The sequence below is a fragment of the Leisingera sp. CC-HEC096 genome, from assembly GCF_059429235.1.
Genome location: NZ_JCAIJS010000001.1, coordinates 2,429,017 through 2,475,000, shown reverse-complemented (window position 1 = coordinate 2,475,000; position 45,984 = coordinate 2,429,017). Strand labels below are relative to the sequence as shown.

Here is a 45,984-nt window from a genome sequence, read left to right as displayed (position 1 = left end):
CAACAAGTTCCTGGTCACCGACATGACCGGGAGCGGGATAGTTTGCTTTTTGGTCCGGAATAAGGATGCGGTTTCTTACCAGCTTCCGCATCGTGGCAGATACACTGTCTTTTTCTGGATCAAATCAAGCGCGAGAAGGGCGTTTGGTGGATGCCTTGGCAGTAAGAGGCGATGAAAGACGTGATACCCTGCGATAAGCTTGGGGGAGCCGGGAATAGGCTTTGATCCCAAGATCTCTGAATGGGGGAACCCACCTGACAGATCGTTATTGTTACCTTCGGTAATCAATAATGGTTTGAACCAGGTACTTAAGGACTGAATACATAGGTCTTTAAGAGCAAACCCGGGGAACTGAAACATCTAAGTACCCGGAGGAAAGGACATCAATAGAGACTCCGTTAGTAGCGGCGAGCGAACGCGGACCAGCCGAGCCTGATAAGTGACCAGAATGCGTTGGGAAACGCAGCCAGAGCGGGTGACAGCCCCGTATGGGAAGCTTTGAGGGACGTATTAAGTAGGGCGGGACACGTGAAATCCTGTTCGAAGACCGGAGGACCACCTCCGAAGGCTAAGTACTCCTTACTGACCGATAGCGAACCAGTACCGTGAGGGAAAGGTGAAAAGCACCCCGGCGAGGGGAGTGAAACAGTACCTGAAACCGAACGCCTACAATCAGTTGGAGGCCCCTTGAGGGCTGACAGCGTACCTTTTGTATAATGGGTCATCGACTTGGTCTCACGAGCAAGCTTAAGCCGCTAGGCGGAGGCGCAGCGAAAGCGAGTCTTAATAGGGCGCATGAGTTCGTGGGATCAGACCCGAAACCGAGTGATCTAGGCATGGCCAGGTTGAAGGTGCGGTAACACGCACTGGAGGACCGAACCCACATCCGTTGAAAAGGATCGGGATGAGCTGTGCCTAGGGGTGAAAGGCCAATCAAACTCGGAGATAGCTGGTTCTCTGCGAAATCTATTTAGGTAGAGCGTCATCCGAATACCCCGGGGGGTAGAGCACTGGATGGGTAATGGGGCCCCACAGGCTTACTGATCCTAACCAAACTCCGAATACCCGGGAGTACTGGATGGCAGACACACGGCGGATGCTAACGTCCGTCGTGGAGAGGGAAACAACCCTGACCTCCGGCTAAGGCCCCCAATTCATGGCTAAGTGGGAAAGCAGGTGAGACGTCCAAAACAACCAGGAGGTTGGCTTAGAAGCAGCCATCCTTTAAAGATAGCGTAACAGCTCACTGGTCTAATCAAGATGTCTTGCGGCGAAGATGTAACGGGGCTCAAGCCATGAGCCGAAGCCGAGGATGCACATAGTGCATGGTAGCAGAGCGTAGTGTGACATAGTCTCATTCCTCCTTAGTATCTTCGGATACATTGGAGGAGAGAGGCTTTCGATGAAGCCGGGGCGTGAGCCATCCGGTGGAGAGATCACTAGCGAGAATGATGACATGAGTAGCGACAAAGAGTGTGAGAGACACTCTCGCCGAAAGTCCAAGGGTTCCTGCTTAAAGCTAATCTGAGCAGGGTAAGCCGGCCCCTAAGCCGAGGCCGAAAGGCGTAGGCGATGGGAATCAGGTTAATATTCCTGAGCCAGGAGGATGTGACGGATCATGAAGGTTGTTCGCCCTTATCGGATTGGGCGGGCCGCTGATTGGTCCCTGGAAATAGCCCTCCATCAGACCGTACCCTAAACCGACACAGGTGGACTGGTAGAGCATACCAAGGCGCTTGAGAGAACGATGTTGAAGGAACTCGGCAAAATACCTCCGTAAGTTCGCGAGAAGGAGGCCCGGGTTCAAGGCAACTTGGATCCGGGGGCACAAACCAGGGGGTGGCGACTGTTTATTAAAAACACAGGGCTCTGCGAAGCCGCAAGGCGACGTATAGGGTCTGACGCCTGCCCGGTGCCTGAAGGTTAAAAGGAGGGGTGAGAGCTCCGAATTGAAGCCCAGGTAAACGGCGGCCGTAACTATAACGGTCCTAAGGTAGCGAAATTCCTTGTCGGGTAAGTTCCGACCTGCACGAATGGCGTAACGACTTCCCCGCTGTCTCCAACATCGACTCAGCGAAATTGAATTGCCTGTCAAGATGCAGGCTTCCCGCGGTTAGACGGAAAGACCCCGTGCACCTTTACTACAGCTTCGCACTGGCATCAGGATTGTGATGTGCAGGATAGGTGGTAGGCATCGAAGCCGGGACGCAAGTCCCGGTGGAGCCTCCCTTGAGATACCACCCTTCGCACTCTTGATGTCTAACCGCGGTCCGTTATCCGGATCCGGGACCCTGCGTGGCGGGTAGTTTGACTGGGGCGGTCGCCTCCTAAAGAGTAACGGAGGCGCGCGAAGGTTGGCTCAGAGCGGTCGGAAATCGCTCGTTGAGTGCAATGGCAGAAGCCAGCCTGACTGCAAGACTGACAAGTCGAGCAGAGACGAAAGTCGGCCATAGTGATCCGGTGGTCCCGCGTGGAAGGGCCATCGCTCAACGGATAAAAGGTACGCCGGGGATAACAGGCTGATACTGCCCAAGAGTCCATATCGACGGCAGTGTTTGGCACCTCGATGTCGGCTCATCTCATCCTGGGGCTGGAGCAGGTCCCAAGGGTACGGCTGTTCGCCGTTTAAAGAGGTACGTGAGCTGGGTTTAGAACGTCGTGAGACAGTTCGGTCCCTATCTGCCGTGGGTGCAGGATACTTGAGAGGAGTTGCCCCTAGTACGAGAGGACCGGGGTGAACGATCCACTGGTGGACCAGTTGTAATGCCAATTGCAGTGCTGGGTAGCTATGATCGGACAGGATAACCGCTGAAGGCATCTAAGCGGGAAGCCCCCCTCAAAACAAGGTATCCCTGAGGGCCGTGGAAGACCACCACGCCGATAGGCCGGAGGTGTAAGCGCAGCAATGCGTTCAGCTGACCGGTACTAATCGCCCGATAGGCTTGATTTGATCCAGTAACAGACAGTGTTACAAAACCAAACAAGCAAACCATCCCAAGAACTTGGACTGTTGATTGTATTGCCTTCCGCTCGTGGAAACGTCTCGTGACGTAACTGGGGTGCGGCCTCTCGCGTATTTGCTCCGCAAACACGCTGACGGCCGCCAACCAAAAAAATCCACTCGCCGAAGGCAAGTGGATTTTTCTTGGTTTGGTGGCCACAGCACAAGTGAAACACCCGGTCCCATCCCGAACCCGGAAGTTAAGCACTGTCGCGCCGATGGTACTTGGGCTCAAGCCCTGGGAGAGTAGGTCACCGCCAAACCTAGTAAAATCCAATAAACTCTCTAAACGATCAATAACACCTGTCGCGGGATGGAGCAGCCAGGTAGCTCGTCAGGCTCATAACCTGAAGGTCGCAGGTTCAAATCCTGCTCCCGCAACCACCGTTTCCGACCAAGCCCTCGCCACCAGCGGGGGCTTTTTCGATTCAGGGCCCCCCAAGGCCATCAGTCCCGCCAATTCCCCAACAAGTTCAAGCTGATGCCCGCCCGCTGAATCCGCGTCCGGAACCATCCGCACCTCTGAAATCAGCGCCCGCAGAGCTGCCGTGGCTTCCCGCTTCACCTCCGGCGCGTTCAGCGACCGGGCGAGATCCTCGACCATCTCGCGGTAGCGCTGCGAAAGGCTGGGGTGCAGCCGCAGGGCAGGGGGCTCCGGATTGTCCTCGATGATCCTCTTCAGTTTAAGATCTCCCTCTCCTCCTTAAGAATGCGGTTCTCGCGCCGAAGCCGCTCATTCTTCCGGGCAGGTGACAGGCAACTGGCGAAGAGCGCAGGCTTAGCGGCTCGCGGCCTTCAAGAAGCGCCAATAAAAGGGGCTAATGTGCGCCCTTGCACCGCAAAGCATGCTGCAAGGGCGCGGCGGGTCAGAAAATTGCCGAAGGCAGCCAGGTCGCCAGCCCGGGGATCAGCCAGACCAGTAAAACCCCAAGTGCCTGCAAGCCGATGAACGGCACCACGCCCTGATAGATGTGGCGGGTGGTCACCTCCTCCGGCGCTGCGCCGCGCAGGTAGAACAGAGAGAAACCGAAGGGCGGGGTCAGAAAGCTGGTCTGCAGGTTAATCGCGATCAGGATGCCGAGCCAGACCGGGTCATGCCCCATCAGGATCAGCGTCGGCGTGACCAGCGGCAGCACGATCACCGAGATCTCGACGAAATCGAGGAAGAACCCCAGCACAAAGATAAACAGCATGCAGAACAGCAGCGCCCCGGATGGGCCGCCCGGCATGTTGCCCAGGATATGGGCCACCCGCTCCTCGCCGCCCAGCCCGATGAATACCAGCGAGAACATGCCCGCCGCCAAAATGGTGGCAAAGATCATCGCGGTCATCGTCGCGGTTGAGGTCACGGCCTCATGCAGGATGCGCTTCTTCAGCCCGCTGCGCAATGCGGCGAGCACGGCGATGGCGCCCACAGCCGTCAGCAGCGCGTAAAACAGCCCCGCCGCCAAGTCGCCGCTGCTGAGGTCGCTGCGCTGCAGGCGGATGGGATGCACGCCAGACAGGATGCCCAGCAGGATCAGTGCGGCAGCCCCCAGCAGGATCAGCCGGACCGGACCGCCCGCCCGCAGGCCCGCCATCAGCAGCGCGCCGATGGCTCCGACCGATGCCGCCTCCGTCGGGGTGGCGACGCCGCCAAGGATGGCGCCCAGCACGGCAAAGATCAGCAGGATCGGCGGCACCACAGCACGCACGACCTCGCCGCGGCTGGGGCGGGCCAGATCAGCCGGGGCAGAGGGCATGTCCTGCGGGCGCAAGAAGCCCCGGACCAGGACATAAAGAAGGTACAGCACAACCAGCACCAGCCCCGGCACCAGCGCCGCCGCAAAGAACTGGCCCACCGACAAGGCCTCGACCGAAAACTTGCCCTGCTCGTACTGCGCCTGCTGGTAGGCGTTCGACATCACGTCGGCGAGGATGATCAGCAGGGTCGAGGGCGGGATGATCTGCCCCAGCGTGCCGGCCGTGCAGACGATGCCGGAGGCGACCCGCGGATCATAACCCGCGCGTAGCATGGCAGGCAGGGCGATCATGCCCATCGCCACCACCGTGGCGCCGACAATGCCGGTTGAGGCCGCCAAGAGCGCCCCCACGAGCACCACCGAGATGCCCAAGCCGCCTTTCAGCTGCCCGAACAGCCGCCCCATGGTGTCCAGCAGCTCTTCGGCGATGCGGCTCTTTTCCAGGATCGCGCCCATCAGCACAAACAGCGGGATGGCGATTAGCACCTGGTTGCTCAGCAGCCCGAACGCGCGCTGGCCAAGCGCCCCCAGCAGCGAGATGTCCATCACCCCCAGCACCCAGCCGAGATAGGCAAACAGGACTGCAACACCCGCGATCGAGAAGGCTACCGGAAAACCCATAAGGATCGCTGCCATCAGGGCCGCGAACATGACCAGGTCGAGATATTCCGTCATTGGGGGGATCTTTCCGAAAACAGCCGGATCAGCAGGGCGATGGATTGCAGCATGACCAGCACGCAGAAGGCGGGGATCAGCGATTTCAGGAGGAACACGGCCTCCAAGCCGCCGACGGCAATCGGGCCTTCGAGGATGGCCCAGGAATTGCGGACCGAGGGCCAGGACCAGTAGAGCAGCGCCGCCATCGACGGTAGCAGCAGTACCAAGTGGCCGAATATGTCGATGCGGCGCTGGGTGCGAGGGCTAAGGCCCGCATAGAACACATCGACACGCACATGCTTATCGACCAGCAGCGTGTAACCGGCCGCCAGCATGAACAGGGTGGCGTGCATGTACAGGACGCTCTCCTGCGCGGCGATAGAGTTCACCCCGAACACATAGCGTCCGACCACGATGGCAAATTGCGCCAGCACCATCAGCAGTGCCAGCCAGCGTATTACCATTGCCAGCCCGCGGTTGATGCCGTCCAGTGCATCCGCAACCCGTAGCATCCTGCGTCTCTCCCCACTAAAAAGCCGGCGCCCGGTCTCCCAGGGCGCCGGCGGCCGTTGTACAGATCAGTAGCCCATCACCGACGCGCGAGCGTTCATCTGGCCGTTGTCGGCATAGGTCATGTAGCCGCCGACACTGTCGCGGTAGGTGAGGAAGCTTTCGGTGATCCGGCGCACCAGTTCGTCCTCGTCTTCCTGCAGCTCGGCAATCACTTCCTTGGCGGCAGCGCCCATGGCGGCAATCACGTCCTCGGGGAACATCTTTACCTGCACGCCATCCTCATCCACCATCTTCTTCAGCGCCTGAGCGTGTTTAGTGGTGTATTCAGTCCAGACCGGATTGTAGAGGCTCTCGCAGGCCAGCGACACAACCTGCTTGAGGTCATCGGGCAGCTCGGCAAAGACATTGGCGTTGACGCCGCATTCCTCGGCTGAGGAGGGCTCGCCCACACCGGGCCAGTAGTAGTTCTTGGCCACCTGGAAATACCCCAGCGCGCTGTCGGTCCAGGGTCCGATGAATTCGCCGGCATCCAGCGCGCCGGTCTGCAGGCCTTGGAACATTGCCGGGCCGCTGGTGGCCTCTGCCGCCATCCCCAGTTTCGAGGCCATCTCGGAAGCCAGGCCGGTGGTGCGGAACTTCAGACCCTTCAGATCCTCGGCCGAGTTGATCTCGGTCTTGAACCAGCCGCCCCACTGCGGGCCGGAGTTGCCGCACAGGAACGGCTTGATGCCGAAACGGCCGTACATCTCGTCATAGAGCGCCTGGCCGCCGCCGTGGTACAGCCAGCCGAACTGTTCATCCGCGCGCAGGCCAAAGGGCTGCGAGCCAAACAACAGGATGCCCTTGGACTTGGAGCCCCAGTAAGCCGGCACTGCATGGTACAGCTCCGCGGTGCCTTCGGACACGGCATCGAACACGCCGCGTCCCGGCACCAGCTCGCCCGCGGCAAACAGCTTCACCTCGATCCGGCCGCCCGACAGCGTGGTGATCCGGTCGGCCAGCATCTGCGCCGCCACGCCGGGTCCGGGCAGGTTCTTCGGCCAGGCGGTGACCATCTTCCACTGCATCTTGCCCTGGGCAATGGCCGGGCTGGCCAGTGCAGTGGCCGCTGCGCCCATAGCGCCGGCCTTCAGAAAACTCCGTCTTTGCATGTCTCCATTCCTCCGTCTGTCGGTGGATCTGCGGTGGCCGCGGGCCGGTGTCGCAGACTCTTTATTGTTTTGTAAGTGCTTTACATTAATATGTAGCTACATATTCTTGTCAATCACGGTTGCGCGGTTCGCGTTCGCCTTTCTGCGCAAGATGAAATATGGAGCAGCAGCGCACATTGTCCCGCGCGGCCTGGGAGATGAATTTTGACGGACAAGCGGCGTCATTCCTGGACGCAGATCCGGGACAGCATCCGGCAGATGATCCTGGATTCGACCTACGGGCCCGGTGACAAGCTGCCGCGAGATGAAGAGTTCGCGGCTCAATTCGGCTGTGCCCGCTCTACCGTGCACCGCGCCATGCGGGACCTGGCCGAAAGCGGAGTGGTGGAACGCCGGCGCAAGGGCGGCACGATGGTGCGGCGCGATCCCGTGACCCGCGCAACGCTGAATATCCCGATCACCCGGTTGGAGGTCGAACAGAAGGGCAGCGTCTACCAGTACCAGTTGATCCGCCAGTCCGTGCAGGCGTCAACCCCGGCCATCATGGCCAATTTCGGTCTGCCCGAGGCCCGGCCGATGCTGCGCGTAGAGGCGCTGCACCTCTCCGACAGCCGTCCCTACATCTTCGAGGACCGCTGGATCTGCCTGGAAACCGTGCCGGAGATTGAAGCCGTCGACCTGACTCGCGAAAGTGCAAATGAATGGCTGGTCCGCAACCGTCCCTACTCGCGGTGCGATTTGCGCCTCTATGCACGGCCCGGAACCGAAAGCGACTGCGAGGTGCTTCAGAGCAAGATCGGCGATGCATTGTTCGTGATGGAGCGCACCACGTGGATCGGGGATGATCCGATCACCAGTTTGCGCGCGGTGGCGCACCCGGGCTACCAGCTGTTCACTCAGGGCTGACTGCACGGGGCGCCAGGGAACCGAACCGGGACTGCAGGCGTTTGTCCCAGAACGGGCGGTCACCTGAAACAGACGGGCTTGGAACCAATGCCGGACTCATCGATAAGGAACAAGAAGGTTGCACAGCCTGTTCAGCGCGTGCCCGCCAGCTTTTTCGCATTATAAGTCCGCAGATGCCCGCACCAGCGTGACCCGGAGCGCCGTGAATTGCGCGTCAGCTTGCGCGAATAAGGCCAAAAGGCCAATGTCATCAGGGAGGTCTTCCATGCCAAATGATCACACCGCAGCCGCGCCGCAGCCGCTCGAGGCTTGGAAACGCAAGCAGTGCCGCGGCACGGGACGCTAGACCATGTGGGAAACAGTGATCGCCAAGCGCTCGGTCCGTGTGATGCTGCTGATCATCACCCTGATACTTCTGGGCGCTGCATTGTATTTCGCCAAGCCGGTTCTGGCGCCAGGCGTCTTTGCCATGGTGGTCGGGGTCGTGGTCGCGCCGCTGGCAGACCGGCTGGAACGGATCGGGGTCAGCCGGGTTGCGGTGGCCAGCAGCCTCTTGATCCTGTCCATCGCGCTGCTGGCATTGCTGATCCTGTCGCTGGACCCGCTGCTGACATCGCTGGCCAGCCAGATCCCCAAGATCAAGTATGAAATCCGCGGCTGGCTCGACATGGTGTCCGGGCTGCTGCGCGGTATCGAAAGCATCAGCACCGAGATCGAGGAGACAATCGGCGCAGCGGACGCGGAGACCGAGGAAGAGGGCGGCGGCCTGCCGACACTGACGGACGCGCTCTGGCTGGCGCCGAACTTTGGTGCGCAGATGTTCATTTTTGCCGGCACGCTGTTCTTCTTCGTGCTGACCCGGAATGAGCTTTATGAAAAGGCCGGCAGCTTTACGGCGCGGTTCTTCCGGGCAGAGCGTGCAGTGGCGCGCTACTTTGCGGCGGTTACGATCGTCAATGGCGGGCTGGGCCTGCTCACGGCGGCGGGGCTTGCGGTAATCGGCCTGCCGGGCGCTTGGATCTGGGGCCTAGCGGCGGCCATCTTGAATTTCATTCTGTACCTTGGTCCGCTGATCATGATGGCCGGGCTCGCAGTGGCAGGCCTGACGCAAATCGGCGGCGCAGGCGCCGTGCTGCCGCCTCTTTTGTATCTCGCGATCAACCTGACTGAGGCGCAGTTCGTCACCCCGGCTTTTGTCGGCCGCCAGCTGGACCTCAATCCGCTGATTGTCTTCTGGGCCATTGTATTCGGGTTGTGGATCTGGGGGCCGGTCGGTGCCATCGTGGCGCTGCCGGTTCTGCTGTGGTGCGGCCGTATGCTGGCGCCTCCGCCAGGCACGGCGGAGGCGGAAGCTCCGAAGCAGCGGTAGCCGGGCCCGGGCAGGCCCCCTTGGCTGGACCCGCCTTTCTGCTTTCTGATGTGCCGGGCGGCGGACTGCCCGGCACATCCGTTTTTCACCCCCGCAACCATTTGCTTCCAGCGCTTGTGCTGCCGCGGTTTCGGCCGGGGCCTGCCGCTTTGAGGCTGTCGTCAGCAATGATTTGCCAGCAGCGTCCCCGCATAAGGCCATTTTCTAAAAAATTTGCCGGACGCGGGAACCAAGCGGTCCTGCCGGGGGTTATGTGGCTGTAACTCAAGCGCGCAGATGAGTGAAAATGCTAAGGAGATCAAAACGATGAAACGTCTTATGCTTTCGACTTCGCTGATCGTCGCAACCGCCGTGCCCGCCTTTGCAGGCACCGAAACCGAAGCTTCCGGCAGCGCCGAGGCCGAAGTCCAGCTGGAAACCCCGGCCGTTGACGCCTCCGGCGAGACCAGCGTCTCGGGTGAAGCTCAGGCTGACACTGCTCCGCTGGAGCAGGAGGCCGAAGAGCTGGCAAATGAGGCTGAAGCTGAGGCATCCGAGCTGGCGAATGAAGCTGAAGCCGGCGCCGCCGAAGTGGTAAACGAAGCTGAAGCCGGTGCTGAAGCAGTGGCGAATGAAGCTGAAGAGCTGGCCACCGAGACCGAAAATACTGCTGAGCAAATGTCGGACGCCGTCAACCCTGACGCGGACGGCCCGGCCATGGAACCGCTGGCTGACGGTGAGATGACCACCGAGGCTCTGACCGGTGCTTGGACCTATGACTCCAATGATGAGCACATCGGCGAAGTCTCGCAGGTGATCGTGAACACCAGCGGCAGCGTTGAAGCGGTTATCATCGACGTTGGCGGTTTCCTGGGTATCGGCGAGAAGCCGGTTGAACTGACCATGGGTGATCTCGACATCGGCAAGGTCGATGGTGACATCCGCGTGAACACCCATCTGACCCGCGAGGAACTGGAAGCTCTGCCGGAGTATAAGTCTGAATAACACTCCCTTTCTCAAAGGGGCCTCCTGGCCCCTTTGACAGCCGCCCCGTTTGCCCCCCGTCCCTCTGCCGGTTTCCTGCCTCGTACCGGCGTTTCGGGCAAACAGCACTGCCAGGCGGCCCTTCAAGGCCGGGTTCCAAAACGGAACCCGGCCTTTTGGGTTTCTATAGGGGGCGGCTATCTGGTATCAGACCAGCCCGGCGGCCAGCGCTGTCGCAGCAGTGCCCAGTCCGGTCAGAGTCAGCAGTGCAATCAGCCCGTCCCTGGTCAGCATCGCTACCGCCAGCAGGCTGACAGCCGCGCCCAGAACCGAAGAGGAGAAGGGCACGATCTCAAGCAACGGCATCAGCGCGCCGCAGATCAGGCAGACCAGCCGGATGACAGTCAGAAACGGCTGACGCAGCAGTGCAGGCAGGCGTTTGCCCGAATGCCGGTCCAGCCACTGTGCGGTGCGGCGCATGGCGGCGGTCATCTTGCGCACGGAGCGGCCCTCGATCCTGCGGCGGCCCAGCCATTGCGGCAGCCACAGATGCGACCGGCCCAGCAGCATCTGTCCCGACACCAGGCAGATCAGGATGCCGCATGCGGACGAAAACAGCGGCACTCCGCTAAGCGGCGAAACCACGGCCAACGCCGGAACCGCCAGAACCGCCGAAAGTGAGCTGTGCCCAAGTTCCTCGGTCAGTTGGGCGACGGTGACCGGTCCGTTGGTCTGGCGGACTATGCGGCTTGTTTCCTTCAGGACCTCGGCAACGGGCTGTTTCGGAGAATTCATTGGTTTCTGCCTCTGGCTGCTCTTGTGCGCAACACAAACGCACGCGCCCGGCGGCGGGTTCCGCGTGCAAATGACCTAGGGCATTAAAAAATCCGTGCGGAACAGGTCCGGGCGAGATTTTCATTTAGAAATCAGGAACCTTTCAGATGGCCTGTGCGTTTCTGTGTTGCATCCCCAAGAGGGACAAATATGGAAAGGAGCACATAAGATGACTCACCTGATCCGCACCACCGCACTTGTTGCCGCCATGGCCACCGCAGCTGCTGCGGGCTCCCAGGTTTCCGAGATCGACGTGACCGCCGACCTGAGCGCGATCGAGAATTATCAGGCCGCCAAGGTCTGGACCAGCCTGGAGACCGACCTGGAAACCGCCCTCGCCAAAAACCTCGTGGGCCAGATTGCGGGTGAAGATGCCGGAGAGGCTGCGGAAATCCATATTGAGATCGACTCCGTTGCCCTCGCCAGCAACTTCCAGCAGGCGCTGGGCGTTGGCGAATGGATGCTGAAAGGCGATGTGGATATCGACATGCCGGACGCCTCCAAGGATATGCGCTATGACCTCACCGTCTCGGCGGATCAGGTCAACACTTACTACCCCGAGGGCACGGACCCTGCCTCGGTGAGCGTTGACAGCGAAGTGTTCTACAATGCCATCATCGACGCCTTTGCCAGCAATGTCGCGTCGAAACTGAAGTAAGGAGGCAGATATGCGTATCATGATCGCGCTTCTGGCACTGGCGGGACTGGCCGCCTGCGAAACCGCCGAAGGTTTCGGACGGGACGTGTCGAACCTCGGCGACGAAATCACCGAAGAATCTCAGGAAGCGCAATAAGCCGCTTAGGCGCTTTCTGGGCAACTGAACCAACCCGGCAGCTTTGCGAGCTGCCGGGATTATTATTTTTGCAAAGCGCGGAACCTTTGCGGGACCGGTGCGTTACTACTGCAATAAAACGGCCCAAAGTCCTCCCCCCTAGTCCGGTTTGATCCGGAAGATTTGGGCCCCCTCCAAGGCACCCGGGAACACGCCGGGTGCCTTTTTTTACCGCCGCAGGCGACCCCTGGGGGTTGGGGGGTCAGACGATGTCCTCTGTGGCGCCCGGCAGCGGCTGCTGAAGTTCCGCCATATTGCCTGGATCATGCGGCACAAGCAGCCCGCGGCGGGCTTCCGGGCGGCGCACCTGATTGCGGCGGACCTCCTTAAGCCACCAGGCGGCAGCATGGGCCGGGTCCAGCGCCTCGGCTGGCAAATCCTCCTGCCACCAATGCTGCGCCAGCTCCCGCCACAGCTTTTCGATCCGCGGGCGCTGGCTGATCCGCAAGGCGGCCTCGGTGTCCCAGCGCATTGACCGCCCGTTCAGATTGGCAGACCCGACCATGGCGAAATCCCGGTCGGTGACCAGCACCTTGCTGTGCAGATAGATAATTGGCGACCCCGACAGCACCGCAGGGGTGTCGCGGGCGGCCATGCGCCGCTGGACCGGGCTGGCGATACAGGCGCGGGTGCCAAAGGCCTCAGTGACTCCTTGAAGGGCTTCCGCCTGCAATGCCATGCCATAACGCGCGTCCAGATCGCGGTTGCCTTCAAAGGCGACGTCGTCGGGCAGCGCAGGCAGGATCAGGATCAGCGACAATTCAGGATTGCGGCGCGCGGCGTTCGCCAGCCCGCGTGCAATCAGGCTGGACCGCAGGAACTGGGACTCCAGGTAAATCAGGTTTTGCGCCCGGTCAAAGGCGGCCAGGTGGTCCTCTTCGATTTCCTTCAGCATCGTGCGCGGCGACAGGGCCCAGAAGCCGGCACGGCGGGGGGCCGACATCGTGCGGCGGACAAGCTTGCCTGCGGGCGGCTGCTTGCGCAGCGCGATTTCATCCCGGAACCGCTCCAGGTGGCGGGCCGCCTCTTCGGCTTCGGGGCCGCGCAGCATCAGCTGCACGTCCGCCCAGGTTTCATGGGCCGGCAGGTCGTGCTCCAGCGTGTCATAGCGGCGCCGGTTCAGATCCAGCCCGCCGATATACAGAACCTCCCGGTCGATTACCGCAATTTTCTGGTGATGCGATACCGGGTACAGTTGCGGCAGTCCCGGGCGGCTGGCCGCCGCAGGCCGCAGCCGCGGGGGCAGCTTGCGCAGTTTGCGCAGCACAAAGGGCGAAAAGGCGAGCCGCGGCAGCAAACCCGCGCGCGTCGGATGCAGTGACGCTGCGACTGACAGCAGCGCTGCCTGCTCCGCGGGCAGGCCGGCCATGATCTCCTGTGCCTGCGTCAGCGTCTTTTGCGCCGCGGCATGCAGCGGTGCGGCCATCACCGGGTCGAAATCACTGACCACCAGCTGCACCCGCACGCCGCGCCGCAATGCATCTGCTATCAGGTCCGCCCAAGTTTCGCCGGTCTCACGTGCCTCCGGGCTGAGCAGCTGGGTGGCAAAATCGAACAGGCGGAAACTGGCAATGAGCTCGCGCTTCGCGCCCAGCACCGCGCGCTCAAACGCAGGCCAGGCCTCCTCGGCAGTAATCAGCACCTCGAAATCACCGTGGTGCTGTTCAGGTTGCGGCTCCTGCGGCATGTTTCTCCTGATCTTGTGACGCTGCTGCCGGCGGCACGGCCCCGGCTACAGCAGGGAAGTTCAGCTTGTAGGTATGGCTGTTGTCAGTTTCGTAAATGGTGGCCTCGCCCTCGAGCTGGGTGGCAAAGGCCATCATCAGCCGGGCACCGACGCCCGTTCCGTCCGCGGCCTCCTCAGGAGGCATCACGGGCCGCCCCTTGGTGTTGGTTATCTCAAGCTCCAGCCAGTCTTTTGCCGTTTCGCGCAGGCTGACCAGGATTTCCGGTTTTCCGCCGTCAGGCACACCGGCATACTTGAGCGCATTGGTCATCGCCTCCGACACCAGCATTGACAGCGTCACCCCCTGGTCCTGACTCAGCGGCACCTGCGCGAGATCTGTCCTGATCGAAAGTTTCTGGCCCGCGCCGGGGAGCATCGCGCCGATTTCCGAGATCAGCGCATCAATCAGGTCACGGCTGTCGACGGTGGTGACATCGGGATTGGTGTTCAGGCTCCGGTGAATGGTTGCCAGGCCGCGCACCCGCCGCTGCAATTGCGCCAGCATCCGCCGGGCCTCCGGCGTCTGCGCATTGCGGCTTTGCATATTCATGATCGAGGCAACAAGCTGCAGGTTGTTCTTCACCCGGTGGTGAATCTCGCGCAGCAGGACGGTCTTCTCTTCCAGGTCCAGCTCGCGCCGCCGCTCCGCTTCGCTGAGGATGGCTACCATCCGGTTGAAGGATTGCTGGGCTTCGGCGAATTCGCGCGGAGGAGAGATAAGCTCCAGACTGGCATCTTCACGCTCCCCCAGCGCATAGCGGCGCATCGCCGTGCGCAGCGCGCTCAGGTGACGGATCACCATCCGCTGCAGTCCGAAGATGGCAACGGCAATCCCCGCAAGCCACATCAGCACCGGGAACGCCAGCGTCATCAGCGACGCAGGGTTTGTCGCCGCCGACGCGGCGTGTTCCACTGGCCAGCTGCCAACCACAAAGACCTGGCCGGGAAGGATCTCGCTCACGGCAAAAAACCGTTCCTGGCCGGAGCGGGCATCCTCAAAAAACGTGTCGCCGATACGAGCCGCCAGTTCCCGTCGGGGGATTGAGACCGGCAAAGCCAGTGACGCCCGCTGTTCGGGAACGCTTGCGGACAGAATTTCGCCCTGTGAATCCACGGTGACATACTGGATGCCTTTAAAAGACAATTCGTCGCCATTCGGCTCAGCGCTGACCTTATGGGGAATTCCAATCGACACGTATCCCATCAGGATGCCATCGCGCAGCACCGGGCTGGTCGCCAGCAGGTAGCTTCTGTCGGCCCCCAAAAGGTCGCGGCTCAAAGCAAAGGACAGCCGCGGGGATTGCCGGGCCTTCAGATACATCCACCTCTTGGAAACGTCCCGCACCTTCCCGTCGGACGCGCACTCCATCTTACCTTCGGGCGACATGAAAGCGGCAAAGGTAAAGGGGTTCGCGCCTTCGTTAAAGGCTTTAAGCATCCGGATGCAGGCGTCGCGGTCAGCGACCACGGGCAGGATCGAAGCGGCCAGCCCCTCGGTGGCGCCGCCGGCCCGTTGCAGCAGCTCCCGCTCCCTGGACGCAGCCCTCTCGGTGCGGTCCAGCAGCGAGGCGCGGGACAGCCGTGTGGCTTCCTCCACCACAGCGTTGGTTTGGTACAGCGCAATCAGTCCGAGCGGCAACAGCGCAAGCGTCATCACCGCCGCCAGCCGGACCAAAAGGCTGCCCGCTTGCAGCCGGGGCATTCTGATCACGCGGCGCCCTGCTGGGCAACGATCCCAGCGGTGACGGTATCTGTCAGCTCCATCTGGCTGTCGTCGCCCAGTTCCATCAGTTCGGCCAGCCGCGCCCGTGCGCGGTTCACCCGGCTTTTGATCGTGCCGGTCTTCACACCGCACATCTCCGCCGCTTCCTCGTAGGAAAAGCCGCCCGCACCGACCAGCGTCAGCGCTTCGCGCTGTTCGTCGTTCAGCTGGGCAAAGGCCACTTGGAAATCGCGCATATGCAGTCGCCCGTCGTGGTCGGGTTTCTGCGCCAGTGTTGCGGACAGCGCCCCGTCGCCGTCCTCCACCTCACGTTTGCGTTTGCGGCGCAGCGAATAAAATGTGTTGCGCAGGATAGTGAACAGCCAGGCCCGCATGTTCGACCCATGCTCGAATTTCTCGATATTCGTCCAGGCCTTGACCAGCGTGTCCTGCACCAGATCGTCGGCGGTGGCGCTGTTGCGGGTCAGGCTGATAGCAAAGGCGCGCAGGGCGCCCAGGTGGTTGACCAGGTCGTCTCTTGGGTCCTGTGCGGCTTCAGTCATCGGAGCGCTCCTCCTCGGACCGATCAGGTGAGGGAGGCGTCGCAGCCCCCTTGTCCTTCAGTTGCTTTAACAGATCGGTGAACCGGTCCGGGACCGGCTCATTCGCGATCTCGTCGAAAGCCCGCTTGAGGTTTTCGTCTATGTCGCGGTCGGCCGTTTCATTGCGCGGCCGGGGGGTGTTTAGCTGTGTCATGCCATCCATCGGTTTTTTGCGCGGTTTTCTGGAACCAAACGCACATTAGCGCGTATAGTTCCATGTATATTGCAAAAAAGGACATCACAAAATGACCGCTCAATCGGGAGAACTGATCGCCAGTCAGATTGGTGCAAACTTGCCCTATCTGCGCCGCTACGCCCGCGCGCTGACCGGCAGCCAGAACAGCGGCGATCAATATGCCCTGGCTTCGCTCGAAGCCATCCTGGCCGGCGACGCCGAATATGACAGCGTTTTGTCTCCCAAAGTTGCGCTGTTTCGTGTCTTCCATGCGATCTGGTCCTCCTCCGGCGCCCCGGCGGGAGAGGAGGAAAACGATGCGGGCCTGGCCGCCAAAGCGCAAAAACACCTGCGGCGCCTGACGCCGAACACCCGCGAAGCCCTGCTGCTGCACACCATCGAGGAGTTCAGCGCGGCCGAAACCGGCACCATCATGGGGGTGAGCGAAAGCGAAGCCTCAGAGCTGATTTCTATCGCTTACGAGGAAATGTCGCGGGCGACCGCCGGTAAAATCATGATCATCGAGGACGAAGCGGTCATCGCGATGGACCTTGAGGCGATCGTCACCGGCATGGGCCATACAGTGACCGGTATCGCCCGCACGGAAACAAATGCGATGGACCTTGCTTCAAAGGACTCCGCCGACCTGATCCTGTCGGACATCCAGCTTGCGGACAATTCGAGCGGGATCGACGCGGTGAATGGCATTCTGGCCAAGTACGGTGACCGTCCGGTTATCTTTATCACCGCCTTCCCCGAACGCCTGCTGACAGGCGAGGGACCCGAACCGGCGTTCCTGATCTCAAAGCCGTACACCGAAGAGCAGGTGCGCTCCGCGGTGAGCCAAGCGATGTTCTTCTCGTCAACCGAAACCCTTAAAAGCTGAAACCGCCCGCCAGGGCTGGGTGGCAGGACCCCGGGCCGCACTTGCGGCCCGGGGCTTTTTTCCCGCGTGACAGCCGCTCAAAAAGTCCCCGCCCCGGGGAGGAAGCGGGGCGGGGACCGGTGCCTTCCTGCAAAACGGGAGGAGGCGGCAGGAAGGCGGGAGAAATTACAGATCAGGATTTGGCCAGCGCCCGCAGCATCCAGGCAGCCTGCTCATGGAACGCGGAGCGCCCTGTGGCCAGGTCCTCGGTCACGATATCGCGGCGGCTGCCGGCCAGCTCCGCAAGCGCGTGCAGCCGGTGGGCAATGCGTTCATGGCTGGCGGCAAGGTCCTTGGCCATACCGCCGGCGGTCAGCTCGCCGTCGGCATCCTCAATCTTCGAGCGGTTCAGGATCTCATCCATCCGCGACGGCGCCAGGTGCCCCAGCGCGCGGATGCGCTCAGCCAGCGTGTCGGCGGCGGCAAACATGTTCTCGTACTGCTCTTCGGTCAGCTTGTGCATCGAATAGAAAGCCGGGCCTTCCACATTCCAGTGATAGGCGTGGGTTTTGAAGACGAGCCGGTAGGTGTCGGCCAGCACATCCGCCAAGCCGCTGGCGATGGGGCCGGTATCGCGGACACCGGTTTCGACTTTGTCAGGGCTTGGGGTGGCGGAAAGCGCGCCAGTCATGGAGTACTCCTTTACTTCTAGAAGGTCTAAGCGGTGATGGACAACCGGACGGCAGAAAACGTTCAGTCCGGCCTGCGGCTGGAATGCGGGCGGCAGCCTTCAGCGGCTGCCGCCAGCCCCGGCCGTCAACGGGAGGAGCCGCGCAGCAAGCGTACGATCAGCGCCACTGCAAACAGCACCAGGAATATAAAAAACAGGATCTGTGCGATCCCGGCGGAGGCCGAAGCGATGCCGCCAAATCCGAAGATTCCGGCAATGATGGCAACGGCCAGGAAGACGAGCGCCCAGTACAGCATGCCGTGTCCTTTCAGTTGCGGATTGTACCGTCCCAACCCGCAAGCCCGGCGAAAGGTTCCAGCCAGTTTCCTAGAGTTTTAGATTGCAAGTGCACCACTGCCTGGGCGCAGTGCCAGGCCCCGCATCGGAGGCGTTGGCCACCCGCGGGCGCCGTATTACCGGTACCCAGGGCTTGCCCAAGGACCCGCCTGCGGCTCCTCGGCGCCAGAACGTCGGGATTGTGCTGGAAGAAGAAGCGGGGCTACCGGCCATTCCCGGCCGGCTGCATCCGGTGCTTTCAGTCAGATCAGCGGCCGGGGTTCGGGCGCATCCAGATCGATCATCGCCACGCTTGCCAAAGCAGGCAGATCGCTGACCTTCAGCCTCCCGTTGTGCCATTGCGCCAGTCTTCTGTCCCGCAGCATTTTCAGTTTTTTGTTGGTGTGGACCAGCGACAGGCCAAGCGCATCTGCCAGATCCTGCTGCTTGAAGGGCAGCGGTACCGTGCCCTTTTCCTCCATGCCAACTGCCTTCAGGCGCTCAAAGATCCTCACCAGCGCCCAGGCAATCCGCTGCGCTGCGTCGCGCTGGCCCAGCGAGGCGATGGTTTCGCCAAGAAAATGCTCTTCGACCGCGGAGATCCACGTCAGATCATAGGCCCGCTGAGGCTCCTGCTCAAACAGCTCAAACAGCGCCGCACGCCGGAACACACACAGCGTCATCGCGGTGGTCGCCTCAACCGAATGCTTCATTTCGCCCATCAGGCCGGCCTGCAGCCCGGCAAAATCTCCTGGAAACAGGAAGTTGATCACCTGCCGGCGGCCGTTTTCCAGCGTTGTGTAACGCGTGCCCATTCCATTGAGCACCGTGTACAGCTGCGGGCTGTTCGAGCCTTCCAGCAGAATTGTCGTACCCGCATCCACCACCAGTTCTCCGGTTTTGAACTGCTGCGTTGAAAGCACCTCCTCACGCGTCATCGGCGTGAAAATGGCCCGTTTGCGGAGCGGGCATTCGCGGCAGGCGGTAGAAGACATTGCGCTCCCCTGGCGGCTATGTCGCAGTTAAATGCGCCCGGTGGGAAATGGATACACACTCTAGGCCTATAGGGGGGCTGGTGCAATGAAAATGCCTACTCCAGGCTGCTCGCATGTCTATCTGGTCATGTCCAGGAACTACTTGGTTACCTGCGATATCTGCGATGCCATTCTGGATTTCGACCCTGCCGCTGAACTCAGCGTGCAGCAGGCGCATGATACGGCGCTGATGGCGCTTTCCCGCTACCAGCGGATTGCCGTGGCCTTTTTTGAGGCGGGCTCCGAACTGGTGACCCGGCTTCATATAGACCGGGATGTCCAAGTCCGGGGCGGCCGTCTGGTCCTTTTGGGGAGTGCCGCGGAAAACGAGCTGGATGCGCACTCACCGTGCCTGCGGTGGCCTGTGCTGGCCCGGCCAGTGTCCAACCAGATGATACGGGCCCAGCTGGCGCCGCTGCGGGCCGGGGCAGGGAACAATCGCGGCCTAGCCGGGTTTATCTAGCGGCTGCGATGTTCGGTAGCCTCGCTGAAAAGGAGTGAAATTATGCTTGGTTGGGCACTTACATTTTTGGTTATCGCTTTGATCGCCGCCTTGCTCGGGTTCGGCGGGATCGCCGGCGCCTCTGCCGGTATTGCCAAGATTCTGTTCTTTATTTTCCTGGTTCTCTTCGTCATTGCGATGATTGCGCGCGCATTGAAGGGCAAACCGCCGGTTTAAACGTGGCGATGCGGCATGCCCGCATGCTCAGAGCCCTTTCTCCTGCTTTTGCTGGCCGGGAGGGGGCCTCCTGCCGGACATAGGGTGGGCGCGCCGGGGGGTCGCGCCGTCAGAGCCTGCGCCGCTGGCCGGCCGCACGTGCTGCTGAACACCCTATGTCCGGGTCAGGCGTCCGCGCCTGGCCGCTGCCGGGAGTACCTGATCCAAATTGGAGATCAGGGCAGCAAGGGGCACAGCTGGCACTTCCGGAAGGCGGCCGTCTGCAGGCACGCCGAATGTAAAACTGCAAAGCACGGGATTCCAATCGGCCCTATGCGGCCGGGCTGAATTGCCGGATCTGGTCCTCCGGCGCCGTCGCGCTGATTGGAAAGTCTCCTGTACTGCGCTGTCCCGTCTCAGCTGCGGGCCTTTGCCAGCAGCCTTACAGCGTGGCGAATATCCTCCTCATGCAGAGGTTTCGTCAGATAGCCGCGGACGATGTTGAATTGCTGCGCTCGCTGCTGGTCGCCCGAGTCGGCCGAGGTGGTCAGCATAAGGACTATGGTGCCGGCCAGCCGCTGGGCTAGCTCCGCGGTGGCTTTCTCCAGAAAATCGAACCCGTTCATCCGCGGCATGTTGATATCCAGGAAGATGGCATCGACCGTGGCATCGGCGTTCTGAGCCAAGTAGTCAAAAGCCTCCGACGCATCATCAAACGCGGTGACGCGGCCCGCCAGCCCGGTGCGCGCAAGCACCCGCTTGAACTGTTTCAGATCAGCGTGATCGTCATCGATCAGCATCAGGTTTTCAATGACTTCTGCCACTTGCCTTCTCCGGAAGCGTGACGGTGAATGTGCTGCCAGACCCTTTTTGCGAGGTAACGCCGATCCTGCCGCCGTGATTTGCCGCTATGCGCTCGCACAAGGTCAGGCCGATCCCGGAGCCTTGGCGGTCGCTGTGCCTGTGCAAACGTTTGAACAGACCGAAAATCCGGTCATGATACTCCGGCTCAATCCCGATACCGTTGTCGCGCACGCTGAAGGTGATCCAGCCCGCAGGAGCTTCCGGGCCTGCTGCGATCTCGATCCTGCTGCCGCGCTCTGGGTCCCGGTAGGCGACCGCGTTGGAGATCAGCTGCCGGATCAGCGTCCTCAGCTGGTCGGGGTTGCCTTCCACCGCCGGCAGCATACCCGTCTCAATGACGCTGCCCGCGGCCGCGATGTCGGCGGCAATGTCAGCGGCCGCGGCCACGGCCTCGCGGGTCAGATCGACGGCTTCAACAGGCCGTTCGTCATCGACGGAGCGGGCAAAAACCTTAAGGTCCTCAACCAGCCGGGCCATGCGCGCATTGGTAATCTCCAAGTCATCCAGAATCTCGCGCCCTTCAACATCCAGGCAGGCACTGGATGTGCCGCGCAGTTCCGCCAGCAGCGCGCGCATCGTCTGGGCCGGCGCCTTGAGATCATGCGACATCGCATAGGTGAATTCCGCAAGCTGCCGGTTCGCGGTCTCAAGCCGCTCCACCATGGCTGACAGCTGTCGGCGGTGGGTCTGTTCCAGCTCCAGCTCCCGCGCCTGGCGTTCGTATGCCTGCTGGCGCTGACGCTGATGCTGCCACAGGAGGAAGCCGAGCAATGCAAGGATGATCCCCCCCGCTGTGCCCGCGACCGCATACTGGCGGGGGCGGGTCCAGAACTCCGGCGTGCCAAAATACTTCTCCCGCAGCCAGGCAAACTCCCGGGACGCCAGATAGCCCGGGATAACCGCGTTCAGCCGGTCCCGGACAGAACCCAGGCCGAACCGCAGCGCGGGGGCACGCGCGCTGGCAAAGACCGGCGGGCCGGCCGCGGCAACCTGGTCTGCCACCGCCCACTCCCGGGCCCGCGCCAGTGTCGTTGCGGCGGGTGCCAGAATAGCGTCCGCGCGCCCATCCAATAGACTCTCCAGCACTGCATCCGCAGTCTCTTCTGCCAGCACCGTGACATCTTCATACGTTGCGGCAATCTCAAGCGGGGGGCTGCCCCGCAGCGCTGCAACTCTGCGTCCGGCCAAGTCATCAAGCCCGGTGATTTTGCCCTTATCCTCAGCGCGGGTGAACACGGAATACGGCACTTGTTCCAACGGCATGGAGAAATCCATCATCTCGCGCCGCTCGCCGGTGATCCGCAAGTCGGGTAAAAGGTCATAGCGCCCGGGCCCGGGGCCTGCACGCCACTCCGTCAGGGAAATCCGCTTGAACTCCAGCGCGAGGCCCGCCCGTTTCGCCAGCCCGCGCAGGACCTCCACACCGAACCCGGAAAACACGCCGCCCGGCTCGACGGTCTGGTATGGCGGGTTGTGGCGGACGCCCACGGTCAGCACCTCGGGGACCGGTTTGGGGATATCAAGAAAGTATTTCTGCCGCAGCGCGGGCAGGCGGCCATCCGCCTCCATTCGCGCAAGCGCGGCGTCGATGTCAGGCAGCAGGTCCGCGCGGCTCCGGTGCAGGGCGACAAAGCGGCTGAACGCAAGGACCGGCGGATCGAGAAAGCTGATCTTGGCATCAACCTGCGCGTTCCTGGCAATCGAGAAGGCAACGGGTTCAGGGATAAGCACCGCATCGACGCCGCCGGTCAGCAGGTTCATCAGCGCCGCTTCCGGGGTCACGAACTCCACCGGCTCGTTCGCGGCTAGAAGGTCCTGAGCCGCCGACCCGACCGCCGGCGGCACAATGCCGATGCGCAGACCGCGGCGGGGGCTGCCCGCAAGTTCCGCGGCCCGGTGCCGCAACACAGTCAGGCGCAGCGTTTCCGATGCCACCGGGGCGGAAAACACATTGGTTTCCTCCAGCAGCTGAAGCCGCGCCACACCGGCGATGAGCTGGGTGCCGCCATCAGCTTGCCGGCGGATGAACTCGTGGGAGGTTTTCACGTCCAGATAGCTGATAGGAGCACCGGTCTCCGCGCCGATCTCTTCTGCCAGCTCGACAAAGAATCCGCTGCGGCCGCCGTCCGCAGAGCGCTGCGCAAACGGCGGCACCGGCAGAAATGCCACCGTCAGTCCGCCTCGGCCTTCCTGCGCCTGTGCCGAAACGTGCCCGCTGAGGCCCAGAAGGCAAAGCAATCCGGCAGACATCAAACATGACAGCCGAAGCAAAATACTCATTCACTAGGGTCCTGAAATTCAATCATTGGGTGTTTCGTGACACTAAGGTGAGAGGGTTAACAAGCTCTTGCCGCGTGCATAGGCTCCGGTCCCATTCCTGCGCATGTCTTCTGCCTCTTGAAGCGTTTTTATTGTTATTTTTCAGATGTTTGAAGTGGGGGTGTGGTAAAATAAAGTCTCACGCCTGGCGGCGGGGTGCGCTACAGAGGATGCACAGAAAACACATTTTGTGCTGGTTTCGCGCAACCTATGGGCGCGGCGCAGGGCGGCTGTCTCATGTTAGGCAAGCGGTTAAACCCATCCGGCAGTATAGTTGACGCTGTCAATTAAATGATTGACACTGTCAATTATCATGACTGAAGACCGTTTCCATCTCCACCGCTCACTCGGCTATCAGGTGACCATGCTGGCCAGGGTGATCGAGCGCCGCTTTGAGCAGCGGATCGCAGAGTTCGGATTGACCCGCGTGATGTGGTGCGTGCTGCTGGCCGCTGGCGGGGAAGGGCTGACCGCCCCATCAGAAATCGCAGGTTTCATCGGCATCGACCGCACGGCCGCTTCACGCACGCTGCGGCATATGGAAGAGCGCGGTTTCATCACCCGCAGCAGCAGCGCGCGGGATGGCCGCTCCATCCAGGTCCGGCTGACCGCGCAGGGGCAGTCCGTGCTGACACAAGTATTGCCCATCGCACAGGAAAACGCGGCGCATTTCGAGGCCAAGCTCACCGGGCAGGAACTCGCCCAGTTGCGGTCGGCTGCCGCCAAGCTGCTGCAGGACGAGCCGCGCATCGTCACCAAGCTTTAGCATTCAGGGAGTGACCATGGGTAAACTGTTCTCCTACCGCAACCGGCCGGTGCATCTGGGACCCTATCCGCAAGAGTCGCTGCGCCGCCGCAAGGGCCTAGAGGAGCTGGAAAACATTCCACCCCTGCCGCAGATCAGCTTCCGCCGCCCCGATGCGCCGCTCTCCATCGTCAACGCAATGCGCGACTACCAGGCAATGCTGGATGCCACACGCGAAGGGCTGGTGAAAAGGGAGCGTGCAGATATCCCCGCCAGCCCGCAGGAGCGCACGGAGCACCTGAAGGCATTCGGCTACTTCTGCGACGCGTCGCTGGCGGGCGCCTGCGCGGTTCCGTCCGCGGCCTGGCTGGACACACCGCTGGTGAACCAGGATGTGGCGGCGCTGGCGGAAACGCTGCGCACCAAGCAGACCAAGACCTTCGCCTCCGGCATCGACGTGGTGATGGCGTCTTTGCGCGAGTCGATGCAGGCCCCGCCCGCGGACTGCCGCCACCACACCCACGCGCTGGTCTATGCCTATGAATTCCCCCGCGACCCCGAAGCGGGGGAAGACGGCACCGAATGGCTCGCAGACGCGCAAAACCAGCGCGCCTGCCTGAGGGCGGCGGAAACCGCGGTTACACTCGCCAATTACATCCGCCTTCTGGGCTGGGAAGCCCGCGCCCATACCGGCGCTGCTACGGATGTGCATCTGGCCAGGCTCGCAGTGCAGGCGGGTCTTGCCACCCTTGAGGACGGCGGCCTCACCAACCCTTTCCTCGGCCGCCGCTTCGGGATCGCCGCCGTCACCACAACGCTGGAACTAGCCCCCGATCAGCCGCTGGAACCGGGCCAGACGCCAGGGGTCAAATACCGGCTCGGTCTCGGCGCCCACGCCAAGAGCGCCGCCACCCGCGACCCCTACGCCAAGCGCCGCTTCATGGACGGACCGCACCCGTTCGAGACCCTGAAACGGGTGGACGATCCGACAACCTATATCGACGAGGTGAACGTCGCGCGGGTTCCCAAACGAGCCGACATGTTTGCCCGGGCGCTGTTCGGCGACCTCGGCAAAGGCCCGCAGGAGGCGGCGAAGAACGGCAACTACGTCCGCAAGTCCTCCTCTGCCTTTGCCTTCCGCTCCTCGCTCGCGGCCTTCGTGCTGCTGCAGGATGGCGAGCCCGCGCCGCAAATTGACCCCAGCGCCACGGATGCCGCCCGCAACGCCGCGAATATCAAGGCCGCGGCCTATTTCCTTGGCTGTGATGCAGTGGGGATCTCGCGCTGCCCGGATTGGGCCTATTACTCCCACGACGCGGCAGGCGAGCCGCTGGCCCCCTACCACGAGAGCGCCATCAGCATCATCATCGACCAGGGCCATGAAACGATGGAGGGCGCCTCTGGCGACGACTGGATCGCCTGCGCCCAGTCGATGCGCGCCTATCTGCGGTTTTCGCTCCTGGGCGGGGTGATCGCCCAACAGATCCGCAACCTCGGCTATACCGCCCGCGTGCATTCGGTGATGGACGGCGAGGTGCTGCAGCCGCCGCTGCTGCTGCTCTCCGGGCTGGGCGAGGTCTCCCGCATTGGCGAGGTGATCCTCAATCCCTTCCTCGGACCCCGCCTGAAATCCGGCGCCGTCACCACCAGCCTGCCGATGACGCATGACAAGCCGGTCGACTTCGGCCTGCAGCGGTTTTGCGAGGCTTGCAACAAATGCGCCCGCGAATGCCCCTCCGGCGCAATCACCGCCGGGCCCAAGCTGATGTTCAACGGCTACGAGATCTGGAAATCCGACAGCCAGAAATGCACCACCTACCGGGTCACGGTCCCCGGCGGCGCCATGTGCGGCCGCTGTATGAAGACCTGCCCCTGGAACCTCGAAGGCCTGTTTGCCGAGGCGCCGTTCCGCTGGGCCGCGATGAACCTGCCCGGCAGCGCGCCGCTTCTGGCGAAGCTCGACGACGCACTGGGCAATGGCGAGGTCAACACCGCCAAGAAATGGTGGTGGGATCTGGAGATGGTGGAGGAGGGGCCTTACGCCCCCTCCCGGCACCCGGTGAACGCCCGCCAGCTTTCCAAGGATCTGGACCTGAAATTCGAGGACCAGACCCTGGCCGTCTACCCCGCGCCGCTGGCGCCGCCGCCCTACGCCTGGCCGTCGCCGATGGACCGGGAGGCCGGGATTGCCGCCTATCAGGCGATGATCCCCGCCGCTGAGCACAAGCGCCGCCGCGCAGCAGGCCTGCCGCCGGAGCATGTCTATACCGCCGATCAGGGCGATGCGCCGGTGATGCGGGTGCGGCTCTCAAAGGCAGAGCATATGACGGACGCTGTCACCAAATACGAGTTCACCCTGCCGGATGATGCGCCGCTGCCTGCCGCAACTGCCGGTGCTCACATTGACGTGGTGGTCGCCCCGGAATTCTTCCGCCAGTACTCGCTGTCGGGCGACCCGGCGGACCGCTCGAAATATCAGATCGCCGTGCTGCGCGAGGACGCGGGCCGCGGCGGCTCGAAGCTGATGCACCGGATCTTCGAAGAAGGCCGGGTGGTATTCATCTCCAAACCCATCAACCATTTCCCGCTGCATGAGGACGCCGCCAAATCCTACCTGATGGGCGGCGGCATCGGGGTGACACCGATGATCGCCATGGCCCACCGGCTGCACGCGCTGGGCCGGGATTTTGAATTCCGCTATTCCTGCTCTAAACGTGCAAATGCCGGGTTTCTGGATGACTTGAAACATGTGCCTTGGTCGGAAAAAGTGCATCTGCATTTCTCGGATCAGGGCACCCGCGCCGACCTCAGGCAGGTGCTGCAGTACACACCCGGCAGCCACGTCTATACCTGCGGGCCCGAGGCCTACATGCAAGCGGTGCTCGACACAGCACGGGCAAACGGCTTCCCCGAAGAGGCCCGCCACATGGAATATTTCTTGGTCCCCGAACAGCCGGAATATGAAAACCACCCCTTCACCCTGAAGCTGGCGAAGTCGGGGCGCGAGATACGGGTCCCGGCAGAAAAAACTGCGACTGAGGCACTTGCTGAAAGCGGTATCCATGTGAATGTGAAATGCTCTGACGGCATCTGCGGCGTTTGCAAATGCGGGCTGATCGCAGGCGACGCCGAACACCGCGACTTCGTTCTGTCGAACAAGCAGCGCCAAGGGGCAATCATCCTCTGCCAGTCCCGCGCACTGGCGCCAGGCGGGGTGCTGGAGATCGACCTCTAAACAGCCATCGGTGCAATTTTCTTACTCAAGAAAATTGCCAGAAGTTTTACTGAAAACTTTTGTCCCCGCAGGTGGCAGCGGCGTGTGAAAACGCGGCTGCCCGCGTTCCGGCGGCCGCCGGAGCTTTCCGGGAATTGCAGGCCGCACCGGAAGCTGCTAAGCGTGCTCCCGGTGAAGGTTACGATATAACATAATGAGATTCGGGCATGAAGGATGACAGGCTGCCGGTCACGGTGCTTTCAGGGTTTCTTGGAGCCGGGAAAACCACGCTGCTGAACCACGTTCTGAACAACCGCGCGGGACGCCGGGTTGCAGTGATCGTGAATGACATGAGCGAGGTGAACATCGACGCGGACCTTGTGCGCGGTGGAACAGAACTGTCGCGACAGGACGAAAAGCTGGTGGAAATGACCAACGGCTGCATCTGCTGCACCCTGCGCGACGACCTGCTGCAAGAGGTGCGCCGCCTCGCGGACGAAGGGCGCTTTGATTACCTCCTGATCGAAAGCACCGGCATTGCCGAGCCGCTGCCCGTGGCCGCGACCTTCGATTTCCGCGATGCGGAGGGCCGGAGCCTCTCGGACGTGGCCCGCCTCGACACCATGGTGACCGTGGTCGATGCGGTGAACCTGCTACGCGATTTCGCAAGCCACGACTTCCTCAGCGACCGCGGCGAAAGCCTGGGTGAGGAGGACGACCGCACGCTGGTCAATCTGCTGACCGATCAGATCGAATTTTCCAACGTCATCATTCTGAACAAGGTGACCGAGGCCGGCCCGGCCCAGACCGAAGCAGCGATGCTGGTGATCAAGGCGCTGAACCCTGATGCCGAGGTGATCCAGACCGACTTTTCCGAAGTTGACGGAGACCGCATCTTCGACACCGGCCGCTTCGATTTTGACAAGGCTCATGAACATCCGCTCTGGGCCAAGGAGCTATATGGCTTCGAGCACCACGTGCCCGAGACCGAGGAATACGGCATCTCCTCCTTCGTCTATCGGGCCAAACGCCCCTTTGACCCTGCCAAAATCCACGCGTTGCTGAATGGCGACCTGCCCGGCGTGATCCGTGCCAAGGGCCATTTCTGGCTGGCTACCCGCCCGGACTGGGCCGCGGAGTTCTCTCTGGCCGGCGCCATCTCCTCGGTCCGCCCTTTGGGCCTGTGGTGGGCCGCGGTGCCGTCCGAGCGCTGGCCCAGCCACCCCGAAGCCCGGCGTGAATTCCTGCAGAACTGGGATGAAACCTGGGGCGACCGCCGCCAGGAGCTGGTGTTCATCGGCGCAGGTCTGGACAAGGCCGCGATCACGGCCCGCCTGGATGCTTGCCTGGTGCCGGAAGCCGCAGACGGTCTCGATCCAGCTTGGGCTGCGCTGGACGATCCCTTCCCAAACTGGCACCGCAATGGCTGACCGCAGGCCCCGCCGCAATCTCAACTCGCGCCTGAAACGGCGGCGCAGGGCAGGGGACCCGATGCAGGCCTTCGACGCGCTGCCGCCGCCCCTGCGGCAGTGGCTGGCCTCCGCTTGCCTGCCCTGGAGCCCGGCGTCTGCCCTCAGGCTCTGGACCAAGGCAGGCGGCAGCCGCGATCCTGCTGCGGCAGCCGCCCGGCTGGACGCCGCTGAACAAGCAATGCTGAAGCGGGACGCCCGCATCTGGGCGTTCCGGGGCTAGCCGCTCCGGCCCTCTGCATCAGGCAGTCTTTTTCTCCGCCTCCGCCGCGGCATCATAGTCTGCCCGCGCCGCATCAATCGCGGGCAGATGCTCCAGCGCCCACAGCCCCATGGCCCAGACCGGTTCGCGGAACGACTCGCCCAGCGGCGTCAGCGCATATTCCACCTTGGGCGGGATCGTCGGGTAATAGGTGCGCTTCACCAGCCCGTCCCGCTCCAGCTCTCGCAGCGTCAGGCTCAGCATCCGCTGGGAAATCCCCAGATGCCGCTTCAGCTCATTGAACCGCAGCACACCGTATTGCGCCAGCGAGATCACGATCAGCACGCTCCAGCGGTCGCCGACCCGCGACAGCACCTCGTTGATACGGCCGCATTCCGGGCATTGCCCTTCTGCCATGGTGGTTCCCTCCGTGTAACCGGGGCTCAGAAATGTGCCTTCTTGTGCCCCATCCGGTACCGCTTATATAGCCAGTCACAAATCTATACCACCCCTGGCAACCGGCCGTGAAAGGACCAATGAGATGAGCAAGAGCACCCTGATCGAGAAGCTGAACTGGCGTTATGCCACCAAGAAGATGGACCCCGCCAAGGCGGTTCCGCAGGAAAAGATCGACCAGATCATCGAGGCGATCCGCATGGCACCGACCTCCTCGGGCACCCAGCCGTTTGAGGTCTTCGTCATTACCAACCCGGAAATCCGCGCGCAGATCCAACCGCACGCCTGGGATCAGGCCCAGATCACCGATGGCTCGCACCTGCTGGTCTTTGCCGCCTGGGACAACTACTCCGAAGACCGCATCGACTCGGTGACCCGCCAGATGACCGAAGAGCGCGGCGAGATCCCGATGCTGAACCAGTATTACGAGAACCTCAAGGCGACCTATTTGCCGCGCGAGGAACGCACCAACCACGACCACGCCGCCCGCCAGGCCTATATCGCGCTGGGCTTTGCGCTTGCCGCCGCCGCGGAGCTGGAAGTGGACAGCACCCCGATGGAAGGTTTCGACCCCGCGAAGGTCGATGAAATCCTGGGCCTGCGGGACAAGGGCCTGCGCTCGGTGGTGCTGCTGCCGCTGGGCTACCGCCAGGAGGAGGGCGACTGGCTGCTGCCGATGAAAAAGGTCCGCAAGTCGCGCGACACCATCGTGACCGAAATCGCCTGAGAGGGCTGATCCCCGGCGGCAGGCGGTTTTTGCCGCGCCTGCCGCCGGTTTCTCCGCAGGTAAAATTTGCCTGCGGAGACTATTCATGCATTTCATCTGCATTATACTGGCCGGCAGGCACCCTTTTCGGCCTCGGCGCAGGTCCGTCGGGTCTGGTGCTGTCAGTTAAGACTTTGCGAGGGGTGCCAGTATCCATGTTTACCGCTGATTTTTCTGCGAGTGACCTGGATCCCGCTTTGAAACCCGTTCTTCAGCTTTGGCAGAACGCCTCGGAGGCGGGCGCTTTCCCGCGGCTCGCCGAGCTGAGCCTGCCGTATATCAGCACGGCGACCAATATCCTGGCGGTCTTCGAAATCGAGCGGACAGGGACCGGGGAGCTGTCTGATTTCAAGGCGCTCTATGTGCGCAGCAAGATCATCAACACGCTGAGCACCAAGGTCGCCGGCACCCGCCTGTCTGAACGTCCGGGCTTCGGGCCCGGGTCCATGATCTGGACCTGCTTTGCCGAAGCGGCCGCCAATCCCCGGCCGCTGCTGGTCTCGCTGCCCTATGTCGGCCCGCTGCCGGAATACCGCAGCTCCACCGAAATCCTGCTCCCCCTGCGGGGAGAGGGCTCGACAGTTGACTATTTGATGACGGGCGTAGTTCTGCTGGAGCAGGAATACCAGCGCCGGGATCAGGCCTGAAGCGGCCCCGGCAGGCGAAAGGCGGGGCAGGGGGCTGCCCAAAGCCGCCTCCGCCTTGCCCAGCAGGGCTTTTCCCTTGCGCAACCCCGGGAATCCGCCTATACGCGCGCTGTCAATACAAGGGCGGTCAACGTCCGGGTGGCATATCTGAGCAGGGCTGGGGAATACCTCGGCCCTTTGTGTTTGTTTGATCAGATGTGCTCCGGGCCACGTTCTGTAGGGCTAACCAAGACCGGCGGAGACAACCGCCCGGCCAGAAAACCGTTAGTAAAGGAAACCTGAGACCTCATGGCTCAAAACGCATCGATGGAGGAATTCGAAGCCCTCCTGAACGAAAGCTTCGAAATGGACACCCCGGACGAAGGTTCGGTTGTCAAAGGCAAAGTGCTGGCAATCGAAGCCGGCCAGGCCATCATCGACGTCGGCTACAAAATGGAAGGCCGCGTTGATCTGAAAGAATTCGCAAACCCCGGCGAAGCCGCTGAAATCGCAGTCGGCGACGAAGTGGAAGTCTTCCTGCGCTCGGCAGAAAACGCCCGTGGCGAAGCCGTCATCTCCCGCGAGATGGCCCGCCGTGAAGAAGCCTGGGACCGCCTGGAAAAAGCATACGCAGACGATCAGCGCGTCGAAGGCGCGATCTTCGGCCGCGTCAAGGGCGGCTTCACCGTCGACCTGGGCGGCGCTGTTGCGTTCCTGCCCGGCTCGCAGGTTGACGTGCGCCCCGTGCGCGACGCTGGCCCGCTGATGGGTCTGAAGCAGCCGTTCCAGATCCTGAAGATGGACCGCCGCCGCGGCAACATCGTGGTTTCGCGCCGTGCGATCCTCGAAGAGTCCCGCGCCGAGCAGCGCGCCGAAGTCATCGGCAACCTGTCCGAAGGCCAGGCAGTGGACGGTGTCGTCAAGAACATCACCGAATACGGTGCGTTTGTTGACCTGGGCGGCGTTGACGGCCTGCTGCACGTCACCGACATGGCATGGCGCCGTGTGAACCACCCTTCCGAGATCCTGTCGATCGGCGAAACCGTCAAGGTTCAGGTCATCAAGATCAACAAAGAGACCCACCGTATCTCCCTGGGCATGAAGCAGCTGCAGGAAGATCCGTGGGATCTGGTTGGCGCCAAGTACCCGCTGAACTCCGTTCACAAGGGCCGCGTCACCAACATCACCGATTACGGTGCATTTGTTGAGCTGGAGCCGGGCGTCGAAGGTCTGGTCCACGTCTCCGAGATGTCCTGGACCAAGAAAAACGTCCACCCGGGCAAAATCGTCTCCACTTCCCAGGAAGTCGACGTCATGGTTCTGGAAATCGACGGTGCCAAGCGCCGCGTGTCCCTGGGCCTCAAGCAGACCATGCGCAACCCGTGGGAAGTCTTTGCCGAGACTCACCCGGAAGGCACCCAGGTCGAAGGCGAAGTCAAGAACATCACCGAATTCGGTCTGTTCATTGGCCTCGACGGCGACATCGACGGCATGGTTCACCTCTCCGACCTGTCCTGGGACGAGCGCGGTGAAGATGCGATCCAGAACTACCGCAAAGGCGACGTGGTTCAGGCCGTTGTCTCCGAAGTGGACGTCGACAAAGAGCGTATCTCGCTGTCGATCAAAGCTCTGGGCGGCGACAAGTTCGCCGAAGCCGTGGGCGGCGTGAAGCGCGGCTCCGTGATCACCGTCGAAGTGACCGCGATCGAAGACGGCGGCATCGAAGTGGAATACGAAGGCATGAAGTCCTTCATCCGCCGCTCCGACCTGGCCCGCGACCGTGCCGACCAGCGCCCCGAGCGTTTTTCGGTTGGCGACAAGGTCGACGTGCGCGTCACCAACGTCGACTCCAAGACCCGCCGCCTGGGCCTGTCCATCAAGGCGCGCGAGATCGCGGAAGAGAAAGAAGCAGTGGAACAGTATGGCTCCTCGGACTCCGGCGCATCGCTGGGCGACATCCTGGGTGCCGCACTGAAGTCGGGCGACTAATCTCCCCGGCCTCACGGCGGACAACACAAAGCCCCGCAGGCAACTGCGGGGCTTTTTCTTTTGCGGCATTTGACCTGCAGTCCCTGCTTCGCCTTCACCATTTTTTAGCGGCGCCTGATGGATAGTCGAAACAATCGCATTTTCTTCAAATCAGGAAGACTAAAAGTTGACCAAAGGACACTCGGCTAATCCGGCGCACGCAAACTCTCATCATGGCGCCGAAGTGGCAGAAAAACTCGTCTGGCGCGCAAAATCCGAACCTCTTAAGGACGGCGGTCTGCGGACCTCTCAGATCCTCGCGGAAGCTTTGGCAGCAGATCCGCACCACCACGAAGCCCAGGTTCTGCAGGAGCGGCTGCATCAGACGTTTGTCCCCCGCTGGCATTTTCCGATGCTGGCGGACACCGCCCGCAACCAAGCCTATGCCAAGGCCATCGCGGCCAAGGTAAGGCCGGGGGACGTGGTTTTGGACATCGGCTGCGGAGCTGGTCTGACCGCGATGCTGGCGGCCCGCGCCGGTGCGAAACATGTCTACACCTGCGAACAGCAGCCGCTGATTGCGCAGGCCGCGACCCAAGTCATCGCAGACAACGGTCTGAGCGACCGGATCACCGTGATCCCGAAATGGTCGCACGACATCACCATGGGCGAGGACATGCCGGAACCGGCCGATGTCGTGATCTCGGAAATCGTCGATACCGTTCTGCTTGGCGAGGGCGCGCTCGCGACACTGACCCACGCCATGTCCGAACTGGCCAAGCCGGGCGCGCGCGCGATTCCGGAACGGGGGACGCTGCTGGCGCAGCCCGTCGAAAGCGGCGGCCTGCTGGACCTGTGGCGCCCGCAAGAGGCGGAAGGCTTCGACCTGAGCGCCTTTCACCGTTTTGCGCGGGTCGCGCAATTGCCCCCTAACGATTTTGCGGCCTGCGGGCTGCGCGCCCTGGGGCCGGCGGCAGACCTGTTTCACTTCGATTTCACCAGGCCGACCATCAACCCGGGGCGCATCGCCAGGGATCTGACCTGTACCGCCGCCGGCACTATTCACGCGGTTTTTGTCAGTTTCGAGATGCAGCTGGCGCCTGGCATTCTGGTGGCAAACGGATTGGACGCTGCCGGGCACTGGGGACGCACGGCTTACCTGCTGGATCGTCCCGAAACCGCAGCAGCAGGGGACCGGCTGACAATCACGGCACAGCATGACGCGGCAAACCTGAGCGTCTCCGTGCACGGCACACTCTCCCGGGCCGGTGACGCCAATTCCGCCACCGTGTGGTTGAACCCGGCTTGGAATGTCAGCCTTTCTCAGCGGGATGTCAGCGGCGTTACCCGCTCAGCAAATCCGGCCTGGACCCCGGCGAACGCCAAGGCGGCCGGAACCCAAGTCCATCCCTGCCACTAAGGCCGCCGTCCGGCAGGCTGCGGGACCCGAATCAACTGGAGCTGCTGCGGCATCCGGACCACGGATGCCGCGGCGCAGCGCCGCGCGGCGGCGCCTGATCCGGCCCCGGCAGCCTGCAAAGCGGGTGAACTCTTGCCGGATTTCCCGCCCTGCATGCGGCATTTTGTTCCCCCGCGCGGGAATTTTTCCTATACTCTCAGAATAATAGCCAAAACATTATGGCAGCCTGGGAGGAAGACAGATCATGATCCGCTCTGAGTTGATTCAGAAGATTGCAGACGAAAACCCGCACCTGTATCAGCGGGATGTGGAGAGGATCGTGAACACGGTGTTTGAGGAAGTGACCAACGCGATGGCCCGGGGCGACCGGGTCGAACTGCGCGGCTTTGGCGCTTTTTCGGTCAAGAAGCGGGACTCGCGGGTCGGCCGCAATCCCCGCACCGGTGAAACCGTCCATGTCGAGGAAAAACATGTGCCGTTCTTCAAGACGGGTAAGCTCTTGAGGGACCGCCTGAACGGGAAAGCCTGATGCGTTACATTCGCTACGCGGTTCTGGGGGCTCTGGCCATCGTGCTGGTGTCGGTGAGCCTTGCAAACCGCAGTTTTGTTGAGCTCAAACTGATGCCCGAGGCACTGGGTGAGCTGTTCGGTTTTAATCCGGGCATCTCGCTGCCGCTGTTTGCGGTGGTTCTGGGCGGGGTCGGCGCCGGTCTGGTGCTCGGCTTCCTGTGGGAATGGATCCGCGAGCACAAGCACCGCCGCGAAGCGGCCGAAAAGGCCCGCGAGGCGCGCAAGCTTAACCGCGAAGTGAAGCGGCTGAAAAAGCAGAAACACGAAGGCAAGGACGAAGTCCTGGCGCTTCTCGAAGACGCAAGCTGAGCCGGTCATGACGGACATCCGGGTCAAGATCTGCGGGCTTAGCACCCCGCAGGATGTGGCCGCCGTTGCAGCGGCAGGCGCAGCCTACGCGGGGTTTGTCTTCTTCCCGAAGTCGCCCCGCAACGTCAGCATCGAACAGGCCGCCGCGCTGGCCGTCGAAGCGCCCGTGGGCCTCTGCAAAGTGGCCCTTACCGTGAATGCCACCGACGCGGAGCTGGATGCTATCACCAGCGCCGTACCGCTCGACATGCTCCAGCTGCACGGCAAGGAAAGCCCGCAACGCGTGGCCGAGGTGCGCAGCCGCTACGGCTTGCCGGTGATGAAGGCGGTGGGCATCGCCGATGCCGCGGATCTGCCGCAGATTGCTGAGTATGAGCAGGTGGCGGACCAGCTGCTGATCGACGCCAAACCGCCCAAGGAGGCGGAGCTGCCCGGCGGCAACGGCCTGGCCTTCGACTGGCGGCTGCTGGCGGGGCGCAAATACTGGCAGAAACCCTGGATGCTGGCCGGCGGCCTGACCCCGGACAACGTGGCCGAGGCGATCCGCATGACCGGCGCCCGGCAGGTGGATGTCTCCTCCGGCGTTGAAAACGCGCCGGGCCAAAAGGACGCCGCGCTGATCGAAAGCTTCACCCGGGCCGCACACGCCGCCCGCGGCTGACTTCCTCGCGCCGCCGCGCCGCCGCCCCGCTGTTCCGCGGGGCAGGCGGCGGATTTTGAGTATTTGAAGAAAGGTGAAGGGGCATTGGCCAATGGCTTCATCTTTCCAAAAAATACTCATTGCGCAACAGCGTCCCGCAACCGCTCGGCTTGAGTGTTGCGGCTCCGCCGAACGCTGCTCTCATCCTGTATTAAGCCGGGTCTGCCATAGTGGCCCCTGATCGCGGTCACCGCCGGGCCTGACACCCCTGGCACCTTGGAACAGGGCCCCTTGGCAGGGGACGTGCAGAGACAACGTTTAGCACGCGGGCGGATACGCCCGCCCGCCTCCGCCTTTGTGGCGGCGCCGCCATCCTTCTCCGCCAGACCTTTAGGGCCGGCAGCATGACAGAATGAGCAAACGAACCGGCAGGGCGGCAGCCCCAGCCGGGCAGACCTGCTTGCGCAGAGTCCTCTTTACCAAGGCGCTGCCGCGCTATAGTCATTGCGGGCGCTGCGAAAGTGAGGGAACACCTATGGCCGACGATCTTTTCAACAGCTTCATGAACGGTCCGGATGAAAATGGCCGTTTCGGTATCTTTGGCGGGCGTTTCGTGTCCGAAACCCTGATGCCGCTGATCCTGAGCCTGGAAGAAGAATACAACAAAGCCAAGGACGACCCCTCCTTCTGGGCCGAGATGGACAGCCTGTGGAAGCACTATGTCGGCCGCCCCAGCCCGCTCTATTTTGCAGAGCGCCTGACCGAAGAACTGGGCGGTGCCAAGGTCTACATGAAGCGTGACGAGCTGAACCACACCGGCGCGCACAAGGTGAACAACGTGCTGGGCCAGATCCTGCTGGCGCGGCGCATGGGCAAGACCCGGATCATCGCTGAGACCGGCGCGGGCCAGCACGGCGTGGCCACCGCCACCGTCTGCGCCAAGTTCGGCCTGAAATGCGTGGTCTACATGGGCGCGCATGACGTGCGCCGCCAAGCCCCGAATGTCTTCCGCATGCGCCTGCTGGGCGCCGAAGTGATCCCGGTCACCTCCGGCCGCGGCACCCTCAAGGACGCGATGAACGACGCGCTGCGCGACTGGGTGACCAACGTGCGCGACACCTTCTACTGCATCGGCACCGTCGCGGGCCCGCACCCGTACCCGGCCATGGTTCGCGACTTCCAGTCGGTGATCGGCAAGGAAGTCCGCTGGCAGCTGGAGGAGCAGGAAGGCGAAGGCCGCCTGCCGGACACCGTTATTGCCGCGATCGGCGGCGGCTCCAACGCGATGGGGCTGTTCTACCCGTTCCTGGATGATCCCTCGGTGAAGATCATCGGCGTCGAGGCCGGCGGCAAGGGCGTGGACGACCGGATGGAGCACTGCGCGTCGCTGACCGGCGGCCGCCCAGGCGTGCTGCATGGCAACCGCACCTATCTGCTGCAGGACGATGACGGCCAGATCCAGGAGGGCTTTTCGATCTCCGCCGGTCTCGATTACCCGGGCATCGGCCCCGAGCATTCCTGGCTGCATGACACGGGCCGTGCCGAATATGTCTCGATCACCGACAAGGAAGCGCTGGAGGCCTTCCAGGTCAGCTGCCGCACCGAGGGCATCATCCCGGCGCTGGAGCCCTCCCACGCGCTGGCCCATGTGATGAAAATCGCTCCCGATCTGCCCAAGGACCATATCATCGTGATGAACATGTGCGGCCGCGGCGACAAGGACGTGTTCACCGTCGCCAAGCACTTGGGCTTTGACATGTCCGACACAGAGGAAGGCCGCACCTTCGAGGAGTGAGCCATTCGGCCAAGGCAAAAAGGATCAGGCGCCCTGCGGGGCGCCTTTTTCGTTGCAGACCATAAACTTCTGCGCTCAGGCCGGGTCGGCCGCGTAGCTTTGCAGGATGCTCAGCGGCACGATTTCCAGCGCCCGCATGTGGGTCGCTTCCAGGTGCACTCTGGGGGCGCAGCCCTCATCCGCGGCCTGCAGGAAGCGTGCCGCGCACAGGCACCAGCGGTCGCCGGGCTGGAGGCCCGCAAATCCGAACTCGGGCCGCGGGGTGGACAGGTCGTTGCCCACGTATTTGCTGAAGGCCAGGAACTCAGCCGTGGTCACCACGCAGACGGTGTGGCTGCCATGATCCTCGGCACAGGTGTTGCAATGGCCGTCGCGGAAAAAGCCGGTCACCGGCGCAGTGGAACAAGGTGCCAGCGGGCCGCCCAGAACATTGATGGCGTCGTCTTTTTCCATGGGAGGCCTGTCCTCGCAGCAAGTCGGGGCCGCATTCCGGGGCGGCGTTCCGGCATAATAGTAGAGCAATTGCGTCGCCCGTCCCGGGATTTCCGGCGCGGGCCGCGGACAGGATGGCCAAGCGTGTGCCAAGGTCAATCCCGGTGCCGCAAAAAACTGCGGCCCGCCAAGGGTATGGCGGGCCGCAGTCTCCTGAAAACGGTTCAGGGATCAGGTGTTGAACAGGAAGTGCAGCACATCGCCGTCCTTGACGATGTAGCTCTTGCCTTCGGCCCGCATCTTGCCGGCTTCCTTGGCGCCCTGTTCGCCGTTGCAGGCGATAAAGTCGTCATAGGCGATGGTTTCGGCCCGGATGAAACCCTTCTCGAAATCGCCGTGGATGACGCCGGCCGCCTGCGGTGCCGCGGTGCCGGTGCGGATGGTCCAGGCGCGTGCTTCCTTGGGGCCGACGGTGAAATAGGTCTCCAGGTGCAGCAGGTCATAGCCCGCGCGGATCAGCCGGTCCAGACCGGCCTCTTCCAGGCCCATTTCCTCCAGGAACATCTGGGCCTCTTCGGCTTCCAGCTGGCTGATCTCTTCCTCGATCTGGGCCGAGATGATGACATGGGCGTTGCCCTGCGCCGCGGCCATTTCAGCGACCTTGGCGGAGTGTTCATTGCCCTCGACCGATTCCGACTCACCCACGTTGCAGACATAAAGCACCGGCTTGGTGGTCAGGAGCTGAAGCATCTTCCAGGCCTTGGCGTCCTCGGCGTCGACCTCGACAAGGCGGGCGGGCTTGCCGTCTTCCAGCATTGCCTGCGCGGCCGCCAGCAGGCGGTCCTGCTGCTGGGCTTCCTTGTCGTTGCCCTTGAGCTTGCGCACCAGGTTGGCGCGGCGCTTCTCGATGCTTTCGAGGTCCGCCAGCATCAGCTCGGTCTCGATCACCTCGGCATCGGCGACCGGGTCGACGCGGCCGTCCACATGGGTCACGTCGCCGTCTTCAAAGCAGCGCAGCACATGGGCAATTGCGTCGGTTTCACGGATGTTGGCCAGGAACTGGTTGCCCAGGCCCTCGCCCTTGGAGGCGCCCTTCACCAGGCCCGCGATGTCGACAAAGGTCATCCGGGTCGGGATGATCTGTTTCGACTTGGCGATCTCCGCCAGCTTGTCCAGCCGTGCGTCCGGCACCGCAACCTCACCCACGTTGGGTTCGATGGTGCAGAACGGAAAGTTGGCCGCCTGCGCCGAGGCGGTTTTGGTCAGCGCGTTGAACAGCGTCGACTTGCCCACGTTGGGCAGGCCGACGATTCCCATTTTAAAGCCCATTTCGGCCTCCTGATGCCACTTGGGAGCTGCTTCTAGGCAGCATTGGGCGTGCGCGCAAGGCAAGTATGGCTGGCAAAAGCGCCACAATCGTCTTCTGTGCGGCGTTGCACAGGGGGACCTCATATTGCTTTTTCGTGAGGCGGCTTGGAAAACCTCTGCAAAAAAATATCTTTATGCCAAATAAATAATTCTGCGAGGGGCTTGAAATGAAACAGACAGCTTTGCTGGCGGCAGCATTGTCGGCTGCCATGGCCTTGCCTGCGGCTGCTCAGGAGGTAACGCTGGGGCTGGGGTATTCCGACTATCACCGGGATGCGGCGGAAGACAGCGCAGTGTTCGCAGTGGATTACCTGCACGCGCCGTTCTATGAGCGCGGGCGGCTGTCGGCCCGCTTCGGCGCCGGGCTGGAGGTGCAGGAGGCGGGCGATGTGTTTGCCGGCGTCGGCATCAGCGGAGTTATCGGTCTGAACAACGACTGGTTCATCGAGACCAGCGTAATGCCTGGCGCCTATCACGAAAGCTCCGATGCAAACGACTTGGGCTCCGCCTTTGAAATCCGCACCCTTCTGGCGGTGGGCAAGCGGTTCCACAGCGGCAGGGCGGTGTCCCTGGCGTTCAGCCACAAGTCCAACGCCTCAACCGCGGATGAGAACCCGGGCGTGAACACGCTGACGCTGCGCTGGCACATTCCGCTGGGCGGCTGAGCCGGGCCGGTGCGGCGCGGGATTGATTTCCCGCGCAACATTCGGCACACCGGGGCGGAAACCTGAAAGCAAGGCCCGCCCATGACCCGCATTGATGCCAAATTCGCCGAATTGAACGCCGCCGGAAAGAAAGCCTTTGTCACCTATGTGATGGCGGGCGACCCGGACTACGAGACCTCGCTGGAGGTGGTGAAGGGGCTGCCGGGCGCAGGTGTGGACATCATTGAGCTGGGCCTGCCGTTCACTGATCCGATGGCCGACGGGCCGACCATTCAGCTGGCCGGGCAGCGGGCGCTGGACGGCGGCATGACACTGGAAAAGACGCTGCAGCTGGCCGCCGACTTCCGCAAGGGCGACGACACCACCCCGATCGTGCTGATGGGGTATTACAACCCGATCTATAACCGCGGCGTGGAGACGTTCCTGGAGGACGCCAAGGCCGCGGGCATCGACGGTCTGATCGTGGTGGACCTGCCGCCGGAAGAGGATGAAGAACTGTGCATCCCGGCGCAGAAGGCGGGGCTGAACTTCATCCGTCTGGCGACCCCGACCACCGATGACAAGCGCCTGCCCAAGGTGCTGCAGAACACCTCCGGTTTTGTTTATTACGTGTCGATCACCGGCATCACCGGCGCCGCTGAGGCCGAGGCAGGCGACGTCGGCCCCGAGGTCGCCCGCATCAAGGCGGCCACCGATCTGCCGGTCATCGTGGGCTTCGGTATCAACACGCCGGAGAAGGCACAGAACATCGCCTCGGTTGCCGATGGCGCGGTGGTGGGCAGCGCCATTGTCAGCCAGATCGGTTCGGGCAAGTCGCCGGATGAGGTGCTGGCGTTTGTGAAGTCCCTCGCGGATGGCGCCCACAAGGGCTAAGCGTCCGGACCTGGAATGCACGCCGGGCGGAACCATTTGAATAGACCAAAACGAACTTCAAAAACCGCGCCTTCGGGTGCGGTTTTTGCGTCTCAAGGGGTGCGGCAAAGGCAGCGTTGCTTTTGTCTGGCTGGATTGGTAAGAAAACTTTACCAAACGAAAGCGGGAGACTGTCCGGTGCCGGTGATCACCAATATCAACGACCTCAAGCGCATCTATGAACGCCGTGTGCCGCGGATGTTCTTTGACTATGCCGAAAGCGGCAGCTGGACCGAGCAGACCTTCCGCGAGAACACCTCCGATTTCGAGAAGATCCGCCTGCGCCAGCGGGTGGCCGTGGACATGACCGGGCGGACCACAGCCAGCCGGATGATCGGTCAGGACGTGGCCATGCCGGTGGCGCTGGCGCCGGTGGGGCTGACGGGGATGCAGCACGCCGACGGCGAGATCAAGGCGGCGAAGGCGGCTGAGGAATTCGGGGTGCCGTTCACGCTGTCCACCATGTCGATCAACTCGATCGAGGAAGTGGCGGAGGCGACCTCCAAACCGTTCTGGTTCCAGCTTTATACGATGAAGGACGAGGACTATATCCGCCGCCTGATCCAGCGCGCCAAGGATGCCAAATGCTCGGCGCTGGTGATCACGCTGGATCTGCAGATCCTGGGCCAGCGCCACAAGGACCTGAAAAACGGCCTGTCCGCGCCGCCGAAGCTGACGCCCAAAACCATTGCCAACCTGATGACCAAATGGGCCTGGGGTATCGAGATGCTGGGCGCCAAGCGGCGCAACTTCGGCAATATCGTCGGCCACGTGCAGGGCGTCTCCGACACCTCGCAGCTGGGCGTCTGGACGGCAGAGCAGTTCGACCCGGCGCTGGACTGGGGCAAGGTCGAAAAGCTGATGGAGATGTGGGGCGGCAAGGTGATCCTCAAGGGGATCCTGGACGCCGAGGATGCACGGATGGCGGCCAAGCTGGGCGCCGATGCCATCGTGGTTTCCAACCACGGCGGGCGGCAGCTGGACGGCGCGCTCAGCTCGATCCGGATGCTGCCGGAGATCATGGATGCGGTGGGCAATGACGTCGAGGTGCATCTGGACAGCGGCATCCGCTCCGGCCAGGACGTGCTGAAGGCGCTGGCGCTGGGCGCCAAGGGCACCATGATCGGGCGGGCCTTTGTCTATGGCCTGGGCGCGATGGGGCAAAAGGGCGTGACGGCAGCGCTGGAGGTGATTCGCAAGGAGTTGGACACCACAATGGCGCTGTGCGGCGAACGCTCCGTCGAGGGGCTGGGGCGCCATAATCTGCTGATCCCCGAGGATTTCGGCGGCCGCTGGCAGGAATAGTGCGCCGGAGGCACCGGGCAGGGGGCTTTGCCCCTTCCCAAACCGCTGCAACCGGTCTATAGGCACGGCTTCACGCGGGGTGACAGCCTTGGAGGCACCCCGGTTAGACATATGGAGAAGTAAGATGGCAAAAGAGATTCCTGATCTCGTAGCCCAGGAACGTGCGGGGACAGGCAAGGGCGCCGCTCGCGCTGCGCGCCGCGCAGGCATGGTTCCGGGTGTGGTATACGGTGGCGACGCAGAGCCGCTGGCAGTCCAGATCCCGTTCAACGAGCTGCTGAAAAAGCTGAAAGCCGGCCAGTTCAAGTCCACCCTGTGGAACCTGAAAGTGGAAGGCCAGGACGACGTGCGCGTGATCTGCCGCGACGTTCAGCGCGACGTGGTCAAGGACCTGCCGACCCACTTCGACCTGATGCGCCTGCGCCGCACCTCGAAGATCAACCTGTTCATCCACGTTGAGTTCATCAACGAGGACAAGGCACCCGGCATCAAGAAGGGCGGCGTTCTGACCGTCGTGCGTCCGGAAGTCGAACTGAAAGTGACCGCCGGCGAGATCCCCGAGAAGATCGTTGTGGACCTGGAAGGCCTGAACATCGGCGACGTGGTCACCATCTCTTCGGTCGACCTGCCCGCAGGTTCCAAGCCGACCATCGACCGCGACTTCGTGATCGCCAACATCGCGGCTCCGGCCGGCCTGGCGTCCTCCGATGAGGAAGAAGGCGAAGAAGGCGCAGAAGTCGAAGCGACCGAAGTCGAACAATAAGAACCGCGCCCATCCGGGCAACGGTTTTGCGGGCTCCCATCCGGGGGCCCGTTTTCTTTTGTGCGCTGCGCATTGCGCAAGCGATTGACTTTCCCCGGCGCCGCTGCCCCAGTTCCGCCTGAACAGAGGGGAGCGGGGCATGGCCGATTACGATATTGCCATTGCGGGCGCGGGCGCGGTCGGTATGAGCTGCGCGCTGTGGGCGCAGATGCGCGGGCACCGGGTGCTGCTGGCGGACCCGGAGCCGCCGGGGTCGGGAACCAGCTATGGCAATGCCTGCACGCTCGCGACCTATGCCTGCCTGCCGGTGAACAGCCCCTCGGTGCTGACGAGCCTGCCCAGCCTGATGTTCTCCAAGGACAGTCCGCTGTCGTTGTCTTATGCCCATGCGCTGCGCAATCCGCGCTGGATGCTGTCCTTTCTGGCCAACTGCCGCGCCGCGCCCTCGCGCCGGATCGCGGGGCATCTGGCGGATCTGCTGGCCCACGCCGATGCCGGGATCAATCCGCTGATCGAGGCCGCAGGCGCCCAGGACCTGGTGTTGGAGCGCGGCCAGCTGTCGGTCTGGTCCACCGCCAGGGCGGCGGAGGCGGCAACGGCGGACCTGGAGCAGCGCCGCGCGCTGGGGGTGGCCTGGCGCGAGGTCGGTGCGGATGAAGCGCTGGAGATGGAGCCGGGCTTGCGCCTGCCCATCAAGCGCGCGGTGCATTTCCACGCCGCCCGGCACTTGCGCGACCCGCTGGAGCTGGTCACCCGGATGCACCGGGCCTTCACCGAACTGGGTGGCACCACGCTGCGGGCGCCGGTGGAAGCGATCAGGACCTCGGACAACGTAGTGGAGCTGCGGGCGGACGGTCAAAGCCTGACCGCGGGGCGGGCGGTGATCGCCAGCGGGGCTTTCTCGAAACGCATCAAAGGGGCGGGCACGGACAAGCTGCCGCTGGGCACCGAGCGCGGCTATCACCTTATGTATGCGGGCGAGGCGCACCGGGTGACGCGGCCTGTCGGCTGGGGTGAGGCGGGGTTTTACGCGGTGCCCCACTCCAAAGGCTTGCGGCTGACAGGCACGGTGGAAATTGCCGCGCTGGAAGCGCCCGCGAACCAGCGGCGGCTGGCCTACATCGCCCGCAAGGGGGCGGAGATGCTGGGGGACCTGCCCAAGCCGGACAGCGAATGGCTGGGCTTCCGCCCGACGCTGCCGGATTCGCTGCCGGTCATTGGGCCCAGCCCGCAGTCGGACCGGGTGCTTTATGCCTTTGGCCATCAGCACATCGGGCTGACCCTGGGCGGCATCACCGGGCGGTTGATCGCGGATCTGGCGGAAGGCCGCCAGCCCAACATCGATCTGGCGCCGTTTGCCGCGAACCGGGCCTTTGCCTGAGCCTGCCGGCCTCTGGATTCCCGGGGCCAAATAGGGCATCACTCAGGGCTACGGAAACGCAAGCGGGCAGAGGCCATGAAACTCTTTGTGGGGCTGGGCAATCCCGGCCCGAAATATGAGCGCAACCGCCACAACATCGGCTTCATGGCGCTGGACCAGATCGCGTCGGACCATGGGTTTTCCCCCTGGAAGTCCAAGTTCCAGGCGCTGATCTGCGAGGGCAATCTGGGTGGCGAGAAGGTGCTGCTCTTGAAGCCGCAGACCTTCATGAACCTCTCCGGCCAGTCGGTGGGCGAGGCGATGCGGTTCTACAAGCTGACGCCCGCCGATGTGGTGGTGCTGCATGACGAGCTGGACCTGGCGCCGGGCAAGGCGCGGATGAAACAGGGCGGCGGCCATGCGGGCCACAACGGGCTGCGCTCGATCCATTCGCATATCGGCGCGGATTATGCGCGGGTGCGTCTGGGGATCGGCCATCCGGGCCACAAGGACGCGGTCGCGGGCTATGTGCTGCGCGACTTCCCCAAGGCGGATGAGGGCTGGCTGGACGACCTGATGCGCGGGATTTCAGATGGCGCGGCAGAGCTGGCGAAGGGCGATGGCGGCAAGTTCATGAATGCGGTCGCCCTGCGCGTGGCGCCGCCGCGCAGCTCCACCACCAAACCCAAGGCGGAAGCAAAGGCGGAGAAGGCGGCCAAGGCTGAACCGGCGCCGGACACCCGGTCGGCGCTGGAAAAGCTGATGGACAAGTTCAAGTGAGCCGGGAGGCACAAGAGATGGTGAAACTGATTATCGACACCGATCCGGGCATCGACGATGCCATGGCGATCTTTTACGCCGCCGCAGCGCCGGACATTGACCTGCTGGGGCTGACCACGATCTTCGGCAATGTGACCACGGCGACGGCCACCCGCAACGCGCTGCGCCTGCTGGAAGCGGCGGAGCTGGACGTGCCGGTGGCCGCAGGTGCCACCGCGCCGCTGGTGCTGCCGCCGTTCAAACCCTCGTCCCATGTGCATGGGGAGGAGGGCTTTGGCGACATCCCCGCGGCAGAGCCCAAGGGCAAACCGCTGGCGGAGGATGCCGCGGAATTCCTGTGCCGCATGGCGCGCGAGCATGAGGGCGAGCTGGTGGTCTGCCCGATCGGCCCGCTGACCAATATTGCCCTCGCCATGCAGCGCGATCCGGAGTTCATCCGGAACGTGAAGTCCATCGTGGTGATGGGCGGCTCGCTGGAAGAGGGCGGCAACATCACGCCCCACGCCGAGGCCAATATCTATCACGACCCTCACGCTGCGGACGTGGTCTGCCAGGGCGGCGGTAAGGTGGTCTTTGTCGGGCTGGACGTCACCCACCGGATCCTTTGCCTGGCGGAGGATTTCGAGGCGATTGCGGCCAAGTCGCCGGATCTGGGCGGGATGCTTCAGGAAATGTCGTATTTCTACCTCAAGTTCTATCAGGAGGTTGCGGGCAAAAATGGCTGTTCGCTGCATGACCCGGCGGCGGTGATTGCCTGCACCCATCCGGAACTGTTCGGTATGCGTGAGGTGCCGCTTGTGGTCTCCTGCGAGGGCGAAACCTCCGGCGCTACGCTGGCGGCGCCGGACAGCGGGCGGGAGCCGGTCAACGTCTGCATGACAGTGGACGCGGAAACGGTGAAATCCCAGTTCCTCAACCGTTTGACGCTGCTGCCCTAAGCCTCGGAAAACGATCATAGCCCCGCGCGCTGCCAGGCGGGAGGGTGCGGATCAGCGGCCGTGCGGTTTGGAGTCTGTTTGCCGGCTTGCCGGGCCGGGCAGCGCCGTTGCGGCGCGAGACGCTTGGCAGGCGGTCTTAGGTGCCGTTGCTGCGGGGAACGGCTGCCTCGGTTGCCAGGAGCTGGCTTAGTGTTTCCAGCGAGCCGTCACTGACCAGCGAGGCGATCAGGTCTGCAACCCGTGCTTGCCGCATGCCCATGTCATCGGCAGCGGCGTCGAGTTCATCCAGAAGCTGGCCGGATGTGCTGCTGTTCTGATGGTGCGAGTGCTCCAGCCCCTTGGAGGCAGCATCGAATGCTTC

General features: G+C 62.8%; 44 protein-coding genes, 1 tRNA gene and 2 rRNA genes (1 of these 47 only partly in view). 30 read left to right on the top strand and 17 right to left on the bottom strand.

The genetic code is table 11. The features are described from left to right. Positions 1-122 precede the first annotated feature (122 nt). The 3 genes from AC5STI_RS11950 (at position 123) to AC5STI_RS11940 (ending at position 3,385) form a co-directional block, all read left to right on the top strand. Positions 123-2,950: ribosomal RNA gene (locus AC5STI_RS11950) — 23S ribosomal RNA — on the top strand. Positions 2,951-3,149: 199 nt separating this feature from the next. Next, a 5S ribosomal RNA gene (gene rrf, locus AC5STI_RS11945) occupies positions 3,150-3,264 on the top strand. A 44-nt stretch (positions 3,265-3,308) separates the two neighbouring features. Further along, a tRNA-Met gene (locus AC5STI_RS11940) sits at positions 3,309-3,385 on the top strand. Between the two features lie 482 nt (positions 3,386-3,867). Here the strand turns inward: AC5STI_RS11940 and AC5STI_RS11935 are convergent. The 3 genes from AC5STI_RS11935 to AC5STI_RS11925 all read right to left on the bottom strand — a co-directional run bounded on the left by AC5STI_RS11935 (position 3,868) and on the right by AC5STI_RS11925 (position 7,064). Beyond that, complete coding sequence (locus tag AC5STI_RS11935) at positions 3,868-5,418, bottom strand: TRAP transporter large permease (RefSeq protein ID WP_490399571.1); 1,551 nt, start codon at positions 5,416-5,418, stop codon at positions 3,868-3,870. Beyond that, on the bottom strand, positions 5,415-5,912 hold the full coding sequence (locus AC5STI_RS11930) for a TRAP transporter small permease subunit (protein ID WP_495446804.1): 498 nt from the start codon (positions 5,910-5,912) through the stop codon (positions 5,415-5,417). Before AC5STI_RS11930 ends, AC5STI_RS11935 begins: the two co-directional genes overlap by 4 nt. Before the next feature lie 66 nt (positions 5,913-5,978). Further along, complete coding sequence (locus AC5STI_RS11925) at positions 5,979-7,064, bottom strand: TRAP transporter substrate-binding protein (RefSeq protein WP_475047680.1); 1,086 nt, start codon at positions 7,062-7,064, stop codon at positions 5,979-5,981. Positions 7,065-7,268: 204 nt separating this feature from the next. On the opposite strand from AC5STI_RS11925, the gene AC5STI_RS11920 reads away from it, so the two are divergent. From AC5STI_RS11920 to AC5STI_RS11910, 3 genes are all read left to right on the top strand, one after another. Beyond that, the gene (locus tag AC5STI_RS11920; RefSeq protein WP_495446803.1) at positions 7,269-7,970 is read left to right on the top strand and encodes a GntR family transcriptional regulator; all 702 of its coding nucleotides are present in this window, start codon (positions 7,269-7,271) and stop codon (positions 7,968-7,970) included. 349 nt (positions 7,971-8,319) lie between these two features. After that, positions 8,320-9,339 (top strand): AI-2E family transporter, encoded by a 1,020-nt coding sequence (locus AC5STI_RS11915; protein ID WP_495446802.1) that lies wholly within the window; start codon positions 8,320-8,322, stop codon positions 9,337-9,339. Positions 9,340-9,645: 306 nt separating this feature from the next. Further along, positions 9,646-10,323, top strand: coding sequence for a PRC-barrel domain-containing protein (locus AC5STI_RS11910; protein WP_495446801.1), 678 nt, complete (start codon positions 9,646-9,648; stop codon positions 10,321-10,323). 186 nt (positions 10,324-10,509) lie between these two features. Here the strand turns inward: AC5STI_RS11910 and AC5STI_RS11905 are convergent, their stop codons facing one another. Then, positions 10,510-11,097, bottom strand: coding sequence for an exopolysaccharide biosynthesis protein (locus AC5STI_RS11905; RefSeq protein WP_495446799.1), 588 nt, complete (start codon positions 11,095-11,097; stop codon positions 10,510-10,512). Between the two features lie 208 nt (positions 11,098-11,305). Between AC5STI_RS11905 and AC5STI_RS11900 the strand changes: the two genes are divergently transcribed. Beyond that, positions 11,306-11,794 (top strand): hypothetical protein, encoded by a 489-nt coding sequence (locus AC5STI_RS11900; RefSeq protein ID WP_495446798.1) that lies wholly within the window; start codon positions 11,306-11,308, stop codon positions 11,792-11,794. Between the two features lie 10 nt (positions 11,795-11,804). Then, positions 11,805-11,930: an entericidin A/B family lipoprotein gene (locus tag AC5STI_RS11895; RefSeq protein ID WP_475047665.1), complete on the top strand. Its 126-nt coding sequence runs from the start codon at positions 11,805-11,807 to the stop codon at positions 11,928-11,930. Positions 11,931-12,171: 241 nt separating this feature from the next. Here AC5STI_RS11895 and AC5STI_RS11890 read toward each other — a convergent pair whose 3' ends face one another. Genes AC5STI_RS11890 through AC5STI_RS11875 form a run of 4 tightly spaced genes read right to left on the bottom strand, consistent with a single transcriptional unit; the run spans position 12,172 to position 16,153 of the window. Next, a complete protein-coding gene (locus tag AC5STI_RS11890) occupies positions 12,172-13,656 on the bottom strand; it encodes a phospholipase D family protein (RefSeq protein ID WP_495446797.1) in 1,485 nt (494 codons plus the stop codon). Next, positions 13,634-15,397 carry a sensor histidine kinase gene (locus AC5STI_RS11885; protein WP_495446796.1) on the bottom strand — a complete coding sequence of 588 codons (1,764 nt, stop codon included), beginning with the start codon at positions 15,395-15,397 and terminating at the stop codon, positions 13,634-13,636. The genes AC5STI_RS11890 and AC5STI_RS11885 overlap by 23 nt, the downstream gene beginning before the upstream one ends. 5 nt (positions 15,398-15,402) lie before the next feature. Further along, positions 15,403-15,960 (bottom strand): RNA polymerase sigma factor, encoded by a 558-nt coding sequence (locus tag AC5STI_RS11880; protein WP_475047661.1) that lies wholly within the window; start codon positions 15,958-15,960, stop codon positions 15,403-15,405. After that, a complete protein-coding gene (locus tag AC5STI_RS11875) occupies positions 15,953-16,153 on the bottom strand; it encodes a NepR family anti-sigma factor (RefSeq protein WP_495446794.1) in 201 nt (66 codons plus the stop codon). Before AC5STI_RS11875 ends, AC5STI_RS11880 begins: the two co-directional genes overlap by 8 nt. A 91-nt stretch (positions 16,154-16,244) precedes the next feature. Here AC5STI_RS11875 and AC5STI_RS11870 point away from each other — a divergent pair, with 91 nt between their 5' ends. Beyond that, positions 16,245-17,060, top strand: a complete 816-nt coding sequence (locus AC5STI_RS11870; protein ID WP_490399579.1) for a response regulator — start codon at positions 16,245-16,247, stop codon at positions 17,058-17,060. A gap of 172 nt (positions 17,061-17,232) precedes the next feature. Here the strand turns inward: AC5STI_RS11870 and AC5STI_RS11865 are convergent, their stop codons facing one another. The 3 genes from AC5STI_RS11865 to AC5STI_RS11855 form a co-directional block, all read right to left on the bottom strand. Continuing rightward, the gene (locus AC5STI_RS11865; protein WP_495446793.1) at positions 17,233-17,730 is read right to left on the bottom strand and encodes a Dps family protein; all 498 of its coding nucleotides are present in this window, start codon (positions 17,728-17,730) and stop codon (positions 17,233-17,235) included. A gap of 125 nt (positions 17,731-17,855) precedes the next feature. After that, a complete protein-coding gene (locus tag AC5STI_RS11860; RefSeq protein WP_475047652.1) occupies positions 17,856-18,026 on the bottom strand; it encodes a DUF1328 domain-containing protein in 171 nt (56 codons plus the stop codon). Between the two features lie 282 nt (positions 18,027-18,308). Continuing rightward, on the bottom strand, positions 18,309-19,040 hold the full coding sequence (locus AC5STI_RS11855; protein ID WP_495446792.1) for a Crp/Fnr family transcriptional regulator: 732 nt from the start codon (positions 19,038-19,040) through the stop codon (positions 18,309-18,311). An 85-nt stretch (positions 19,041-19,125) separates the two neighbouring features. Here AC5STI_RS11855 and AC5STI_RS11850 point away from each other — a divergent pair, with 85 nt between their 5' ends. Continuing rightward, positions 19,126-19,542, top strand: coding sequence for a hypothetical protein (locus AC5STI_RS11850; protein WP_475047647.1), 417 nt, complete (start codon positions 19,126-19,128; stop codon positions 19,540-19,542). 42 nt (positions 19,543-19,584) lie between these two features. Beyond that, a complete protein-coding gene (locus AC5STI_RS11845) occupies positions 19,585-19,758 on the top strand; it encodes a DUF1328 domain-containing protein (protein ID WP_475047645.1) in 174 nt (57 codons plus the stop codon). A 395-nt stretch (positions 19,759-20,153) separates the two neighbouring features. On the opposite strand, the gene AC5STI_RS11840 is transcribed toward AC5STI_RS11845, so the two are convergent. Beyond that, positions 20,154-20,561, bottom strand: coding sequence for a response regulator (locus AC5STI_RS11840; protein ID WP_495446790.1), 408 nt, complete (start codon positions 20,559-20,561; stop codon positions 20,154-20,156). Next, positions 20,545-22,770: a transporter substrate-binding domain-containing protein gene (locus AC5STI_RS11835; protein WP_495446789.1), complete on the bottom strand. Its 2,226-nt coding sequence runs from the start codon at positions 22,768-22,770 to the stop codon at positions 20,545-20,547. Before AC5STI_RS11835 ends, AC5STI_RS11840 begins: the two co-directional genes overlap by 17 nt. 463 nt (positions 22,771-23,233) lie before the next feature. Between AC5STI_RS11835 and AC5STI_RS11830 the strand changes: the two genes are divergently transcribed. From AC5STI_RS11830 to AC5STI_RS11815, 4 genes are all read left to right on the top strand, one after another. Beyond that, a complete protein-coding gene (locus AC5STI_RS11830) occupies positions 23,234-23,686 on the top strand; it encodes a MarR family winged helix-turn-helix transcriptional regulator (RefSeq protein ID WP_495446788.1) in 453 nt (150 codons plus the stop codon). Positions 23,687-23,702: 16 nt separating this feature from the next. Then, positions 23,703-26,900, top strand: coding sequence for a 2Fe-2S iron-sulfur cluster-binding protein (locus AC5STI_RS11825; RefSeq protein ID WP_495446787.1), 3,198 nt, complete (start codon positions 23,703-23,705; stop codon positions 26,898-26,900). 206 nt (positions 26,901-27,106) lie between these two features. Continuing rightward, positions 27,107-28,309: a GTP-binding protein gene (locus AC5STI_RS11820; RefSeq protein WP_495446786.1), complete on the top strand. Its 1,203-nt coding sequence runs from the start codon at positions 27,107-27,109 to the stop codon at positions 28,307-28,309. Then, positions 28,302-28,571 (top strand): DUF6525 family protein, encoded by a 270-nt coding sequence (locus AC5STI_RS11815; RefSeq protein ID WP_495446785.1) that lies wholly within the window; start codon positions 28,302-28,304, stop codon positions 28,569-28,571. Before AC5STI_RS11820 ends, AC5STI_RS11815 begins: the two co-directional genes overlap by 8 nt. An 18-nt stretch (positions 28,572-28,589) precedes the next feature. On the opposite strand, the gene AC5STI_RS11810 is transcribed toward AC5STI_RS11815, so the two are convergent. Further along, on the bottom strand, positions 28,590-28,967 hold the full coding sequence (locus tag AC5STI_RS11810; protein WP_490399587.1) for a winged helix-turn-helix transcriptional regulator: 378 nt from the start codon (positions 28,965-28,967) through the stop codon (positions 28,590-28,592). 124 nt (positions 28,968-29,091) lie between these two features. On the opposite strand from AC5STI_RS11810, the gene AC5STI_RS11805 reads away from it, so the two are divergent. From AC5STI_RS11805 to trpB, 8 genes are all read left to right on the top strand, one after another. Continuing rightward, the gene (locus tag AC5STI_RS11805) at positions 29,092-29,733 is read left to right on the top strand and encodes an NAD(P)H-dependent oxidoreductase (protein WP_475047626.1); all 642 of its coding nucleotides are present in this window, start codon (positions 29,092-29,094) and stop codon (positions 29,731-29,733) included. Between the two features lie 236 nt (positions 29,734-29,969). Beyond that, positions 29,970-30,419, top strand: coding sequence for a hypothetical protein (locus AC5STI_RS11800; protein ID WP_495446784.1), 450 nt, complete (start codon positions 29,970-29,972; stop codon positions 30,417-30,419). Positions 30,420-30,707: 288 nt separating this feature from the next. Further along, a complete protein-coding gene (rpsA, locus tag AC5STI_RS11795; protein WP_490399590.1) occupies positions 30,708-32,387 on the top strand; it encodes a 30S ribosomal protein S1 in 1,680 nt (559 codons plus the stop codon). A gap of 166 nt (positions 32,388-32,553) precedes the next feature. Beyond that, positions 32,554-33,786 carry a class I SAM-dependent methyltransferase gene (locus AC5STI_RS11790; RefSeq protein ID WP_495446782.1) on the top strand — a complete coding sequence of 411 codons (1,233 nt, stop codon included), beginning with the start codon at positions 32,554-32,556 and terminating at the stop codon, positions 33,784-33,786. Positions 33,787-34,030: 244 nt separating this feature from the next. After that, a complete protein-coding gene (ihfB, locus tag AC5STI_RS11785; protein WP_008557618.1) occupies positions 34,031-34,315 on the top strand; it encodes an integration host factor subunit beta in 285 nt (94 codons plus the stop codon). After that, positions 34,315-34,665, top strand: coding sequence for a lipopolysaccharide assembly protein LapA domain-containing protein (locus tag AC5STI_RS11780; protein ID WP_490399592.1), 351 nt, complete (start codon positions 34,315-34,317; stop codon positions 34,663-34,665). Before ihfB ends, AC5STI_RS11780 begins: the two co-directional genes overlap by 1 nt. A 7-nt stretch (positions 34,666-34,672) precedes the next feature. Then, complete coding sequence (locus tag AC5STI_RS11775; protein WP_495446781.1) at positions 34,673-35,326, top strand: phosphoribosylanthranilate isomerase; 654 nt, start codon at positions 34,673-34,675, stop codon at positions 35,324-35,326. A 514-nt stretch (positions 35,327-35,840) separates the two neighbouring features. Continuing rightward, positions 35,841-37,100, top strand: coding sequence for a tryptophan synthase subunit beta (gene trpB / locus AC5STI_RS11770; protein ID WP_495446780.1), 1,260 nt, complete (start codon positions 35,841-35,843; stop codon positions 37,098-37,100). Positions 37,101-37,175: 75 nt separating this feature from the next. Here trpB and AC5STI_RS11765 read toward each other — a convergent pair whose 3' ends face one another. Beyond that, positions 37,176-37,553: a DUF2237 family protein gene (locus tag AC5STI_RS11765; protein ID WP_475047608.1), complete on the bottom strand. Its 378-nt coding sequence runs from the start codon at positions 37,551-37,553 to the stop codon at positions 37,176-37,178. Positions 37,554-37,763: 210 nt separating this feature from the next. After that, positions 37,764-38,861, bottom strand: a complete 1,098-nt coding sequence (gene ychF / locus AC5STI_RS11760; RefSeq protein ID WP_495446779.1) for a redox-regulated ATPase YchF — start codon at positions 38,859-38,861, stop codon at positions 37,764-37,766. A 206-nt stretch (positions 38,862-39,067) separates the two neighbouring features. On the opposite strand from ychF, the gene AC5STI_RS11755 reads away from it, so the two are divergent. The 7 genes from AC5STI_RS11755 to AC5STI_RS11725 all read left to right on the top strand — a co-directional run bounded on the left by AC5STI_RS11755 (position 39,068) and on the right by AC5STI_RS11725 (position 45,623). Then, complete coding sequence (locus AC5STI_RS11755) at positions 39,068-39,565, top strand: acyloxyacyl hydrolase (protein WP_490399596.1); 498 nt, start codon at positions 39,068-39,070, stop codon at positions 39,563-39,565. A gap of 81 nt (positions 39,566-39,646) precedes the next feature. Beyond that, on the top strand, positions 39,647-40,438 hold the full coding sequence (trpA, locus tag AC5STI_RS11750; RefSeq protein ID WP_490399597.1) for a tryptophan synthase subunit alpha: 792 nt from the start codon (positions 39,647-39,649) through the stop codon (positions 40,436-40,438). Between the two features lie 177 nt (positions 40,439-40,615). Then, the gene (locus AC5STI_RS11745; RefSeq protein ID WP_490399598.1) at positions 40,616-41,782 is read left to right on the top strand and encodes an alpha-hydroxy acid oxidase; all 1,167 of its coding nucleotides are present in this window, start codon (positions 40,616-40,618) and stop codon (positions 41,780-41,782) included. A gap of 124 nt (positions 41,783-41,906) precedes the next feature. Then, positions 41,907-42,545, top strand: a complete 639-nt coding sequence (locus AC5STI_RS11740) for a 50S ribosomal protein L25/general stress protein Ctc (RefSeq protein WP_475047595.1) — start codon at positions 41,907-41,909, stop codon at positions 42,543-42,545. Between the two features lie 139 nt (positions 42,546-42,684). Further along, a complete protein-coding gene (locus AC5STI_RS11735) occupies positions 42,685-43,926 on the top strand; it encodes an NAD(P)/FAD-dependent oxidoreductase (protein WP_495446777.1) in 1,242 nt (413 codons plus the stop codon). Positions 43,927-44,001: 75 nt separating this feature from the next. Continuing rightward, positions 44,002-44,685, top strand: coding sequence for an aminoacyl-tRNA hydrolase (pth, locus tag AC5STI_RS11730; protein WP_495446776.1), 684 nt, complete (start codon positions 44,002-44,004; stop codon positions 44,683-44,685). A 17-nt stretch (positions 44,686-44,702) separates the two neighbouring features. Then, positions 44,703-45,623: a nucleoside hydrolase gene (locus tag AC5STI_RS11725; protein ID WP_495446775.1), complete on the top strand. Its 921-nt coding sequence runs from the start codon at positions 44,703-44,705 to the stop codon at positions 45,621-45,623. Between the two features lie 136 nt (positions 45,624-45,759). Here the strand turns inward: AC5STI_RS11725 and AC5STI_RS11720 are convergent, their stop codons facing one another. Then, positions 45,760-45,984, bottom strand: partial view of a hypothetical protein gene (locus tag AC5STI_RS11720; protein ID WP_495446774.1) — the 3' portion only. It continues 90 nt past the right edge of the window; the window shows 225 of its 315 coding nt (coding positions 91-315); its start codon lies beyond the right edge, outside the window — the gene reads right to left on this strand; its stop codon occupies positions 45,760-45,762.

What these genes read in the sequence shown, in the direction of transcription:
- AC5STI_RS11870 (WP_490399579.1), top strand. Translation starts at nt 16,245, where the DNA reads ATGACCGCTCAATCGGGAGAACTGATCGCCAGTCAGATTGGTGCAAAC.
- AC5STI_RS11930 (WP_495446804.1), bottom strand. Translation starts at nt 5,912, where the DNA reads ATGCTACGGGTTGCGGATGCACTGGACGGCATCAACCGCGGGCTGGCA.
- AC5STI_RS11830 (WP_495446788.1), top strand. Translation starts at nt 23,234, where the DNA reads ATGACTGAAGACCGTTTCCATCTCCACCGCTCACTCGGCTATCAGGTG.
- rpsA (WP_490399590.1), top strand. Translation starts at nt 30,708, where the DNA reads ATGGCTCAAAACGCATCGATGGAGGAATTCGAAGCCCTCCTGAACGAA.
- AC5STI_RS11825 (WP_495446787.1), top strand. Translation starts at nt 23,703, where the DNA reads ATGGGTAAACTGTTCTCCTACCGCAACCGGCCGGTGCATCTGGGACCC.
- AC5STI_RS11845 (WP_475047645.1), top strand. Translation starts at nt 19,585, where the DNA reads ATGCTTGGTTGGGCACTTACATTTTTGGTTATCGCTTTGATCGCCGCC.
- AC5STI_RS11740 (WP_475047595.1), top strand. Translation starts at nt 41,907, where the DNA reads ATGGCAAAAGAGATTCCTGATCTCGTAGCCCAGGAACGTGCGGGGACA.
- ihfB (WP_008557618.1), top strand. Translation starts at nt 34,031, where the DNA reads ATGATCCGCTCTGAGTTGATTCAGAAGATTGCAGACGAAAACCCGCAC.
- AC5STI_RS11775 (WP_495446781.1), top strand. Translation starts at nt 34,673, where the DNA reads ATGACGGACATCCGGGTCAAGATCTGCGGGCTTAGCACCCCGCAGGAT.
- AC5STI_RS11860 (WP_475047652.1), bottom strand. Translation starts at nt 18,026, where the DNA reads ATGCTGTACTGGGCGCTCGTCTTCCTGGCCGTTGCCATCATTGCCGGA.
- trpA (WP_490399597.1), top strand. Translation starts at nt 39,647, where the DNA reads ATGACCCGCATTGATGCCAAATTCGCCGAATTGAACGCCGCCGGAAAG.
- AC5STI_RS11820 (WP_495446786.1), top strand. Translation starts at nt 27,107, where the DNA reads ATGAAGGATGACAGGCTGCCGGTCACGGTGCTTTCAGGGTTTCTTGGA.
- AC5STI_RS11880 (WP_475047661.1), bottom strand. Translation starts at nt 15,960, where the DNA reads ATGACTGAAGCCGCACAGGACCCAAGAGACGACCTGGTCAACCACCTG.
- AC5STI_RS11935 (WP_490399571.1), bottom strand. Translation starts at nt 5,418, where the DNA reads ATGACGGAATATCTCGACCTGGTCATGTTCGCGGCCCTGATGGCAGCG.
- AC5STI_RS11900 (WP_495446798.1), top strand. Translation starts at nt 11,306, where the DNA reads ATGACTCACCTGATCCGCACCACCGCACTTGTTGCCGCCATGGCCACC.
- AC5STI_RS11755 (WP_490399596.1), top strand. Translation starts at nt 39,068, where the DNA reads ATGAAACAGACAGCTTTGCTGGCGGCAGCATTGTCGGCTGCCATGGCC.
- ychF (WP_495446779.1), bottom strand. Translation starts at nt 38,861, where the DNA reads ATGGGCTTTAAAATGGGAATCGTCGGCCTGCCCAACGTGGGCAAGTCG.
- AC5STI_RS11810 (WP_490399587.1), bottom strand. Translation starts at nt 28,967, where the DNA reads ATGGCAGAAGGGCAATGCCCGGAATGCGGCCGTATCAACGAGGTGCTG.
- AC5STI_RS11780 (WP_490399592.1), top strand. Translation starts at nt 34,315, where the DNA reads ATGCGTTACATTCGCTACGCGGTTCTGGGGGCTCTGGCCATCGTGCTG.
- AC5STI_RS11805 (WP_475047626.1), top strand. Translation starts at nt 29,092, where the DNA reads ATGAGCAAGAGCACCCTGATCGAGAAGCTGAACTGGCGTTATGCCACC.
- AC5STI_RS11885 (WP_495446796.1), bottom strand. Translation starts at nt 15,397, where the DNA reads ATGCCCCGGCTGCAAGCGGGCAGCCTTTTGGTCCGGCTGGCGGCGGTG.
- AC5STI_RS11905 (WP_495446799.1), bottom strand. Translation starts at nt 11,097, where the DNA reads ATGAATTCTCCGAAACAGCCCGTTGCCGAGGTCCTGAAGGAAACAAGC.
- AC5STI_RS11895 (WP_475047665.1), top strand. Translation starts at nt 11,805, where the DNA reads ATGCGTATCATGATCGCGCTTCTGGCACTGGCGGGACTGGCCGCCTGC.
- AC5STI_RS11915 (WP_495446802.1), top strand. Translation starts at nt 8,320, where the DNA reads ATGTGGGAAACAGTGATCGCCAAGCGCTCGGTCCGTGTGATGCTGCTG.
- trpB (WP_495446780.1), top strand. Translation starts at nt 35,841, where the DNA reads ATGGCCGACGATCTTTTCAACAGCTTCATGAACGGTCCGGATGAAAAT.
- AC5STI_RS11765 (WP_475047608.1), bottom strand. Translation starts at nt 37,553, where the DNA reads ATGGAAAAAGACGACGCCATCAATGTTCTGGGCGGCCCGCTGGCACCT.
- AC5STI_RS11725 (WP_495446775.1), top strand. Translation starts at nt 44,703, where the DNA reads ATGGTGAAACTGATTATCGACACCGATCCGGGCATCGACGATGCCATG.
- AC5STI_RS11815 (WP_495446785.1), top strand. Translation starts at nt 28,302, where the DNA reads ATGGCTGACCGCAGGCCCCGCCGCAATCTCAACTCGCGCCTGAAACGG.
- AC5STI_RS11925 (WP_475047680.1), bottom strand. Translation starts at nt 7,064, where the DNA reads ATGCAAAGACGGAGTTTTCTGAAGGCCGGCGCTATGGGCGCAGCGGCC.
- AC5STI_RS11735 (WP_495446777.1), top strand. Translation starts at nt 42,685, where the DNA reads ATGGCCGATTACGATATTGCCATTGCGGGCGCGGGCGCGGTCGGTATG.
- AC5STI_RS11855 (WP_495446792.1), bottom strand. Translation starts at nt 19,040, where the DNA reads ATGTCTTCTACCGCCTGCCGCGAATGCCCGCTCCGCAAACGGGCCATT.
- pth (WP_495446776.1), top strand. Translation starts at nt 44,002, where the DNA reads ATGAAACTCTTTGTGGGGCTGGGCAATCCCGGCCCGAAATATGAGCGC.
- AC5STI_RS11865 (WP_495446793.1), bottom strand. Translation starts at nt 17,730, where the DNA reads ATGACTGGCGCGCTTTCCGCCACCCCAAGCCCTGACAAAGTCGAAACC.
- AC5STI_RS11850 (WP_475047647.1), top strand. Translation starts at nt 19,126, where the DNA reads ATGAAAATGCCTACTCCAGGCTGCTCGCATGTCTATCTGGTCATGTCC.
- AC5STI_RS11890 (WP_495446797.1), bottom strand. Translation starts at nt 13,656, where the DNA reads ATGCCGCAGGAGCCGCAACCTGAACAGCACCACGGTGATTTCGAGGTG.
- AC5STI_RS11875 (WP_495446794.1), bottom strand. Translation starts at nt 16,153, where the DNA reads ATGACACAGCTAAACACCCCCCGGCCGCGCAATGAAACGGCCGACCGC.
- AC5STI_RS11910 (WP_495446801.1), top strand. Translation starts at nt 9,646, where the DNA reads ATGAAACGTCTTATGCTTTCGACTTCGCTGATCGTCGCAACCGCCGTG.